47 protein-coding genes, 1 tRNA gene, 1 other RNA gene and 1 pseudogene (1 of these 50 only partly in view) are annotated in these 56,805 nt (G+C 67.6%); 28 read left to right on the top strand and 22 right to left on the bottom strand.

The features are described 5' to 3' along the window. Together AC1DZV_RS10390 and AC1DZV_RS10385 are read right to left on the bottom strand one after the other, a co-directional pair. Positions 1-1,104: the 5' portion of a thiamine pyrophosphate-dependent enzyme gene (locus tag AC1DZV_RS10390; RefSeq protein WP_476953657.1), read on the bottom strand. The gene continues 522 nt to the left of window position 1, outside the view; 1,104 of the gene's 1,626 nt are visible here — the first part of the coding sequence; the start codon lies at positions 1,102-1,104; its stop codon lies off the left edge, out of view. Then, a complete protein-coding gene (locus AC1DZV_RS10385) occupies positions 1,101-2,438 on the bottom strand; it encodes an MFS transporter (protein ID WP_476857846.1) in 1,338 nt (445 codons plus the stop codon). The genes AC1DZV_RS10390 and AC1DZV_RS10385 overlap by 4 nt, the downstream gene beginning before the upstream one ends. A 153-nt stretch (positions 2,439-2,591) precedes the next feature. Between AC1DZV_RS10385 and AC1DZV_RS10380 the strand changes: the two genes are divergently transcribed. The 5 genes and pseudogenes from AC1DZV_RS10380 to tgt form a co-directional block, all read left to right on the top strand. Continuing rightward, positions 2,592-3,785 (top strand): PucR family transcriptional regulator, encoded by a 1,194-nt coding sequence (locus AC1DZV_RS10380; protein WP_476953656.1) that lies wholly within the window; start codon positions 2,592-2,594, stop codon positions 3,783-3,785. A gap of 35 nt (positions 3,786-3,820) precedes the next feature. After that, complete coding sequence (locus AC1DZV_RS10375) at positions 3,821-4,360, top strand: NUDIX hydrolase family protein (protein WP_079551800.1); 540 nt, start codon at positions 3,821-3,823, stop codon at positions 4,358-4,360. Positions 4,361-4,480: 120 nt separating this feature from the next. Then, a complete protein-coding gene (locus tag AC1DZV_RS10370) occupies positions 4,481-5,497 on the top strand; it encodes a DUF6707 family protein (protein ID WP_476953655.1) in 1,017 nt (338 codons plus the stop codon). A gap of 52 nt (positions 5,498-5,549) precedes the next feature. Continuing rightward, a complete protein-coding gene (locus AC1DZV_RS10365; RefSeq protein WP_476953654.1) occupies positions 5,550-6,275 on the top strand; it encodes an SRPBCC family protein in 726 nt (241 codons plus the stop codon). Positions 6,276-6,308: 33 nt separating this feature from the next. Continuing rightward, a pseudogene (gene tgt / locus AC1DZV_RS10360) lies at positions 6,309-7,592 on the top strand (tRNA guanosine(34) transglycosylase Tgt); the annotation flags it as partial. Positions 7,593-7,673: 81 nt separating this feature from the next. On the opposite strand, the gene AC1DZV_RS10355 reads toward tgt, so the two are convergent. Then, positions 7,674-8,693 carry a sugar phosphate isomerase/epimerase family protein gene (locus tag AC1DZV_RS10355; RefSeq protein WP_476953704.1) on the bottom strand — a complete coding sequence of 340 codons (1,020 nt, stop codon included), beginning with the start codon at positions 8,691-8,693 and terminating at the stop codon, positions 7,674-7,676. Continuing rightward, complete coding sequence (locus tag AC1DZV_RS10350) at positions 8,690-9,868, bottom strand: Gfo/Idh/MocA family protein (protein WP_476953653.1); 1,179 nt, start codon at positions 9,866-9,868, stop codon at positions 8,690-8,692. The genes AC1DZV_RS10355 and AC1DZV_RS10350 overlap by 4 nt, the downstream gene beginning before the upstream one ends. A gap of 153 nt (positions 9,869-10,021) precedes the next feature. Between AC1DZV_RS10350 and AC1DZV_RS10345 the strand changes: the two genes are divergently transcribed. Then, the gene (locus AC1DZV_RS10345; RefSeq protein WP_476953652.1) at positions 10,022-11,035 is read left to right on the top strand and encodes a LacI family DNA-binding transcriptional regulator; all 1,014 of its coding nucleotides are present in this window, start codon (positions 10,022-10,024) and stop codon (positions 11,033-11,035) included. A 193-nt stretch (positions 11,036-11,228) separates the two neighbouring features. Continuing rightward, complete coding sequence (locus AC1DZV_RS10340; RefSeq protein WP_476953651.1) at positions 11,229-12,170, top strand: type IV toxin-antitoxin system AbiEi family antitoxin domain-containing protein; 942 nt, start codon at positions 11,229-11,231, stop codon at positions 12,168-12,170. 176 nt (positions 12,171-12,346) lie between these two features. Here AC1DZV_RS10340 and AC1DZV_RS10335 read toward each other — a convergent pair whose 3' ends face one another. After that, entirely contained in the window at positions 12,347-13,042 is a 696-nt protein-coding gene (locus AC1DZV_RS10335; RefSeq protein ID WP_476953650.1) for a queuosine precursor transporter, read from the bottom strand. Positions 13,043-13,257: 215 nt separating this feature from the next. On the opposite strand from AC1DZV_RS10335, the gene AC1DZV_RS10330 reads away from it, so the two are divergent. After that, complete coding sequence (locus tag AC1DZV_RS10330) at positions 13,258-14,082, top strand: ABC transporter ATP-binding protein (protein WP_476949896.1); 825 nt, start codon at positions 13,258-13,260, stop codon at positions 14,080-14,082. Continuing rightward, entirely contained in the window at positions 14,082-14,864 is a 783-nt protein-coding gene (locus AC1DZV_RS10325) for an ABC transporter permease (RefSeq protein ID WP_476953649.1), read from the top strand. The genes AC1DZV_RS10330 and AC1DZV_RS10325 overlap by 1 nt, the downstream gene beginning before the upstream one ends. A 138-nt stretch (positions 14,865-15,002) precedes the next feature. Here AC1DZV_RS10325 and AC1DZV_RS10320 read toward each other — a convergent pair whose 3' ends face one another. After that, positions 15,003-16,487: an MFS transporter gene (locus AC1DZV_RS10320; protein ID WP_476953648.1), complete on the bottom strand. Its 1,485-nt coding sequence runs from the start codon at positions 16,485-16,487 to the stop codon at positions 15,003-15,005. A 157-nt stretch (positions 16,488-16,644) separates the two neighbouring features. Here AC1DZV_RS10320 and AC1DZV_RS10315 point away from each other — a divergent pair, with 157 nt between their 5' ends. Then, the gene (locus AC1DZV_RS10315) at positions 16,645-17,541 is read left to right on the top strand and encodes a hydroxymethylpyrimidine/phosphomethylpyrimidine kinase (RefSeq protein WP_476953647.1); all 897 of its coding nucleotides are present in this window, start codon (positions 16,645-16,647) and stop codon (positions 17,539-17,541) included. A 31-nt stretch (positions 17,542-17,572) separates the two neighbouring features. Continuing rightward, positions 17,573-17,935 (top strand): iron chaperone, encoded by a 363-nt coding sequence (locus AC1DZV_RS10310; RefSeq protein ID WP_476857834.1) that lies wholly within the window; start codon positions 17,573-17,575, stop codon positions 17,933-17,935. Between the two features lie 91 nt (positions 17,936-18,026). On the opposite strand, the gene AC1DZV_RS10305 is transcribed toward AC1DZV_RS10310, so the two are convergent. From AC1DZV_RS10305 to AC1DZV_RS10295, 3 genes are all read right to left on the bottom strand, one after another. Next, positions 18,027-19,283, bottom strand: coding sequence for a serpin family protein (locus tag AC1DZV_RS10305; protein WP_476953646.1), 1,257 nt, complete (start codon positions 19,281-19,283; stop codon positions 18,027-18,029). Positions 19,284-19,400: 117 nt separating this feature from the next. Further along, positions 19,401-21,149, bottom strand: coding sequence for a pyruvate dehydrogenase (locus AC1DZV_RS10300; RefSeq protein WP_476949900.1), 1,749 nt, complete (start codon positions 21,147-21,149; stop codon positions 19,401-19,403). Positions 21,150-21,386: 237 nt separating this feature from the next. Next, positions 21,387-22,898 (bottom strand): helix-turn-helix domain-containing protein, encoded by a 1,512-nt coding sequence (locus AC1DZV_RS10295; protein ID WP_476949901.1) that lies wholly within the window; start codon positions 22,896-22,898, stop codon positions 21,387-21,389. 143 nt (positions 22,899-23,041) lie between these two features. On the opposite strand from AC1DZV_RS10295, the gene aceA reads away from it, so the two are divergent. Next, the gene (aceA, locus tag AC1DZV_RS10290; RefSeq protein ID WP_223914494.1) at positions 23,042-24,373 is read left to right on the top strand and encodes an isocitrate lyase; all 1,332 of its coding nucleotides are present in this window, start codon (positions 23,042-23,044) and stop codon (positions 24,371-24,373) included. A 216-nt stretch (positions 24,374-24,589) separates the two neighbouring features. After that, positions 24,590-26,254, top strand: coding sequence for a malate synthase A (aceB, locus tag AC1DZV_RS10285; RefSeq protein WP_476953645.1), 1,665 nt, complete (start codon positions 24,590-24,592; stop codon positions 26,252-26,254). Positions 26,255-26,473: 219 nt separating this feature from the next. On the opposite strand, the gene AC1DZV_RS10280 is transcribed toward aceB, so the two are convergent. Both AC1DZV_RS10280 and AC1DZV_RS10275 read right to left on the bottom strand, forming a co-directional pair. Next, a complete protein-coding gene (locus tag AC1DZV_RS10280; protein ID WP_476953703.1) occupies positions 26,474-27,619 on the bottom strand; it encodes an MFS transporter in 1,146 nt (381 codons plus the stop codon). Between the two features lie 206 nt (positions 27,620-27,825). Continuing rightward, entirely contained in the window at positions 27,826-29,037 is a 1,212-nt protein-coding gene (locus tag AC1DZV_RS10275; RefSeq protein ID WP_476949904.1) for an ROK family protein, read from the bottom strand. Between the two features lie 256 nt (positions 29,038-29,293). On the opposite strand from AC1DZV_RS10275, the gene AC1DZV_RS10270 reads away from it, so the two are divergent. From AC1DZV_RS10270 to AC1DZV_RS10240, 7 genes are all read left to right on the top strand, one after another. Further along, positions 29,294-30,049, top strand: coding sequence for a sugar phosphate isomerase/epimerase family protein (locus tag AC1DZV_RS10270; protein ID WP_476953644.1), 756 nt, complete (start codon positions 29,294-29,296; stop codon positions 30,047-30,049). After that, entirely contained in the window at positions 30,046-31,188 is a 1,143-nt protein-coding gene (locus AC1DZV_RS10265; protein WP_476949906.1) for a Gfo/Idh/MocA family protein, read from the top strand. The genes AC1DZV_RS10270 and AC1DZV_RS10265 overlap by 4 nt, the downstream gene beginning before the upstream one ends. A gap of 9 nt (positions 31,189-31,197) precedes the next feature. Continuing rightward, on the top strand, positions 31,198-32,391 hold the full coding sequence (locus AC1DZV_RS10260; RefSeq protein ID WP_476953643.1) for a Gfo/Idh/MocA family protein: 1,194 nt from the start codon (positions 31,198-31,200) through the stop codon (positions 32,389-32,391). 1 nt (position 32,392) lies between these two features. After that, positions 32,393-33,388: a sugar phosphate isomerase/epimerase family protein gene (locus AC1DZV_RS10255; protein WP_476949908.1), complete on the top strand. Its 996-nt coding sequence runs from the start codon at positions 32,393-32,395 to the stop codon at positions 33,386-33,388. 243 nt (positions 33,389-33,631) lie between these two features. Next, positions 33,632-34,168: an N-acetyltransferase family protein gene (locus AC1DZV_RS10250; RefSeq protein WP_476953642.1), complete on the top strand. Its 537-nt coding sequence runs from the start codon at positions 33,632-33,634 to the stop codon at positions 34,166-34,168. Between the two features lie 116 nt (positions 34,169-34,284). Continuing rightward, positions 34,285-35,022, top strand: coding sequence for a DsbA family oxidoreductase (locus AC1DZV_RS10245; RefSeq protein WP_476953641.1), 738 nt, complete (start codon positions 34,285-34,287; stop codon positions 35,020-35,022). A 130-nt stretch (positions 35,023-35,152) separates the two neighbouring features. Continuing rightward, on the top strand, positions 35,153-36,475 hold the full coding sequence (locus AC1DZV_RS10240; protein ID WP_476949911.1) for a nicotinate phosphoribosyltransferase: 1,323 nt from the start codon (positions 35,153-35,155) through the stop codon (positions 36,473-36,475). A 51-nt stretch (positions 36,476-36,526) separates the two neighbouring features. On the opposite strand, the gene AC1DZV_RS10235 is transcribed toward AC1DZV_RS10240, so the two are convergent. After that, complete coding sequence (locus AC1DZV_RS10235) at positions 36,527-37,069, bottom strand: ArsR/SmtB family transcription factor (protein WP_476953640.1); 543 nt, start codon at positions 37,067-37,069, stop codon at positions 36,527-36,529. 74 nt (positions 37,070-37,143) lie between these two features. Between AC1DZV_RS10235 and AC1DZV_RS10230 the strand changes: the two genes are divergently transcribed. Then, positions 37,144-38,394 (top strand): MFS transporter, encoded by a 1,251-nt coding sequence (locus AC1DZV_RS10230; protein ID WP_476953639.1) that lies wholly within the window; start codon positions 37,144-37,146, stop codon positions 38,392-38,394. Positions 38,395-38,451: 57 nt separating this feature from the next. Here the strand turns inward: AC1DZV_RS10230 and AC1DZV_RS10225 are convergent, their stop codons facing one another. The 3 genes from AC1DZV_RS10225 to AC1DZV_RS10215 form a co-directional block, all read right to left on the bottom strand. After that, the gene (locus tag AC1DZV_RS10225) at positions 38,452-39,432 is read right to left on the bottom strand and encodes an aldo/keto reductase (protein ID WP_028278019.1); all 981 of its coding nucleotides are present in this window, start codon (positions 39,430-39,432) and stop codon (positions 38,452-38,454) included. A gap of 174 nt (positions 39,433-39,606) precedes the next feature. Next, the gene (locus AC1DZV_RS10220; RefSeq protein WP_476953638.1) at positions 39,607-40,470 is read right to left on the bottom strand and encodes an SDR family oxidoreductase; all 864 of its coding nucleotides are present in this window, start codon (positions 40,468-40,470) and stop codon (positions 39,607-39,609) included. Further along, complete coding sequence (locus AC1DZV_RS10215; RefSeq protein ID WP_476949915.1) at positions 40,463-41,431, bottom strand: helix-turn-helix transcriptional regulator; 969 nt, start codon at positions 41,429-41,431, stop codon at positions 40,463-40,465. The genes AC1DZV_RS10220 and AC1DZV_RS10215 overlap by 8 nt, the downstream gene beginning before the upstream one ends. 170 nt (positions 41,432-41,601) lie before the next feature. On the opposite strand from AC1DZV_RS10215, the gene AC1DZV_RS10210 reads away from it, so the two are divergent. Continuing rightward, positions 41,602-42,240: a TetR/AcrR family transcriptional regulator gene (locus AC1DZV_RS10210; protein ID WP_018774380.1), complete on the top strand. Its 639-nt coding sequence runs from the start codon at positions 41,602-41,604 to the stop codon at positions 42,238-42,240. Between the two features lie 33 nt (positions 42,241-42,273). Here AC1DZV_RS10210 and AC1DZV_RS10205 read toward each other — a convergent pair whose 3' ends face one another. Together AC1DZV_RS10205 and AC1DZV_RS10200 are read right to left on the bottom strand one after the other, a co-directional pair. Beyond that, positions 42,274-42,951, bottom strand: coding sequence for a LytR C-terminal domain-containing protein (locus AC1DZV_RS10205; RefSeq protein ID WP_476949917.1), 678 nt, complete (start codon positions 42,949-42,951; stop codon positions 42,274-42,276). Further along, on the bottom strand, positions 42,944-43,243 hold the full coding sequence (locus tag AC1DZV_RS10200; protein WP_026266597.1) for a type II toxin-antitoxin system VapB family antitoxin: 300 nt from the start codon (positions 43,241-43,243) through the stop codon (positions 42,944-42,946). The genes AC1DZV_RS10205 and AC1DZV_RS10200 overlap by 8 nt, the downstream gene beginning before the upstream one ends. Before the next feature lie 195 nt (positions 43,244-43,438). Here AC1DZV_RS10200 and AC1DZV_RS10195 point away from each other — a divergent pair, with 195 nt between their 5' ends. Together AC1DZV_RS10195 and AC1DZV_RS10190 are read left to right on the top strand one after the other, a co-directional pair. Then, complete coding sequence (locus AC1DZV_RS10195) at positions 43,439-44,353, top strand: Cof-type HAD-IIB family hydrolase (protein WP_476949918.1); 915 nt, start codon at positions 43,439-43,441, stop codon at positions 44,351-44,353. 202 nt (positions 44,354-44,555) lie between these two features. Beyond that, positions 44,556-46,094, top strand: a complete 1,539-nt coding sequence (locus AC1DZV_RS10190; protein ID WP_476949919.1) for a stealth family protein — start codon at positions 44,556-44,558, stop codon at positions 46,092-46,094. A 43-nt stretch (positions 46,095-46,137) separates the two neighbouring features. Here AC1DZV_RS10190 and AC1DZV_RS10185 read toward each other — a convergent pair whose 3' ends face one another. The 4 genes from AC1DZV_RS10185 to AC1DZV_RS10170 form a co-directional block, all read right to left on the bottom strand. Continuing rightward, positions 46,138-47,079 carry a phosphodiesterase gene (locus AC1DZV_RS10185; protein WP_476949920.1) on the bottom strand — a complete coding sequence of 314 codons (942 nt, stop codon included), beginning with the start codon at positions 47,077-47,079 and terminating at the stop codon, positions 46,138-46,140. 243 nt (positions 47,080-47,322) lie between these two features. Continuing rightward, entirely contained in the window at positions 47,323-48,534 is a 1,212-nt protein-coding gene (fdhA, locus tag AC1DZV_RS10180; protein WP_476949921.1) for a formaldehyde dehydrogenase, glutathione-independent, read from the bottom strand. A gap of 222 nt (positions 48,535-48,756) precedes the next feature. Further along, a complete protein-coding gene (locus AC1DZV_RS10175) occupies positions 48,757-49,242 on the bottom strand; it encodes a glutathione peroxidase (protein ID WP_476953637.1) in 486 nt (161 codons plus the stop codon). Between the two features lie 137 nt (positions 49,243-49,379). Next, positions 49,380-50,837: a M23 family metallopeptidase gene (locus tag AC1DZV_RS10170; protein WP_476953636.1), complete on the bottom strand. Its 1,458-nt coding sequence runs from the start codon at positions 50,835-50,837 to the stop codon at positions 49,380-49,382. 284 nt (positions 50,838-51,121) lie between these two features. Between AC1DZV_RS10170 and AC1DZV_RS10165 the strand changes: the two genes are divergently transcribed. Next, positions 51,122-52,033 (top strand): oxygenase MpaB family protein, encoded by a 912-nt coding sequence (locus AC1DZV_RS10165; protein ID WP_476953635.1) that lies wholly within the window; start codon positions 51,122-51,124, stop codon positions 52,031-52,033. A gap of 193 nt (positions 52,034-52,226) precedes the next feature. On the opposite strand, the gene AC1DZV_RS10160 is transcribed toward AC1DZV_RS10165, so the two are convergent. Beyond that, positions 52,227-52,311, bottom strand: a tRNA-Ser gene (locus tag AC1DZV_RS10160). Between the two features lie 349 nt (positions 52,312-52,660). On the opposite strand from AC1DZV_RS10160, the gene ffs reads away from it, so the two are divergent. The 3 genes from ffs to recR all read left to right on the top strand — a co-directional run bounded on the left by ffs (position 52,661) and on the right by recR (position 56,492). Then, an RNA gene (gene ffs / locus AC1DZV_RS10155) (signal recognition particle sRNA small type) lies at positions 52,661-52,757 on the top strand. Positions 52,758-52,784: 27 nt separating this feature from the next. Beyond that, the gene (locus AC1DZV_RS10150; RefSeq protein ID WP_476953634.1) at positions 52,785-55,841 is read left to right on the top strand and encodes a DNA polymerase III subunit gamma and tau; all 3,057 of its coding nucleotides are present in this window, start codon (positions 52,785-52,787) and stop codon (positions 55,839-55,841) included. Between the two features lie 51 nt (positions 55,842-55,892). Next, entirely contained in the window at positions 55,893-56,492 is a 600-nt protein-coding gene (gene recR, locus AC1DZV_RS10145) for a recombination mediator RecR (RefSeq protein ID WP_018774392.1), read from the top strand. Positions 56,493-56,805: the final 313 nt, after the last annotated feature.

The following is a 56,805-nucleotide window of genomic DNA, read 5'->3' as shown; positions in this document are numbered from 1 at the left end:
GAGGATTTCCATGACGACGGCGAGGTCCACCCCCGTGCCTCCATCCGGCTGCGCCGAGGAGAATTTTTCGTAGTCGGCGCGGGCCCCGGCCAGCCAGCCCGCCTCTGGAGCCGCCGCGGAATCCGTGGCGGCGAATGCCGTGGCGAAGGACGCGACGTGGGCCGGAATGTGCTGGTCCAGCCGGCCGAAGTGGCCCAGCAGATCGGCGCCGGGGTGGACGACGACGGTGACGGCACCCAGTCCGCGCTTGTAGCCGTCGGAGAGCACATCGGCGCGGACGCAGCCGACGAAGACCAGCAGGTCGGCCTCGTCGAGGCGGCGGGCGTTGGCGTCGCTGCGGGCGTAGCCGAGGTAGCCGGCGTAGGCGTCGCTGTTGTGCGGGACGGCGTCGTAGGCGCGGAAGTCTGCGAGCACCGGGACGCCGTGGCGGGCGGCCCAGCCGGCCAGCGCGTCGGAGGATGCCTGGTCCCAGCCTTCGCCGCCCACCACGATCAGGGGCTTCCTGGACGCGGCCAGGCGCGTCTCGAGGCCGGCGAGATCGGCTGCTGCAGGTTCCGTCCGGGCGACGGTCCGGGGCTCCACCGTGGCCGATTCGATCGCATGGACCAGCACGTCTTCGGGCAGGCCGATCACCACGGGTCCCGGCCGGCCGCTGAGTGCTGTGAAGATGGCGTCGTCCACCACGCGGGCGGCGGAGGCAGCGTCGTCGAGCGTCACGACTTTCTTGGCGGTGCTGCCGAACCAGGCGTTGATGTCGAATTCCTGGAACGACTCCCGGCCGCGGTCCGCGACCGGGATGAGGCCCACGAACAGGATCATCGGGGTGGCGTCCTGGTGTGCGGTGTGGACGGCGATGAAGGCGTTGGCCGCGCCCGGACCACGGGTCACCATGGCCACGCCCGGAAGCTCCGTGAGCCGGCCTTCGGCGAGGGCCATGAATCCGGCGCCGCCCTCGTGGCGGGTCACCACCGTTTCAATGGAGGATCCGTGCAGGCCGTCCAGCACGTCCAGGAAGCTCTCCCCGGGGACGCCGTACACGCGCCGGATACCGGCTCGTTCCAGCTGGGCAACAATCAGGTGCCCGGCGGTGGTTGTTGTGCTCAATGCTTCATTCCCTTTTCTTCGATACTCAGTGCGGGGAGGAAAATGCCGGACAGCGCGGTCAATACGGACACCACCAGCAAGATGATGGCGCCGGGCCAGAACGAGTTGCCATTGGCGGCCACGAGGGCGGTGGCGATCAGCGGCACGAAGCCGGAGATGACGCCGGCGCTGTTGGAGGTGATGGCGACGCCGGTGTACCGGACCTTTGTGGCGAAGAGTGCGGTCAGGGCCGTTCCGGACACCGCGTAAGGGATGGACAGGGTGCACACGCCGATGATCATGGCGATGATGACCAGGGCGGGGTTGGCGGTGTCGATGGCCAGGAAGACCGGCACGGCGATGACGGCGGAGGCGATGCCGCCCCAGAGGATGACCTTGCTGGCGCCGTATTTCTCGCCCATGCGGCCGGCCCAGATCAGGGCGAAGATTTCGAAGACGGCGGCGAGGAGCGAGCCGAGAAGCAAGGTTTCGTAGGGCATCTTGAGCACCTTGGTGCCGTAGAAGACTACGAAGCTGGTGATGAGGTAGAAGCCGCCGATGCCCAGCAGCGCCGAGCACATGCCCACCAGGATCTGGCGCCAGCTCTTCGTCAGGACGCCGCGGATGGGGGCGTGCTCGGTCTCGCCGGACTCCATGAGGGCTTCGAATTCCGGGGACTCGCTGAGCTTGCTGCGGATCCACATCGAGATGGCCAGCAGCGGGATCGCCGCGATGAACGGGATGCGCCAGCCCCAGGCATCGAAGTTGGCTTGGCCCACCAGGTAGAGCATTCCGAAGAAGCCGCCGGAGGACAGGATGGTGCCGATAGGCGAGCCGAGCTGCGGGAGGGCAGCGTAGCGGGCGCGCTTGGCAACCGGGGCGTTTTCGACTGCGATGATCACCGCGCCGCTCCACTCGCCGCCGACGGCGAGGCCCTGCAGGATGCGCAGGGCAACCAGCAGGATGGGGGCCGCGACGCCGATCGTCATGTAGTTCGGGAGCAGGCCGATGAGCCCGGTCACGAGGCCGATGCCCACGATGGTGACCATCAGGATCTTCTTGCGCCCCACCTTGTCCCCCAGGGCGCCGAAGATGAAGCCCCCGATCGGGCGGGCCACGAAGCCCACGGCCAGGGTGGCAAAGGAGCTCATGGCCGAGACGAAGGGGTCCTGGGACACGAAGTACTGCGCGTTGAACACCAGCGCTGCGGCCGTGGTGAACAGGAAGAAGTCGTACCACTCCAGCGCTGTGCCGACGAGGGCCGCGAGGGCGACTTTCTTGGCCACGCTCTCATCGACAACCCCTGGCAACTGCGGGCCGGCGGTGGTGGTGGCGTTGCTTGCGCTGCTTGCCATGATTACTCCAAATAATGCGGAAGGGATGGAACCGGCCGATAAGGCCGACGGGGTGTGACTGCGCTCACCCGCTTTCTCTTGTCCCATTCTGCCAGTACATTTCGTCCAAAAAACTAGCATTGCATCACGCATTTCCATGCCTAAAATGTGTGAATGCACAATTTTCATTCGCCGGGTGATTCCCTGCGCTGGGCCGAACTGGTGGAGCTGCTCCACGGGCGGCTGGACACGCTGGCCGAAACATTTACGGCGAGGGTCCGTGACATCCCCGAGTATGCCGAAAAACAGGTGGGCTCCGGCGATCTCGAAGTGACTGCGCGCGAAACATTCAGGCGCTTGGTGGACGGGCTGCGCGGACAGGAACTCCGGCAGCAGTCCACCCTTGGTCCGGCGATGGAGTCGCTCCTCGAATTTGCTGCCGATCTGGGCGCCAAACGCGCCCGGGCCGGCATCCCGCCGGAGGCGCTCATCTCAGCCGTCCGGCTGGACTTCAGCATCATCTGGGAAGGCCTGCTGCAGATCGCCGATGCCGAGGACGCCGCGCTGCTGGCATCCAGTGTGGACAGGGTCTGGCGTGTCGTGGACCAATTCGCCACGCGGACCCACACGAGCTATCTGACCGAACGCGTGCGGATGGCCCAGGAGGAGTCCAGCATCCGCCGCGAATTCATTGCCCGGCTCTTCAACCAGGCTAGCCCCACCGCGGAGACCGTCAGCCAGGTCGCCGCCGCCCTCGGCGTGGACTCGACCGCCCGCTTCGGACTCGTGGCGGCCAGTGGCGACGCCGCAGTGAGTCTCCGAACGGCCGCGACCAGCCTGGGCTCCGGGCAACAGACACGCAGCCGGATCTTCGTCCACGAATTCGGCGGGAACACCTACGCGTTCTGGCCGCTCCCGCCATACCGGGACGTCGCCCGGCACTCTGTTCCCGCCGCGTTGACCGACATCCCATGCGGTTATGTTCCGGGCGTCGCCGGGCTGCGGGCGCTGCCCGCGGCCGCCCGCACGGCCGGAAGCCTCGCCTCCCTGCTGCGGCCTTCCGATTCCGGGCCCATGTCAGCGGAGGCCGCCTGGGCCCGGCTGGCCAAGCAGCAAATGCTCGACGTCGGCCTGGACCTGCTGGCCGACCTTGAGGCCGGCCTGTCCGGGTGCCGCGGCGGCGAACGGGAGCGGCTGAAAGAAACCGTCCAGCATTACTTGGAAACAGGGAGCATTACGGCGACAGCGCAGCAGCTCTTCTGCCACCGCAACACCATCCTCAACCGGATCAGCCGCTTTCAGGATCTGACAGGCGTGGACCTGGCGGTCCCGGCGCAGACGGCCCGGCTCGTCGTCGCTTGGGCGTGACGCCCGGCGGGTCAGGGATGGGGTAGAACTTAACCATGAATGTGCGCACCCCTGACCCGAATCCCGGCTGGCTCTCCGACGACGACCTGTTCGAAGCGCGGGGCAGGCTGCCGATGGTCTACGTCGAGGCCGTTCCGGTCCGGCTGGACCCCCTCGGGTTCGTGAACGAGGTCGGCACCCTCCTGCAGGCCGACGAGGACGGCACCATGGTCCGGTCCCTGGTGTCCGGCCGCGTTCTCTACCGCGAGACCATCCGCGCCGCCCTGCTCCGCCACATGGAGAAGGACCTGGGCCCCCTCGCCTTCCCGCAGCTTCCGGTCAGCCCGGTGCCGTTCACCGTGGCCGAGTACTTCCCGTCCCCGTCCCATACCGGCTTCACGGACGACCGCCAGCACGCCGTTGCCCTGGCGTACATCATTCCTGTGACCGGCGAATGCTCCCCGCGGCAGGACGCCCTTGAGCTGACCTGGATGACCCCGCAGGAGGTCATGGGCACGGACGTGCAGCTCGAATTCAGCGGCGGCCGGGGAGCCCTGATCCGGCAGGCCCTGGCGTTCGCGGGAGTCGGCAACTAGCCGGTTCCCTTGGGCCCGGCGCCGGCCGGGGACTCTCGGGGGCTCCCCTGCGTCCCCGACTTCACGCGGCCGATTTTGTAGACTGTTGGGCGGACCGCAAGAGAACTTTAAGGACTCCCGATGACCCACCCCCCAGCCTCCCGGAACTACAGTGAACAGCAGGCTGGATCTCTGCGGGCCGGTGACCACCTGATTCTGCCCGACGGAAACCGCTCCGCCGAGATCCATCGCGTGGATGTCGAAACCGACGATTTTGGTTCTCCCGCCATGGTGTTGGCGACCCTCAGCGGTGGCGGTGTGCTGCGGATCGCGGCGGGGTCACTGGTCCGCGTCACGGACGACGCCGGGGCCGGCACAACTGCGTCCGACACACCTGCGTCCGACACACCTGGTTCCGACGCAGCTGGGCCTGGCACAACTGAATCCGACGCTGCCGGGCCCGACAATACGGCCGCCGCCGCCGCCGTCGTCGTTCCTCCCCAGCCTATTGCGCCGCCCGCCGTGAGCGGACCCAGCGAGGCGGACCTGGCGCTCATCCCGGCCCCCGACGGCACGCCGGAGTCGGTGGTGGAGGCCGCGGCCGAGGCCCATCCGGGCGCCGTCGGGGTGCTCCTGCTCAGTGAACGGCTCGCCAAGGGCATCAACACCAAGTCCGGGAGCTGCCTGAAGGATCTCAGCGACCTCGCGCACGAGCTCTTCGTCACCCTCAAGGACCCCGACAACGCCCTGGGGGTCGCGGACCTGCTTAACGTCCTGCCATTCGACGGCAACCCCGACCGCTGGGCTTCGGTGGAGTCATCGCTGGCGCTCTCCAGCTACATCTGCCGCCAGCTGGGTCAGGACCAGCGCGCCGGGATCTACGAGACACTGCTCCGCGCGCCGGAGGCCATGGAAACGGACCCGTTCAAGGCCCGAATCAACGCCAAGGTGCGCCAGCGCTCGCTCAACGAGCCCAACCTGTACGACAAGGAAATCTTCCGCTCGATCGACAACGCGAACCAGGACGCGGAACGCGAATGGCGCCTGCTGCGGCTCGAGGCGCTTCTGTTCCTGCGCGCGCACGGCGGCTCCGAAACGATCGGCACCGTTGAGCTGGAACGCCGGATCGCCAACGAGCTCGAATCGGTCCGCGCCTGAGGTCTAGCGTTGGGCCCTACCCGTGGCGGGCACGGAGTTGTAGATTCACCCCATGACGAACAATCTGAGCGTTGTGATCAATTCCGACGCGCAGCAAGTTTGGACCATGCTGCGCGAACCCGCCAAGATCGCCCAATGGCACGGCTGGGTGGCCGATGACCAAGAGGCCGAAATCAACGAAATCTACTTCGGCCCCAATGTGGTCGAAGGCGCCGACCACACCTCCCTGGTGGTCGACGGCGGCGACGTTTTCACCCTGAAACCTGTCCCCACGGGCACGGAGGTCAGCGTCACCCGGGCGGCAATCGACCACAATTCCGAGTGGGCGGCCTGGGACGAGGACATCACCCAGGGCTGGCTGACATTCCTCCACCAGTTGCGCTTCGCCCTGGAACGGCACCCGCACGGCAAGCGCCGGACCTTCTTCTTCTCCGTGCCCGGCTCCGGCGGGTCCGCGATAGAGAAACTGGGGCTCAGCGATGTCCCGTCGCCGGGGGACCCGTATTCGCTCACCTTGCCCACGGGCGAGAAAATCTCCGGCAAAGTGTGGTTCCGCAGCAACCACCAGGTGGGACTGACCGTCCACAACTATGCCGAGCACGGGGACGGCCTGCTGATCGTGGCGGACCAGCCCGCCATCGCCGACGTCCGGCCCGACGGCGGATCCCTCGCAATCGTCTCCACCTACGACCTCGGGGCCCACCAGCTGGAGGCGGTCCGCGACTACTGGGACAAGTGGCGGGCTGAGAACTACCCCACATCGGATCCCGTCCACTGAGTCCTGAGCTGCGTTAGCTGGCACACTTGAACCGTGCCAGCCAATCCCGACTTCGCGTCTTCGTCCCCCGCGCCCGCCCGGCAGTCCGAGTTCTCCTTCCGCGTGGGCAAACGCCTGAGCGAGGCGTGCCCGCCGTCGGCCGGGCAGGTTGCCGCCAACGGCGGTGAGTTCCTGGGCCGGACCGGCACCATCGCCACCCCGCACGGGGAGATCCAGACCCCGGCGTTCATCGCCGTCGGCACCAAGGCCACAGTCAAGTCCGTGCTGCCGGAATCCATTGCCGAACTCGGCGCGCAGGCGGTGCTGGCCAACGCCTACCACCTGTACCTGCAGCCGGGCGCGGACATCCTGGACGAGGCCGGAGGCCTGGGCGCGTTCATGAACTGGCGCGGTCCCACGTTCACCGATTCCGGCGGTTTCCAGGTGATGAGCCTGGGCTCGGGGTTCAAGAAGGTCATCGACATGAAGTCGGTGGACAATTCAGGGCCCGACGACGCCGTCGCCCCCGGGAAAGAACGCCTGGCCCACGTGGACGAGGAAGGCGTGTGGTTCAAGAGCCATCTCAACGGCGACCGGCACCGCTTCAGCCCCGAGATCTCCATGAACGTCCAGCACCAGATCGGCGCGGACATCATGTTCGCGTTCGACGAGCTCACCACGCTGCAGAACTCCCGCGGTTACCAGGAGGAGTCCCTGGAGCGGACCCGGCGCTGGGCCGAACGGTGCATTACCGAGCACTTCCGGCTCACGGACGAGCGCGCCGGCAAGCCCTACCAGGCCCTGTTCGGGGTGATCCAGGGCGCCCAGTACGAGGACCTGCGCCGCAAGGCCTGCCGCGACCTCGGCGCCATGAACTTCGACGGCTTCGGGATCGGCGGGGCGCTGGAGAAAGAGAACCTCGGCACGATCGTGCGCTGGTGCAACGAGGAGCTGCCGGAGAACAAGCCGCGGCACCTGCTGGGCATCTCCGAACCGGACGACATCTTCACGGCCATTGAAAACGGAGCGGACACCTTCGACTGCGTCTCCCCCACCCGGGTGGCCCGCAACTCGGCGTTCTACCACCCCACCGGCCGGTACAACCTCTCCGGCGCGAAGTACAAACGCGACTTCGGCCCGCTGCAGGAAGGCTGCGACTGCTACGCCTGCCTGAACTATTCGCGGGCCTACATCCACCACCTGTTCAAGGCCAAGGAGATGGTCTCGGCCACCCTGATCTCGATCCACAACGAACGCTTCGTGGTGAAGATGGTCGACGACGCCCGGCTCGCCATTGAGGCCGGCAACTTCTTCGAGTTCAAGGCCGAGACCTCCGGCGACCCCGCAACGTTCCGGCGACCTCGAGGTTTTCCAGAGTACGACGGCGGCCCGCTACTCGGGTGCCGGGCCGTCAGGCCGTCAGTTGGTGAGGTGCAGCGACGCCGCGAGTGCCGAGTCGGCGTCCCGAAGGACCTTGGCCGCCACTTGGAGGCCCTCGATCCGGCCCAGGGAGACGTCCTCGTGCTCGATGTTGACCAGCATGTCCGGGTCCACCTCGTAGAGCGCGCGCAGGAACTCGGTCCAGTAGGCCGTGTCGTGCCCGCGGCCCAGGGCAACGAAGTCCCAGGCGGAGTCCTTGGGCCATTCGTTGGCCCACTCGTCGCCGCCGAGGTTGGTGCGGTTTTCGYCCGGGGAGAGCCGCCGGAAGCTGTTGTCGAGGACGCCGTAGAGCGCTGCGTTGGCGGCATTGATGCGGACGTCCTTCGCCGCCGCCTGGAAGACCAGCGGGCCGAGTTCGCGGACCACCGCGACCGGATCCATCTGCTGCCAGAACAGGTGCGAGGCATCAAGCTCGACGCCGACGTGGGTCGCGTTGGTGAGCTCGATGAGCTTGTGGACATCGGCGGTGTTGAACACGATGTTCTGCGGGTGCAGCTCGAGGGCCACCTTCACGCCATGGTCGGCGGCCAGGCGGTCGGTTTCCTTCCAGAAGTCGGCCGCGATGCCCCACTGGTAGTCGAGCACGTCCAGGGCCGCCGAGTTCCAGGCGTTGACCACCCAGTTGACCGTGGTGGCCCCGGGTTCGCCGCCGGGCAGGCCGGACATGGTCACCACACGGTCCTGCCCCAGCCGCTGCGCCAGGCGGATGGAGCGGCGGATGTCCTCGGCGTGCTTCGCGCTGATTTCACGCTTGGGGTGCAGCGGGTTGCCATTGCAGTTCAGGCCGGCAATCGAGACGCCGGTGCCCTCGAAAATCGCGAGGTAGTCATCGCGGGCCGCATCGCTTTCCAGGATCTGGTCCATGGTGGGGACGTGGACGGCCGGCAGGAACCCGCCCGTGTTGATTTCGACGCCGGTCAGTCCGAGGTTGGCGATGACCTTGAGGGCCTCGGGAAGGGGCCGGTCGTGCAGGATTGCGTTGTAGACGCCGAGTTTCATAGCGTGATTTTCTTTCCGTTGTTGAGGGCGGATTCGGTGACTGCGCCGAGCAGCTGCATGTTGCGCACGCCCTCGTCGAACGTGGCGCAGCGGGGCAGGGAGTCCGCCTCACTGAGGCCGGCGACCTCCTCGAGGAAGGCCCGGGCCTGGTAGCCGAAGGCGTCGTTCTGGCCGAAGCCGACGCTGGGCGCGTCCATGGCCAGCCCGCCCGCGATATAGGGGTGTCCGGGGCCGAGGATCACCTGGCGGTAGCCGTTTTCGTTGGCCGGGCCGTCGTTGAGGAACAGCTCGATCTCCGCGGGGCGGCGCTGGTCGAACCGGGCGGCACCGTTCTCACAGAAGACCTCGAAGATGAGGCTGTTGGCGTGCCCTGCGGCGACCCGGGAGACCTCGAAGCCGCCTGCACCGTTCTCGAATTCGGCGGAAAACACCGCGTAGTCGTCGTTCTCGACCGGCTCGAACGTGTCGCTGACCGCGGCGTGGTCGTGGCCCATGACGGCGCCCAGCGGCAGCGGCCGCTTGTCGATCACGGTGCTGAGGCGTCCGCCGCTGATGGACTTGATGTCGCCGCAGAGGAACTCAGCGACGTACGTCAGGTGGCTGCCGACGTCGGCCAGGGCGCCGGAACCCGGGCCGCCTTTGTAACGCCAGCTCATGGGCGCCGACGGGCTGAACCCGTAGTCAGTCCAGTAGCGGCCGCTGAAGTGCAGGCCGTTCCCCAGCACGCCGGCGCGGATGAGGTCCCGGATGTAGGCGATGCCCGGCGTGCGGCGGAAGGTGAACCCGATGCGGGCAATCGAGCTGGCGCTGCGGGCCGCCTCGGCCATGGCGCGGGCGTCCTCAATGGAGTCGCTCAGCGGCTTCTCGCACAGCACATGCTTGCCGGCGGCCAGCAGGCCTTCCACGACTTCGCGGTGGAGGGAGTTCGCGATCACGACGCTCACGACGTCGATGTCATCGGCCTCGGCGATCGCCTGCCACGAGGTGTCATGGCGTTCGTAGCCGAAACGGTTCGCGGCCAGGGAACCGAACTCGGCGTTGACGTCGCCGATGGAGACCAGCCGGATAGGAGGAAGAACCGGGCTGTAGAGCGCCGACGCCGTGCGGTACGCGGCCGCATGCGCTTTTCCTGCCATTCCGGCGCCGATTACGGCAACTCCCAAACTGTCAGCCATCGATTTCTCCTTTGAAATTCGGTCAGACCGACGGCCCGACGATAGAAATTGGAGCGCTACAAAATCTGGCGCTGAACAAAAGCGTAGCTATGTGCATATGTCCTGTCAATGGTTGACCGGATATCCTCGGATGAGACGTGAAAGGCCCTGCAGATGTCGTTGAATACCCCCAGAACCCGCCGCCCTACGATCTACGATGTCGCCAAGAGCGCCGGCGTCTCCCCGTCATTGGTCTCGCTCGTGCTCCAAAACCCGTCAAAGGTCAGCGAGAAGCGTCGGGAGGCCGTCCGGGCGGCAATGTCGGAGCTCGGTTATCGCCCCAGCCGGGCGGCGACCACGCTCGCCAGCAGCCAGACGAAAAGCATCGGGCTGGTCATTGACGACTTCCGGAACCCCTGGTTCGTGGACCTCCTGCGCGGCATGGAATCCGTGTTCTCCCCCCACGGCTACCAGGTCACCCTCGCGGATTCCCGCCCGGGCGAGAACCGCATCACGGAGGCCGTGGACGGCCTGCTGTCCATGCACGTGGAGGGCCTCGTCATCGCCGCCGAGCCAAGCGAGTCCATGATGGCCGGCACTTGGGTTCCCGCCGGCGTCGCCGGCTGGCGGAACGGCGTTCCGGCCGGCGCCGGGCTCATCACCAACGACGACGACGGCGGCGGCCGCATGGCGGCGGAGCACCTGATCGGGCTCGGCCACACGCGCATCGGACACCTCTCGGGTTCCGGCGGCGCCGCGGGCCACCGGCGGGAGGGCTTCCGCCGCCGCATCCTGGAGGCCGGCGTCGAGGTCAGGATCGCCGGTGAATCCCGCGGCACCTCTGAGGAGGACGGCTATGCGGCCGCCTGCTGGGTCCTTGACCACCACCCCGACACCACCGCCCTGTTCGCCGCCAATGACACCATGGCCCTGGGCGCCTTCGCCGCAGCCAAGGCCCGGGGCCTGTCCATCCCGGAAGAGCTCTCCGTGATCGGCTACGACAACTCCCCGCTGGCCAAGTCGCGGTATCTGGACATGACCTCGGTGGACAACCGGAGTGACATTGTCGGGTCCGGCGTCGCAAGCGCCCTGCTGGCACGGATCCAGGACCCCGCCCTCGAGCCTGAGCGCCAGCTGATCGAGCCGGACCTCATCGTCCGCGGCACCACTGCCCGCGTTCCCGGCTGACGGGGCCGCCACCGAATTCGTGGGAGACCACCGAGTTCGCCGTAACTTTGCGGCGCCTTCGCCGCGTTCCGGCGAATTGGGCGGCGTCCAAAGCAGCCGTCCCCTAAAGAAGCCAAGGTGCGGCGCCCTCCTGTTTTCCACATAGCGACGGCGGGGCCTCCCGCCCGCTCCAACAGCGGCCGAGGCTGGTGGCATGACGCATAACCCCGTGCTGGAGCTGCCGCCGACCGGTAACCTCTGGCGCACCGAACAGCTCCTGGATCTCGGCTTCAGCTCGCGCGCTGTCCGCTCGCTCCTCGATTCAGGCACCCTCGTCCGGCTCCGGCACGGCTGCTACATCCGCGCCAGCCTCTGGAACGCCCAGTCGCCTACTGTCCGGAGCCGGCAGCTCATCTACGCGCATGCCCACGGAACGCGTACGACGTCGACAGGCGCCTTCCACTACAGCCACACTTCCGCAGCGCGCCTCCGCCTCCTCCACCTGTGGGAAGTGGATGACGTGATCCATGTCCTCCAGAAAGTACGGCCCTCGAACGAGCGTCACGGCAGGGACGTCCGCTGCCACACGCGCCCCTTCGCCGACCATGACGTCGCCGTGGTGAACGGCCTCCGGACCACTTCCCTGGAGCGCACGACGGCCGACTGCGCCATGCTGCTGCCCTACAGGCAGGCGTTGATCCTCACCGACCACGCGCTTAGACTCGGCGCGGACCCGGGCGCCCTGCAGGCCATGGCAGATGATCTGGACGGCCGCCGGGGCATTCGGACTTTCCGCCGCGTCCTGGCCGCGGCCGATCCTCGCTCCGAATCTCCCGGCGAGACCCTGACCCGCGACCTGATCCTGCGGCTGCGGATCCGGCCGCCTGAGCCGCAGCTGGAAGTGTCGAGCCGCGCCGGGCGCCATCGCCTGGACTTTGCATGGAAGGAAGAAAAGGTCGCCCTCGAGTTCGACGGCAAGATCAAGTACTTCGACTACAGTCCCACGGCCGAGGTGCTCTTCGAGGAACGGCGCCGGGAGAAGGCCTTGGTTGAAGAGGGCTGGCGGTTCGTCCGTGTGGAGTGGAAGGACCTCTTTCGCGAGCAGGAATTCAAGCACCGTCTGCTTCGTGCGCTGGCCGGCCGCCGGTACCCCTGAGCGTCGAATGCGTTGCGGCGCCCGGCACCCCACACCCCAAAGACTCGAATTCGCCGGTAGCCCGCCACGTCGTCGGAAACTTACGGCGACACCGCGGGCTTCCGGCGAATTAGGCGGCTTTTGGCTCCGCTCCGAACCTGATGGCCCCGAACTGGCCCGCGGACGGCGGCGGAGTCCTAGGCGCCGTAGCTCGGTTCGCGCTTCTTGACCCAGCCGATGGCGAGCGAGGTCAGCGGGACGAAGGCGAACTCCACGAGCGTCTTGTAGAGGAAGCCCACGAGGACGTAGTTCACGAACATCGCTGCGTCGGTAATTCCGATCACGGATGCGGCGATGCTGCAGAAAATCAGGGTGTCCACGAACTCACCCGCCACGGAGGAGCCCATGATGCGCGCCCACAGGGACCTTTCCCCGGTCCGCGCCTTCATCTTCACCAAGATCCAGGAGTTGATGGTCTGGCCGGCGAGGAAGGCCAGCAGGGATGCCAGCACAATCTGCGGGACCGGCCCCAGTGCGCCTTCCAAGGCTGCCTGTTTGGAGGAACCGTACTCGTCGTCGAACCCCGGAAGGGCGATGATGACCCAGTAGCAGAGCGACGCGAAGACGGACAGCGCAAAGCTGGTGATGATGGCCTTGCGCGCCACTTTGAAGCCGTAGACCTCGCTGATGACATCGCCCAGGATGTACGCCAGCGGGAAGAGGAAGAAGCCGCCGTCGGTGATGACGGGGCCGATCGCCACGCCCTTGGACGCCCCGATGTTGGACAGGATCAGCACCACGGCCATGACAGCGAGCATGATGCCGAAATGTGGGGAGCCGATCGAGGCGAACCTTGGTGCGGCTGACGCCGGGAAGGTCTTGGCGGAGGTCATGGGCATTCCATTCGTAGTGGTTCGCTCGGCGGCCCACACCTGCAAAGGGAACACGCTGGGCGGCCGGCTGTATTAGCACTGGACGGTCCCGGTAATACAAGCAGCCGGAACCGCCTCCATTCTCGCACCCGACGGTGCGGGAGCCTGATGCAGCCGGAGCTTCACCCTGTGAACGCTCCGGGCGTGGTGGCAGGATGGGGCCAAGGAGGAGCCCCATGCCTGACACCGCAGTTTCCACGCGCGCCCTCGTCAAGCGGTACCGCGACGTCACCGCCGTCGACTCGCTCAACCTCGACGTCCGCCGGGGCGAGATCTACGGGTTCCTCGGCAGGAACGGGGCGGGCAAAACGACCACCATCCGCATGATGCTCGGCCTGATCCGGCCGAGCAGCGGGGAGGTGACCGTCCTAGGCAAGCGCATCATCCCTGGCGAGACCGCTGTATTCGCCCGCGTTGGCTTCATCGTCGAGACCGCGACCGCCTACCCCAACCTCACCGTGCGCGAGAATCTGGACATCCAGCGCCGGCTCACCGGCTCGCCGCCGCGGTCGGTCGCCGACTCGATCACGCTGCTGCGCTTGGATCCTTATGCCGATCGGCGTGCCGGGCAGCTCTCGCTCGGCAACAAACAGCGTCTAGCCCTCGCCCGCGCACTGCTGCACTCCCCCGAACTGCTCGTGCTCGACGAGCCCGCCAACGGCCTTGATCCGGCCGGCATAGTCGAGATCCGCGAGCTGCTCCGTTCGCTCGCCGACAAGCGCGGCGCCACCGTCTTCATGTCGAGCCACATCCTCGCCGAGGTCGCTCACCTGGCCGACCGCATCGGTATCGTCCACGACGGCCGTCTCATCGAGGAGTCGTCGCGCGACGAACTCGCCGCGAAGGCGCGCGCGTTCGCGACCGACGCCTACACCCCGGAAGAGCGCGAGCAGGCGCTGCTCACACTGGATCTGGAGCGCTACTTCCTGGCGCGGACGGGCGATGCGCGCGGTGCCGATGGCCGGAGGACCGGCGCTTCGTCCGAGGGCGGCGCGGTTTGATGTTCGGTCAGGTTCTTGGCACCGAGTTCATGAAGCTCCACCGTGCCAAGGCGACGTGGGCCACGCTGGCGGTGCTCGCGATCATGCCGCTCGGTATTGCGCTTTTCATGTGGATCGTGCGCGAACCGGGGCGGGCGGCCCAGCTGGGGCTTCTGGGTACCAAAGCGAGCCTTGCCGGGCTTGAGGCGACGTGGCTCCAATACTTCTACATGCTCACGCTGGTCTTCGGTGTCGGCGGGATGCTGCTGCTGACCTTCATCATCGCCTACCTGTTTGGCCGGGAGTACGGTGATGCCACCGCCAAGAACATGCTCGCGCTGCCCGTGGCCCGTCATTGGTTCGCCGTCGCCAAGCTGGCGGTCGCGGCCGTGTGGTGGATGGCGCTCATCGTCATAGTCCTCGTCGAGGCCATGGCGATCGGACTGGTGTTGGGGCTGCCGGGGTTCTCGGCAGAGTTGGCCGCGGCGGGAATCGCACACGTGCTCCTCGCTGCGACGATCTCATTCCTGCTCGCGCCCGTGGTCGCCTGGATCGCTGTGTGGAGCCGAGGCGAAGTGGCCCCCATCGCTTTCTCGCTCGTTACGCTGGCCCTGGGCAATCTGTTCGGCAAGACCGGCTGGGCGGAGTGGTTCCCTTATTCGATCGTCCCGCTGCTGATCGGCATGGTGGCCGATCCTGTCGGCTCGCTCCCGCCAGGCAGCTATGTTGTGCTCGCGGGAACGTTCGTGGCGGGCACCGCCGCAACGATCCTGCAGCTGCGGTTCGCAGACAACGCCCAATAGCGTGGGCCCGGGCCGCCGTCGTTGTCGCCGTCCCTTCGCTCCTTAGGCCGCGAGTTCGCCGGATACGCGCCAAGTCGCCGTAAACATACGGCGACCCGGCGCGCTTCCGGCGAATTCGAGGACGGCCTGCGGCCTGCCCTAGCGGCGCGAGGCGTCGATGAGGTCCTTGTCCTCGTCCCTGCCGCCCTCGCCCGGACCACCAGCAGCCGCGTCCGGACCAGCAGCCGCCCCCGCAGCCGCGCCCGGACCAGTAGCCGCCGTCCCCGCAGCCGCGTCCGGACCAGCGGCCGCCCAGGCGTGGCCCTGCTCGTGGTCCAGGTGCGTGGACTTCTTGTTCTTCAGCGCGAAGATGTAGACCAGCAGGGAGATGGCGATGGCCACGGTGACGTAGGTGAAGAACAGCTCTTCCTGCCCGGTCTTCTGCAGAGCAGCGCCGATGAGCGGGACGGTGCCGCCGAAGAGAGAGTTGGCGATCGCGTAGCCCAGGCCCACCCCGAGGGCGCGGATGGACGCGGGGAAGAGCTCGGCCTTCACTAGGGCGTTGATGGAGGTGTAGCCGCCCACGATCAGCAGACCGCCCATCATCAGCAGGAACGCGGTGATCGGATCCTTGGTCCCCGCGAGCGCGGACAGGAGCGGCCAGGTGAACAGGACGCCGGTGATGCCGAACCACAGCAGCAGCGGTTTGCGGCCGACCTTGTCCGAGATGATGCCGTAAACCGGCTGGAGCAGCATGAAGATGAACAGTGCCCAGAAGTTGATGACCGACGTGTCCGTCTTGGCGATGCCGGAGGTATCGTTCATGAACTTCAGGATGAAGTTGGTGTACGTGTAGAACGCCACCGTGCCGCCAAGGGTGATTCCGATGCAGATCATGAGCGGTTTCCAGTAGCTGGTGAACAGCAGCTTCATGGTCCCGGGCTGCGCCTGGCCTCCCACGGCAGGGGCCTTTGCGGCCTCGAGCTGTTCGGCCGAGACGGTTTCCTCCATGGAGCGCCGCAGCCAGAGGACCACCAGCGCGGCCACGCCGCCCACCGCGAACGGGATGCGCCAGCCCCACTCGGTCAGCTCAGCCTTGGGCATGGCGTTCTGCAAGACCACAAGGACCAGCAGTGCCAGCATCTGTCCGCCGATCAGCGTGACGTACTGGAAGCTGGAGAAGAAGCCGCGGCGCTTGGACGTGGCAGCCTCGGACATGTACGTGGCGCTGGTGCCGTACTCACCGCCCACGGAGAAGCCCTGGATCACGCGGATGAGGACCAGCAGGATCAGGGCCCACAGGCCGATCACGTCCTGGGTGGGCAGCACCGCAATCGCGAAAGAGCCCGCGGACATCATGGTCACGCTCAGTGTCAACGCGGCTTTGCGGCCCTTGCGGTCGGCGTACCGGCCAAAGAACCAGGCACCGATCGGGCGCATCAGGAACGACGTCGAGAAGACGGCCATCGCCTCGAGACCGGCCTGGAGCTCGTCCTTGGAGTTGAAGAAGTGCGCCTGGAAGTAGGCCGCGAACACGGTGTAGACGTAGAGGTCGTACCACTCAACAAGGTTGCCGGCCGAGCCTTTGAGGATGTTGCCGACGGCTTTCCGGGTCTGGGCCGCTTCGGTCAGTTGGGTGCTCATCAATGAACCTTCCTGGATCCGGCGCCGCCTGTAAGCAACACCGTCCGCCACCCTAGTCCGCGTGATCCGGAACACTCAGGTTTTGTTCATACTGTTCATGGAACGCTTGTTCATGAGCACAATGCGCGCGGTTTTGGCGGGATGGCAGGATGGGACCATGACTTCTACCGCATTCGATTCCACCGCCCTGGCGGATGGCGCTGCTGCTTCCGATACAGCTACCGAGCCCGCCTCCTCCCCCGCCGTCGCGCTGACCATCGCAGGCTCCGAAGCGACCGGCGGCGCCGGCGCGCAGGCTGACCTGAAGACGTTCCAGGAACTCGGCGTCTTCGGGATCGCGAACCTGACCTGCATCGTGTCCTTCGACCCCAAGGACAACTGGAACCACCGCTTTGTCCCGGTGGACCAGCAGGTCATCGCGGACCAGCTGGAAGCGACGACGGCGGCCTACGGTGCCGCGTCCGGCGCACCGGCCGTGCTGGACACCGTCAAGATCGGCATGCTGGGCAGCCCGGCGACGATTTCGACCGTGGCCGCGGCGCTGGCTGCCGGGCAGTTCGCCAACGTGGTGCTGGATCCGGTGCTGATCTGCAAGGGCCAGGAGCCGGGCCACGCCCTGGACACCGACCAGGCGCTCAAGTCCCACATCCTGCCGCTGGCCACCTTCGTCACGCCCAACCATTTCGAGGCCGAGTCGCTCTCCGGGCTGGAGATCAGCGACGTCGAGTCCCTCAAGGCCGCCGCGGTCCGCATCCATGAGCTCAGCGGCGCCGCGGTGCTCGCCAAGGGCGGCGTGCGGCTCGAAGGCCCCGACGCCGTCGACGTCTACTACGACGGCGAAACCCTGGAAGTCCTGTCCGCCCCGAAGGTGGGCGAGGTGGCAGTCTCCGGCGCCGGGTGCTCATTGGCCGCGGCGGTGACGGCCGAGCTCGCCAAGGGTGCGACGCCGCTGGCCGCCGCCCGGACGGCGAAGGCGTTTGTGACCGCCGGCATCCGGAACCGTGTGGCCTCGGGCGCCCCGTTCGATGCCTTGTGGCAGGGCGGCCCGCGCTAACTCGTTGCTGGGATCGTTGGAGGGAACGGCAATGGCACAGCACTTTGAGTCCGTGGAGGAATACATCGCCTCGTTTCCTGCTGACGTGCAGGAGGCGCTGCAGGAGATCCGGCGATGCTGCCATGCGGCGGTACCCGGATCAGGGGAGAAGATCAGTTACGGCATCCCGACGATCACGCTCGGGGGCAGATACGTCGTATATTTCGCGGGCTGGGCGCACCACATCTCCGTCTACCCCGTGCCCGACGGCGACGAATCGCTGAGCACGGAACTCGCTCCCTACCGCGCAGCGAAGGGCACCCTGAAGTTCCCGTTGCGGAAGCCTGTCCCGTACGAGCTGATTGGAAAAGTGGCGGCGGCCTTGGCACAAGAGCGCCGGAGCGGGACTCCCTAAGCCGCCGATTTCGCCGGAGTCCCTCCAATTCGCCGGAAGTTTGCGGCGAACTGGAGGGCTTCCGGCGATGTGGGTCCCGGTAGGCCACCCGTCAGCGCGGGTCCGCGACCTTCCCCATGAAGACCGGGAGCCCGGTTTCGGTGTGCACGACCTGGTAGAGGAACGGCCGGTCGAAGTCGATGGTCTGGTCCGGGAGGGGCGGCACACCGGTCACGGCGCCGTTGATCTGCGTCACGGCGGCGGCCACCGTTCCCTTCTCGGCAACTGTGATGTTGGCGGCCTGGGCGGCCTGCGTGAGCGTCAGCTTCGGCTGGATGGCGTCGAAGTCTTCGGTGGTGACCAGGGTCCTGGCCAGCCCCAGCGCTTCAAATACCTTCCGCAGGTCGAAGGTGGTCTTGTGGTCCCACTTGGGCAGGGAGATCAGTGCGGAGACCTCCGGGGCCGTGTCCAGGGCCGCCGCAATTGCCGTCAGCTTGGCCGCCGTGAGGCTCTCCGGCCCAATGCCTGGACCGGGCAGCACCAGCCGCATGGCAAAACCTTCTGCGTATGGCAGCTCCACCGCCCGCCAGCCAGGGCCCTCCGCATAGGCCAGCTGCAGCGAGTTATACATGGTCGGCACGCTGATTTCCTCGCCACCTGAGGTCGTGAAAGGTCCGTCCGAGGTGTCGTTCGGGTCGAAAGGAGACTGCCACGCCGCGGCGAAGTACAGGACATTGAGGAGGCTGAACGTGTTGTCGCGATCGTACTCCGCGGGTGCTTTCTTGATCCGGCCGCCCGTGTTCCGGTCCACCCAGGCATCCAGGGCCGGCCTCGTGGCTGCCTCATCCCGGAAATCTACGGGGTACACCCCGGTGCCGTAGTGCCGGGCAAGAGTTTCCAGGTAGTTCCTCCCGGTTGGTACGTCATTGTCCACAAACAGACCGTTGGCCGCATGCATGACCGGCTTCCGGGGCGGATCCTTTTCGTCGACCGAGCCGGGATCACCTTCGTACGCCGCCAGGGACTCGAACAGGGCGTTCATGGCCTCATCCCGGTTGCCGTCCGGGAGCCCCAGCACCTGGTCCATTTCGACGGCGGTCTCCCCGGACGCCCCTGCCCGCAGCATGGCGAGCGCGATCAGCAGGCTGCCGGGGGACGACACCACGTTCCCTTCGGCCCCGTCACCGCCGTCGGCCAGCAGCGCGGCTCCCAACGTCAGGGCGGAAGCCCGGAATGCCTGAAATTCGGCAGCGTACGCGGCGCGGACCACCGGAACCCGTTCGACGCCGTCGGCCTTCACAAGCCCTGGTACCGGGGGCGCACAAGCCGTGAGCACCGCGATGGTTCCCGCCGCCACAATTTTCGCCATGCGGTGATCCTTCATGGCCACACTTTTCGCCTCGATGGGTGCGCAGTTCGCCGGAATGTCTCCAGTTCGCCGGACATGTCCGGCGAACCGGGAAGCTTCCGGCGAACTCGCCGGGCCCTAGCGCCGCGGGACGTTCCGCAGGTTGCTCCGTGCCATGCTGACGGCCTCGCCGGCGCCCCGGTTCAGGACCACTTTGGACATGGCCGTGGCGAAGCCCAGGACCTGCGCGCCCTTGATCTTCGGCGGGAGGGACAAGGCCTTGGGGTCCGTGATGAGCTCCACCAGCGACGGGCCGGGGTGGGCGAACGCTTCCCGGTACGCGGCCTCGATGCGGGCCGGATCCGTGACCCGCTCGGCGTGGAAGCCCAGGGCACGGGCAACGTCCGCGTAGTTGGCGTCCGGGACGTCGACGCCGAAGTCCGGGAGCCCGTCCACCAGCATTTCGAGTTTCACCATGCCCAGGGTGGAGTTGTTGAAGACCACCACGTTCACGGGCAGCCGGTGCGCTGCGACCGTGATGAGCTCGCCCAGCAGCATCGACAGGCCGCCGTCGCCGGAGACCGAAACCACCTGCCGGCCGGGGTAGGCCAGCTGGGCGCCGATCGCGTGCGGCAGCGCGTTGGCCATGGACCCGTGCAGGTACGAGCCGATCAGCCGGCGGGTTCCCAGCGGGTTGATGTACCGGGCGGTCCAGACATTGCACATGCCGGTGTCCGCCGTGAAAATCGCATCCCTCGCCGCCACCTGGTCCAGCAGCGAGGCCGCATATTCCGGGTGGATCGGCTGTTTCGTCCCGACGTTGCGGGTATACGCCCCCACGGCCTTGTTCATGAGCCGGTCGTGCTTCTTCAGCATCGCATCCAGGAAACGGCGGCTCTTCTTGGCCGTGACCAACGGCATGAGGGCGGCAAGGGTGGGGAGGACGTCGCCGTGCACTGCGACGTCGACGTCGGTCCGCCGCCCCAGTTTGTGCGCGGCCCGGTCCACCTGCGCCGTCCGGGTTCCGGGAAGGAACTGGTCGTACGGGAAGTCCGTGCCCAGCAGGATCAGCAGGTCCGCGTCCTCGATGCCCTCGGCCGCGGCGCCGTAACCCAGCAGCCCGGTCATGCCGATGTCATAGGCGTTGTCGTACTGCATGAAGTCTTTGCCGCGGAGGCTGTGGCCGATCGGCGCCGCGATCAGCCCGGCGAGCGCAATCACCTCGTCGTGCGCGCCCTCGACGCCGGCACCGGCAAAGATGGCCACCTTGCCGGCGGCGTTGATGGCGTCGGCCAGTTCCTGCACACTCGCGGGGTCCGGCATCAGCGTCGCCGGCCGGAAGGTCGCCGGGGCCGGCGTTTCGGCCGTCGCCTCCAGGCCGGCGATGTCACCGGGAAGGGTCACGACGGCGACGCCCCTGAGGCCGACGGCGTGCTGGATGGCGCTGTGCATGACGCGGGGCGCCTGCTCCGCGGTGCTGATCAGCTCGGAGTAGACCGAGCACTCGTTGAAGAGCCGGTCGGGGTGGGTTTCCTGGAAGAAACTGCTGCCGATCTGCTTGCTGGGGATGTGCGAGGCGATGGCCAGCACCGGCGCCCCGGAACGGTTGGCGTCGTACAGGCCGTTGATCAGGTGCAGGTTGCCGGGCCCGCAGGAGCCGGCGCACACCGCGAGCCGGCCGGTCAGCTGGGCTTCCGCCGCCGCGGCGAAGGCGGCCGCCTCCTCATGCCGGACATGGATCCAGTCGATACCGCCTTGTTGCGAGCCGCCGGTCTTGCGGACGGCGTCGACAATCGGGTTGAGACTGTCCCCCACAATCCCGTAGATCCGCTGCACGCCGGCAGCCTGGAGTTGTTCGATGAGCTGGGTGGCAAGTTCCTTGGCCATGGGCGCACGCTCCCGCGAGATGGATCGATGAGCTGACACAGGCCAATATAGTCTGCCCAGCTGTCAGCCACGCCCAAGGCGACGCTCCCTCACCTTCTGCAGCAAACTCCCGGACGCTCCCTCACCTGATGTGCGGGAGCGACGCATCGAAAGCCGCAGGAAATGAGGGAGCGACGAGCAGTAACGGGCAGGATCTGAGGGAGGGTCCAGGAGGAACCCGCAGGAACTGAGGGAGGGTCAGCTCCCGGAGTGCGCCTGCAGGAAGGAGTAGACCTCGGTCTCGTCCACGCCCGGGAAGGCGCCCGGCGGCATGGCCGCCAGCAGGTGGGAGTGGGCCCGCGCCGAGGGCCAGGCGTTCCCGGCCCACTCGGCGGTCAGCGACGCCGGCGGGCGGCGGCAGCAGCTTTCGTCCGGGCAGGTGGACTTGGACCGCTCGGTGGTGTCGCGGCCGCGGAACCACTTCACGTGCGCATACGGGACACCCACGGACAGGGAGAACTCCCCGTTCGCGGAGCGTTCCGTCCGGGCCGTGCACCAGTACGTCCCGGCCGGGGTGTCAGTGTACTGGTTGTAGGCGCTGAACTTGTCCGGGACGTCGAACACTACCCGGGACGTCCAGTTCTTGCATGAGGGCTGGCCCTCGATGGCGCCGGTGTGGTCCTGCGGGAACGTCACGCCGTCGTTCTCGTAGGCCTTGTAGATGATGCCGCTCTTGTGCGTCTTCTGGAAGTGCGTGCGGATGCCCAGGTGCTGGGTGGCCAGGTTTGTGAAGCGGTGCGCGGCGGTCTCGTAGGACACCGCGAAGGCATCCCGGATGTCCTCGACCGCGATTTCCTTGGCCTGCTTGGCCTCCTGCAGGAATGCCACGGTAGCCTGCTCGGGCAGCAGCAGCGCGGCGGCGAAGTAGTTCGTGGCCACGCGCTGCATCAGGAAATCGCCGTAGTTGTTCGGCGTCTGGTGGCCCAGGACGTAATGGCCCAGCGCCTGCAGCAGCACCGAACGGGGGTCGTGATCGCTGCGGGCGTTCTGCGTGAGATAAATTCGGCGGTTCTTAAGATCAGTCACCGAACGCGTGGAATGAGGGAGATCACCCACATGGTGGAGGCTGAATCCGAGATGCCCGGCGATGTCCGAAATGACGTGGTGGGACAGCGGACCGCTGGTGTGGCCCACCGAGGCCAGTACCTTCTGCGCCTCGGCCTCATACTCGGGGAAATAGTTGTTCCTCTCGCGCATCATCGCACGCAGTTCACCGTTCGCGCGGCGGGCCTCCTCCGGCGTCGCCACCTGCTCATTGAGCCGGCGTTCAAGCTCATGCTGCAGGCCCACCATGGACTCCAGCACATCCATCGGAAGCCGCGAACTGATGCGGATCTTGGGCAGATTCAGGGACTCATAGATGGGGCTGCGCTGGTACCGTTCCAGCTCGATCTCCAGCGCCGCACGCCGGTTGGGCGGCTCCGCGCCGAGCAGTTCGTCGATGCTCACCCCGAGTGCCGCTGCAAGCTGCTGGAGCAGACCAAGCTTGGGCTCGCGTTTGCCGTTTTCCATCAGGCTCAGCTGGCTGGGGGCCGTCCCGACGGCGGCACTCAGGTCGTCGAGCGTTAGCCCTGCCGCCTTGCGCAGATGCCGGACGCGCCGGCCCAGGCTGATGACATCCACCTCCGGCGCTGCGGGCGCGGACGACGCAAGGGCTTGGCGGTTCCAGCTGGTTGAGTGCATTTCTTGAGAATACGCGAAGAAGTGCATTTCTTTCCATAGCTTTGGTCTAGAAACCCCTTGGAAAGTGCAGAAAAGTAGAACTCACGGAAAGATTCACTATCCGGGAACAACCAGCCAGGCTCTGCAGAGACGCAGACTGGCCGGCCCCGGACCCCACCAAGGAGACAAAGATGACTGCAGCATTTGAGCCCACCCAGCAGACGCCCGAACAGCAGGCCGCCGCACTGGAGCTCGAGTGGGCCGCCAACCCGCGCTGGGAAGGTGTGACCCGTGACTACAAGGCCTCCGACGTCGTCCGCCTCCGCGGCCGCGTCTCCGAAGAACACACCCTCGCCCGGCGCGGCTCCGAAAAGCTGTGGAAGCAGCTCACCGAAGAGCACAAGACCGGCGGCTACACCAACGCCCTCGGCGCCCTGACCGGCAACCAGGCCGTGCAGCAGGTCAAGGCCGGCCTCCGCGCCATCTACCTCTCCGGCTGGCAGGTCGCCGCGGACGCCAACAACTCCGGCCACACCTACCCGGACCAGTCGCTCTACCCCGCCAATTCCGTTCCCACGGTGGTCCGGCGCATCAACAACGCCCTGCTCCGCGCGGACCAGATCGAGTTCTCCGAGGGCATCCAGACCGTCGAGGACTGGATGGTCCCGATCGTGGCCGACGCCGAGGCAGGCTTCGGCGGCCCGCTGAACGCCTACGAGCTCATGAAGTCCATGATCCAGGCCGGCGCCGCGGGCGTGCACTGGGAAGACCAGCTCGCCTCGGAAAAGAAGTGCGGCCACCTCGGCGGCAAGGTCCTTATCCCCACCCAGCAGCACGTCCGGACGCTGAACGCGGCCCGGCTCGCCGCCGACGTCGCCGGTACCCCGTCGGTCATCATCGCCCGCACCGACGCCGAGGCGGCCACCCTGATCACCTCCGACGTCGACGAGCGTGACCAGGAATTCATCCTCCGCGAAGGCGGCCAGCCGGTCCGCACCCCGGAGGGCTTCTACAAGGTCCGCAACGGGATCGAACCCTGCATCGCCCGCGCCAAGGCCTACGCCCCGTACTCCGACCTCATCTGGATGGAGACGGGCACCCCGGACCTGGAACTGGCCCGCAAATTCGCCGAATCCGTCAAGGCCGAGTTCCCGGACCAGATGCTCTCCTACAACTGCTCGCCGTCGTTCAACTGGCGCAAGCACCTCGATGACGCCACGATCGCGAAGTTCCAGCGCGAACTCGGCGCCATGGGCTTCACCTTCCAGTTCATCACCCTGGCCGGCTTCCACGCCCTGAACTACTCGATGTTCGACCTCGCCCACGGCTACGCCCGGGAAGGCATGAGCGCGTACGTCGAGCTGCAGGAGAAGGAATTCGCCTCCGAGTCCCGCGGCTACACCGCCACCAAGCACCAGCGCGAAGTCGGCACCGGCTACTTCGACGACATCGCCACCGCGCTCAACCCGAACGCATCCACCCTGGCCCTGGTGGGATCCACCGAAGAAGGCCAGTTCCACTAGACACCCGACGGCGGCGCTTGCCTCCGGCCTTCGGTCCGGCATTGCTCTGCCTGCTATTCCCCGTGTCCGCCCCATGACCTCGTAGAACTCGGTCGGGGGCGGGCACGGGGCCCCTTTTACGCAGGCTGCCGCAATACCGGCACCTTCGGCCTCGGGGGCACCGCACCTGTTGCACGGCCCGCCGTCGAACTTGCTTCTTCTCTAAGGAGATTTGAAATGAACAGCTTCACTGACAACTTCACTATCAACGGGATCACGTTGACCGCGCAGCCGATTTGCCGGCAGAGCGAGGTCCTCACGCCGGACGCGCTGGCGTTTGTTGCCAAGCTGCACAAGGCCACGGCAGGGCCCCGTCGGGAGCTGCTGCAGGCACGGCAGGAACGCCGCCAGCAGATCTCCAAGGGCCAGGACCCGCGGTTCCTGCGCGAGACCGAGTCCGTCCGCAACGACCCGAACTGGCGCGTCGCTCCCCCGGCTCCGGGCCTGGAGGACCGCCGCGTGGAAATCACCGGGCCGGTCGATAAGAAGATGACGATCAACGCGCTGAACTCCGGCGCCAAGGTGTGGCTCGCGGACATGGAGGACTCCTCCACGCCGTCCTGGCGCAACGTGATCCAGGGCCAGCTGAACCTCACCGACGCCCTGGAGCGCCGGATCGACTTCACCTCGCCGGAGGGGAAAGAGTACAAGCTGCGCCCGGCCGGGGAACTGCCCACAGTCGTGGTCCGCCCCCGCGGCTGGCACCTGCCGGAAAAGCACATGCTCATCAATGGCACGCCTATTGCCGGCGGGATCGTGGACTTTGGCCTGTACTTCTTCCACAACGCCCGCCGCCTGATCGCCCAGGGCAAAGGCCCGTACTTCTACCTGCCCAAGATCGAGAACCACCTCGAGGCCCGGCTGTGGAACGACATCTTCATCATGGCGCAGGACCTGCTGGGCATCCCGCAGGGCACCATCCGCGCGACCGTGCTGATCGAGACCATCACCGCGGCGTTCGAAATGGAGGAGATCCTCTACGAACTCCGGGACCACGCGGCGGGCCTGAACGCCGGCCGCTGGGACTACATCTTCTCCCTGATCAAGAACTTCCGCACCCGCGGCCCCCGCTTCGTGCTCCCGGACCGCGGCCAGGTCACCATGACCCAGCCGTTCATGCGCGCCTACACGGAACAGCTCGTCCGGGCCTGCCACAAGCGCGGCGCCATGGCGATCGGCGGCATGGCCGCGGCTGTCCCCAACCGCAAGGACCAGGATGCCAACGCGATCGCCTTCGAGAAGGTCCGCGCGGACAAGACCCGCGAGGCCGGCGACGGCTTCGACGGCTCCTGGGTGGCGCACCCGGACCTGGTGCCGGTCTGCCGCGAGGTGTTCGACGCCGTCCTCGGCGAGCGTCCGAACCAGCTCGAACGCCTCCGCGAGGACGTCACCGCGGACGACCGCGCGCTCCTGGACATCTCCACGACCACCGGAACCATCACCGAACAGGGCATCCGGAACAACATCGAAGTGGGGATCCGCTACATCGAGTCCTGGCTCCGCGGCAACGGCGCCGTAGCCATCCACAACCTGATGGAGGACGCCGCCACCGCGGAAATCTCCCGCTCGCAGTTGTGGCAGTGGATCTTCGCCCGCGCCATCACCGACCACGCCGACGTGATTACCCGGGAGTGGGTGGAGGAGATGCTGGACGAGGAATTCGCCAAGCTGGAGCGCTTCGAAGGAGACCGTTTCGCCGACGCGCGGGACATCTTCGAGGAAGTCACCCTCAGCAGCGAGTTCCCGGCCTTCCTGACGCTGCCGGCCTACGACCGCTTCCTGCATGAAGCGCGCGACGGCGCCGACGTCGCCAGCGGGGACCCCGCACTGGTTCCGGCGTAGGACTCCGCGTCCCGGGCAACCGGGTCCGCACAGATTTCCGTTGACTGGGCTGCCAGGCCCTTCGCAACAGGCACCCCGAAATCCGGGTGGCAGTCCAGCAACGGAAAATCCCCCCGTACTCGACAACGGCGTCGAGACGACAGGTAAGGCCCATGTCCCCCGCGAACATGGGCCTTATCTGTCGTCTCGATTGACATCACCCCGGCGCGCGACAGCGAATCAGTGGGGCTTCGGCACCCGCCGCAGTGACAGCGAGGTGCCCAGGATGAACGCGGCCGCCGAGCACAGGATCATCAGCAGCGGTCCGGTCCAGGCGCCGGTGGTCCCGTGGACATAGCCCAGCAGGGTCGGCGCCACTGCCCCGAAGGAGTATCCCGTCCCCTGGACGACGGCGGACATCCGGGCCGCCGAGGCCTGGTCCCGCGCCAGCCGGATAATGGCCAGGAAGATCAGCGTGATGCCGCCGCCCTGGGCCACACCGCCGAACGAACACCACAGCCACCACAGCTCCGGTGCGAGCAGCAGGCCCACGGGTACGGTGAGCCACAGCAGCCCCAGGGCGAGGCCCACCGCCGTCGTACTGGCGAACCGGGCCGCCAGCGGCACGCCCAGTCCGCCCACAATGGCTAGGATCTGGAAGAGCGAGGACCCTGCCCCGGCGGCTGCGGGCGCCATGCCGAGTTCGTCCGAGAGCAGGCTCGGCAGCCAGGCGGTCACTCCGTAGTAGGAGAACGCCTGCCCGGCGAACCCGAAGGTCAGCGCTGCCGTGATCCACCGGGACGTGAGCTTGCCGGGCCGCCGCGGGTCCGCCGCGGCGACGGCGGCCGGAATGAAGGCCCGCCGGCCAACCGCGATCACCCAGACCGCGCCGGCAGCCACCGCGAAGAGGCCACTCGCGGCAATCGCGGGCCGCCAGCCCAGCAGCTCAGCCAGCGGCGCCGACACCATCGAGGTCAGGAACGAGCCGATGTTCAGCGCCGCCGTGTACGTGCCCATCGCCGCGCCCTGCCGGGCGGGGGTGAAGTCCCGCCGGATGATCAGCGGGACCACGATGTTGCCGATCGTGATGGCGACGCCGAGGATCACGGTGCCCAGCATGACCAGGGCGCCCCCGCCGGCAGAGCGGACCACGACGCCGAAGAGCACGCCGAGCAGGGTCAGGGTGATGGCGAACTCGGGCCCCAGCTTGCGCCCGGCCAGCGAGGCCAGGGGCGCGGCCAGGGCAAAGCACAGCACCGGGATCCCGGTCAGGAATCCCAATTCCACCGGGGTGAACCCGAGATCGTCCTCCAACTGGGCGATCACCGGGGCAACCGCCACCAACGGGCCGCGCATGTTCAGCGCGATGAGCCCGATCGCGAGCATGAGGAGCCAGCCGCGCGGCGCCCGGGCCACCCCACTCACGGGGTGGGCCGTCGCCGGGCGGGCAGGCTGAAATATGATTTCATCAGTCCCATTGCTATCACGGGCGCCTGCCGCGGCCGCGGAATGTGACGCTTCCCGGGACACCCCGGCCGGGCGCGCCGCTTCCCGGGACACCCCGGCCGGGCGCGCCGCTTCCCAGGACATCCCTAGCCCGTGGCCTGTAGGGTCGCCTCAATGACCGCGGGTGAGAGCACGTGCTGCGTGACCATCTGGCTGGCGCCGAGGATCGCGGCCTGGTCGCCGGCCCGGGACACGCCGATCCGCAGGTGCGTCGTGGCCAGCGGCAGCGAGCGCCGGTAGACCACCTCGCGGACCCCGGCCATCAGATGTTCCCCGGCCTGGCCGAGGCTTCCGCCGATCACAATCACCGAGGGGTTCAGCAGGTTCACGACCGTGGAGAGGACGTCGCCGAGATCCCTGCCGGCCTGCCGCAGCGCCTGGATGGCCTGCAGGTTCCCCTCGGCGACCAGGCGTAGCACATCGCCGCCGTCGTGCGCCGGCAGGCCCTGCCGCGTCAGCGCCTTGGCGACAGCGGGCCCGGACGCCAGGGCTTCGAGGCACCCGTAGTTCCCGCAACGGCACAGCACGTCATCGCCACGCGGAACCCGGACGTGTCCGAGGTCGCCGGCCGTCCCGTTGGCTCCGCGCTGGAGCTGGCCGCTGCTGATGATGCCCGCCCCGATGCCTGTGGCCACCTTGATGAACAGGAAGTTTTCGTCGTCAGGCCAGTGCGCCGTGCGCTCCCCCAGCGCCATGATGTTCACGTCGTTGTCCACCAGGACCGGCACCGGAAGGGACCGCTGGACATGGCGGACGACGTCGAACCCGTCCCAGCCGGGCATGATCGGCGGCTTCACAGGCATGCCGGTGGCGTGTTCCACGGGCCCCGGGAGCCCGATCCCGGCGCCGGCCAGATCCGCGGCGCCCCGGCCGGCCTCGCCGAGCAGCCGCAGCCCTTCATCGATCACACGGTCCAGGACAACAACCGGGCCGTCGGCGACATCCTGCGCCAGCCGGCGCTCCGCGAGCACCTGCCCGCTGAGGTCCGTGACGGCGATGATCACGTGCGTGGCCCCGACATCCACCGCCAGCACTACGCGGGCGGCCGGGTTGAAGGCAAAGCGCGACGGCGGGCGGCCGCCGCTGGAGCTCGCCTCCCCGGCGGGGCCGACGAGCCCGGAGATCATCAGCGCGTCGATGCGGGAAGCGACAGTGGACCGGGCGAGCCCTGTGGTCAGGGCCAGCTCGGCGCGGGTCCGGGCCTTGCCGTCGCGCAGGAGCTGGAAGAGGTCTCCGGCGCGGGACAGGCTGACGCCGGCCTCGGGGGTTGCGGGCTCGGTGCCGGTGGGCGTACTCATGAGTAAGTGATAGCACGAAGATCTTCTGCATGTCACGCTTCACAAAGATTGACACGTAGTTTCCAACTTTTGCTTGACGCCCGGCAAAAGTCTCCCTAGTTTAGAGCCATCGTGTTCCTCCGCTCCAGACAAATCACCTCGCTGCCCCTGGGCGTTGCAGTCCTACTTCGCACAGAATCAAACGGAATGGACGCCCCTTCCCGCCGTCAGGGCTGCCCCTCACACCTTCGAAGCCGAACTCGTGCAAAGGAATCCCGTGTCCTACTCAATCCAGCTCTACACCCTCCGCAACGCCCTCCAGGAAGACCTGCCCGGCACCATCAAAAAGGTCGCCCAGCGCGGTTTCACCCAGGTTGAGCCCTACAACTTCGTCGCCACGGCCGCCGAGCTCGGCGCGGCCCTGAAGGAGAACGGCCTGACCGCGCCGTCCGGCCACGCCCCGCTGCTGAGCCAGGACCAGGACGAAATCTTCGCCGCGGCCAAGGAACTCGGCATCACCACGGTGATCGATCCCTACCTCCCGGCCGAGCACTGGCAGTCCGCCGAGGACATCCAGGCCACCGCAGCGAAGCTCAACGCCGCCGCCAAGAAGGGCGCCGGGTACGGCATCCGCGTCGGCTACCACAACCACGCCTGGGAGCTGGAGTCCAGCATCGAGGGCCAGACCGCACTGGAGTACTTCGAGGGACTCCTGGACCCGGAACTCGTCCTGGAAGTGGACACCTACTGGGCAGCCGTCGGCGGCCAGGACCCCGTCGCGCTTCTGCAGCGCCTCGGCGACCGGGTGAAGTTCATCCACATCAAGGACGGCCCCGTCTCCACGGACACCAAGGCGCAGCAGCCGGCCGGGCAGGGCAAGATCGCCGTGTGGGACGTCATCGCCGCGGCGGAGTCCCTGGAAGTCGGCGTCGTGGAATTTGACGACTACTCCGGCGACATCTTCGACGGCATCGCCCAGAGCCTGGGCTACCTGCAAAGCGGTTCCGCCGGCGCGCAGGGCGTGAACGCATGAGCGCCGCAGCGAACCGTGTAGCAGCGAACCGTGCCACCGGCCGCGGCCCGGTGGGCGTCGCCGTCATCGGCGCCGGCAACATCAGCAAGCAGTACCTGGACAACCTGACCGTCTTCCCCGACCTTAAGGTCCACGTGATCGCCGATCTCTTCGAAGAGGCGGCCGAGGCGCGGGCCAAGGAATACGGCATCCCGGAGTGGGGCGGGGTGGACGCCGCCCTGGACCACCCCGACGTCGAAATCATCGTCAACCTGACCATCCCGGCCGCGCACGTGGAAGTGGCCACGGCAGCCGTCAATGCCGGCAAACACGTCTGGACGGAAAAGCCGTTCTCGCTGGACCGCGACTCCGGCCTGGGCCTGCTGAAATTGGCCGACGCCGCGGGGCTGCGGCTGGGCTGCGCCCCGGACACGTTCCTGGGCGCCGGGCTGCAGACTGCCCGGCGGCTGATCGAACGCGGCGACATCGGCACCCCGCTGACGGCCATGACCACGTTCCAGACGCCCGGGCCGGAATCGTGGCACCCCAACCCCGCGTTCCTCTTCCAGCACGGCGCCGGGCCGCTGTTCGACATGGGCCCGTACTACCTCACGGCCCTGGTGCAGACGTTCGGCTCCGTGCGCCGCGTGGCCGCGACCGGTTCCAAGGCCAAGGAGGTCCGGGTCATCGGTTCCGGGCCCAAGGCCGGTGAGGAATTCACGGTCGAGGTCCCCACCCACGTCTCCGCCATGGCCCAGTTCGAGTCCGGCGCGTCCTCCCACAGCGTGTTCAGCTTCGAGTCCCCGCGGCTGCGGATGGGCTTCGTGGAGATCACCGGGACCGAGGCCACCATCTCGATGCCCGATCCAAACTACTTCGACGGCGACATCAGGCTTTGGCGCGCCGGCGACGAGGAATGGACCGTTATTCCGGCCACCGGCCCCAGCCAGGGCCGCGGCATGGGCGTGCTGGACATGGCCCGCTCCATCCGCGCCGGCGTCCCGCACCGCGCCACCGGCAATCTCGCCTACCACGTCCTGGACACCATGGTCTCGATCTCCGAGTCGGTCGATTCCGGCACGTTCATCGATGTGGAAAGCTCCGCCCCCACCTCCGCAGCCCTCCCCGAGGACTGGGACCCCACCGCTTCCACACTCTAGGGACCAGCAATGAATCCCCACGAAACCACCCCCGGCCCCGCACCCTTGGGAGTGGCCATGATCGGGTACGCGTTCATGGGCAAGGCCCACTCGAACGCCTGGCGGAATGTTGCCAGCTACTTCGACGTCCCGGCGTTCGAACGACGCGTCCTGGTCGGCCGCGACCGGGACGGGGTCGCCGAGGCGGCCGCAAAGTATGGCTGGGCCGCGTCCGCCACGGACTGGCGCGCAGTGATCGCCCGGGATGACATCCACATCGTCGATATCTGCGCGCCGGGCTTCATGCACGCGGAAATCGCCATCGCCGCGCTGGCCGCCGGCAAGCACGTCCTGGTCGAGAAGCCGCTGGCCAACACCCTCGCCGAGGCCGAGGCCATGGCGGAGGCGGCCCGGACCGCGCGGGAGGAAGGCGTGCAGTCCATGATCGGCTTCAACTACCGCCGGGTCCCGGCCCTGGCGCTGGCCCGGGAACTGATCGTCGGGGGCCGCCTCGGCACGGTCCGGCACGTCCGCGCCGCCTACCTGCAGGACTGGCTCGTGGACCCGGAGTCGCCCATGACGTGGCGGCTGAACAAGGACACCGCCGGATCCGGGGCGCTGGGCGACATCGCCAGCCACGCGATCGACCAGGTGCTGTTCCTCCTGGGCGAGCCGGTCACCGAGGTCTCCGGCCGGCTGCACACCTTCATCCCGCGGCGCCCGGGCGCCGTCGGGCTCGAGGACGTGACGGTCGACGACGCCGCCTGGGCCACGCTGACCCTCGCCTCCGGGGCCATCGCCTCGGTGGAGGTCTCCCGGGTGGCCACCGGGCGGAAAAACTCGCTCACGCTGGAGATCTATGGCGACAAGGGAGCCCTGCTCTTCGATCTGGAGGACCTGAACGAGCTCGGCTTCCTGGACGCCACACTTCCGGTCCGCGAACAGGGCTTCCGCCGGATCCTCGTCAACGAACCCGAGCACCCGTACCTTGAAGCATGGTGGCCGCAGGGCCACGTGATCGGCTGGGAACACACATTCACGCACGAGATCCGCGACTTCCTCGTCGCGGTGGGCAGCGGAACCCCGCCGTCGCCGTCGTTCGAGGACGGCTTGGCCGTCCAACGGATCCTCACAGCCGTGGAGGAAAGCGCCGCGGCCAGAAGTTCGCTCATCCAGCTCACCCCGTCCGCACGGACCACGCAGACGACTACCGAAGGAGCCTGACATGCCCCGCCCGTACACCCTGTTCACCGGCCAGTGGGCCGACCTGCCCTTCGAGGAAGTCGCGCGCCTGGCCTCCGGCTGGGGCTACGACGGCCTGGAAATCGCAGTGTCCGGCGACCACCTGGACGCCTGGCGCTGGGACGAGCCCGGCTACGTCGAGTCCAAACTCGCCGTGCTTCAGAAGTACAACCTCAAGGTTTGGGCCATCTCCAACCACCTCAAGGGCCAGGCCGTGTGCGATGACCCGATCGACTTCCGGCACGAGGCGATCGTCGGGGCCAGGGTCTGGGGCGACGGCGACCCCGAAGGCGTCCGCCAACGCGCGGCCGAGGAAATGCAGCACACCGCCCGGCTAGCCAAGGCCCTCGGCGTCGACACCGTGGTCGGGTTCACCGGATCCTCCATCTGGCAGTACGTCGCGATGTTCCCGCCCGTGCCGGAGAAGGTCATCGAGGCCGGCTACCAGGACTTCGCCGACCGCTGGAACCCCATCCTGGACGTCTTCGACGAAAACGGTGTCCGCTTCGCGCACGAGGTCCACCCCTCCGAGATCGCCTACGACTACTGGACCACGGTCCGCACCCTCGAGGCGATCGGGCACCGCGAGGCCTTCGGCCTGAACTGGGACCCGTCGCACTTCATGTGGCAGGGCATCGACCCGGTCTCCTTCATCTGGGACTTCAAGGACCGGATCTACCACGTGGACTGCAAGGACACGAAGCTGCGGCCCACCGGCCGGAACACCGTTCTGGGCTCGCACCTGCCCTGGGGGGACCCGCGCCGCGGCTGGGACTTCGTCTCCGCAGGCCGCGGGGACGTGCCCTGGGAATCGTCCTTCCGCGCCCTGACCGCGATCGGCTACGACGGCCCCATCTCGATCGAATGGGAGGACGCGGGCATGGACCGGCTCCACGGCGCCCCCGAAGCCCTCGCCGCCCTCAAAAAGTTCGACTTCCCGGCCTCGAGCACCTCCTTCGACGCCGCCTTCAAGCAGTAGCCAGTTCAACGTTAAGGACCCGGCACCGGATCGGCAGCACCGGCAGGATCCGCTATGTTTCCGGACACCTGCGACGAAACCGGTCCGGCGCACCGTGGATCCCCGCTGCACCGGACCGGTTTCGTGGCTCTGGCCCGATTCCGTAGCGGAAACCAGGCCGAATCCTCACAGTCCGCCGCTGTCATCGTCGGGAGCCTTGCCATGCCGGATAGCCAGTTCCGGGGCGGGGGCTAGGGTTTAGCTATGACGCACCGGATCCGGACAGCAACCGCAGACGACGCCGGGAAGCTGGCCGCACTCGCGGCCGTCACCTTCCCGCTCGCGTGCCCGCCGAAGTCCCGGCCGGAGGACATCGCGGCGCACGTGGCGAATACCCTGAGCGAGGCCAGTTTCCGGGCCTATCTGGCAGATCCGGAGGTCACGGTGCTGGTGATCGACGCCGACGGCGACCTCCGCGGCTACAGCCTGCTGGTGGCCCGCCCCGCCCGGGATCCGGACGTAGCCGCGGTCCTGGGCGAGCTGCCGTGCACCGAACTGAGCAAGTGCTACGTCCACCCGGAGCACCACGGGCTCGGCGCCGCGGCCGAACTCATGCATGCAAGCATCGGCGCGGCCGCGACGGCCGGCGCCCGCGGGCTCTGGCTCGGCGTCAACAGCCAGAATGCCCGCGCCATCCGGTTCTACGAAAAGTCCGGCTTCCGCAAGGTCGGCACCAAGTCCTTCCAGCTGGGCACCACCGTGGAACACGACTTCGTGATGGAGCGCCCGGTTGCGCCGTGAGGCCGSGGGCGCCGGCCGGGCGCCGGCCGGGCCTCAGCCGGGAGGACCCGCGGGGCCGTGACGAAGCCGACAGGCCGCCGGGGAATGGACCCGGCGGCGGCGCGGTTGTTGCGGGCATGAAGATTGAGATTTGGTCCGACGTCGCCTGCCCCTGGTGCTACATCGGCAAACGCCGTTTCGAAACCGCCCTCGCGGCCTTCCCGCACCGTGATTCCGTGGAGGTGCAGTGGCGCAGCTACCAGCTGGACCCCACGCTCCCCGAGCACTACGACGGCACCGAACTGGACTATCTCAGCACGCGCAAGGGCATGGCTCCGGCGCAGGTATCGCAGATGTTCGAGCACGTTGCGGCCCAGGCCAAGGGCGAAGGGCTGAACTACCGGTTCGACGCCGTCGTGGTCGCCAACAGCTTCACGGCCCACCGGCTGATCCACCTCGCAGCCGCCCATGGCAAGCAGGACTCCGCGAAGGAACGCCTGCTCAGCGACCACTTCGAGCACGGCAAGGACATCGGCAGCCAGGAGTACCTGACCGCTCTGGGCCTTGACCTCGGACTCGACGCCGGCGACCTGGCCGAACTGTTCAGCACGGACACCTACGCGGACGCCGTCCGCAGCGACTTCACCGAGGCCCGCGCCCTGGGCATCAGCGGTGTCCCGTTCTTCGTGATTGACCGGAAGTTCGGACTCTCCGGCGCCCAGCCCGCCGAAACCTTCACCGCCGCCCTCGAGCAGGCGTGGCAGGACAGCCACCCGCTGGTCATGGTGGGCGCCGGCGCGGAGGCTGCGGACGCCACAGGCGCAGGAAGTGCCGCGGAATCCGGCGCCTGCGGCCCGGACGGCTGCCCCGTCTGAGCCCGGCATCGTCGAAGTCGCCGGAAACTCCCGGACTCGCCGGAAGTTTCCGGCGGTTCGGGGCGTTTCCGGCGACCTCCCGGACCTGGCGGCATCCTGCGGCTTCGGGCGGCCCGGCCTAGAGTGGATCATGGACACTTCGGCCGGACCGGACGGACCCCGGACCTCGCTGTTTACCGACCACTATGAGCTGACCATGTTCCAGGCGGCCCTCCACTCCGGGGCCGCGCACCGCCGGTCTGTCTTCCAGGCCTTCGCCCGCGGACTGCCGGCCGGGCGCCGGTACGGCATCGTGGCCGGCACCGGCCGGCTCCTCGAGGGAATCGCGAACTTCCGCTTCGACGAGGACGACCTCGCCTTCCTGGCCGCCACCGGCGTGGTCCACAAGGACACCCTGGAGCACCTGGCCGCCTTCCGGTTCTCCGGCGACATCTGGGGCTATCCGGAGGGCGAGGCCTACTTCCCGCACTCCCCCGTCCTGATCGTCGAATCGACGTTCGCCGAGGCCTGCGTCCTGGAGACCTACGTCCTGTCAGTGCTGAACCATGACAGCGCCATCGCCTCGGCCGCATCCCGGATGACCAGCGCCGCCGGCGGCAGGCCCTGCATTGAGATGGGCTCCCGCCGCACGCACGAGGAAGCGGCCGCCGCGGCCGCCCGCGCTGCTGTCATCGCCGGCTTTTCCGGCACGTCCAACCTGGCCGCCGGGCGGCGTTACGGCCTGCGGACCATCGGCACCGCGGCCCACTCCTTCACCCTGCTCCACGACTCCGAGCGCGACGCCTTCGCGGCGCAGCTTGCCTCGCTCGGGTCCGGCACCACGCTGCTCGTGGACACGTACGACGTCGAAGCGGCCGTCCGCACCGCCGTCGACCTCGCCGGAGACAAACTTGGGGCCATCCGGCTGGACTCCGGAGACCTCGTGGCCCAGGCACGGTGGGTCCGCGAACTCCTGGACAGCCTCGGCAACGTGCACACCAGGATCGTGGTGACCTCGGACCTGGACGAATTCGCCGTCGCCGCGCTCCGCTCCGCCCCGGCCGATTCCTATGGCATCGGCACGTCCCTGGTAACCGGATCCGGGGCGCCAACGGCCGGGATGGTCTACAAGCTGGTGAGCCGGGCTGGTGACTCCGGTGAGCTGGCTGCCGTGGCGAAGACCTCGAAGGACAAGATCAACATGGGCGGGCGCAAATTCGCCGTGCGCCGCCTCGACGACCGCGGCACCGCCACCCACGAGGTCCTCGGCGTGGACCACCCACCGGGCGCCGGAAGAAACGGACGCCCCCTCCTGCAGCAGTTCATGAAAGACGGCGAAATCCAGCCCGGCTGGACCGGCCCGGACGCGGTGGGGCGGGCCCGGGACCGGCACACGGCTTCCATGGCGGAGCTGCCCCGGGTGGTGGACAGGCTGCAGCCCGGCGAGCCGGCCATCCCCACTATCTACGAATAAAGCCCGCTAAGGCGACGCAAGACCCAAAGTCCGTTCTGGGAGGACGGCGACCTAGTCTGACGTCCGGTGCAGGACAAAGATGCCGCCGTAGGCGGGCTGGTCCAAGCGCTGCCGGTCGCTGTCGGTGTATTCACTCAGCACAGCGTGGATGCGGGTGGTGAGGTCCTCAGCATCTTCCTCGGAGAGGTGCAGAACGAAGCGTGAGAGGCTGGCGAGCGCTTCCGGTCCTGCTTCTGTCAGCTCTTCCCGGAACGCCTCGAGCGGGGCCAGCGGACCGGCGGGACCGGCTTCACTCAGTGCGGTGTCCAGCTTCCAGGACCGCCCCGTGGAACGATACGGCTTCTCCAGCGCGCCACTCTCGCCCGTGCGGACCCCGGCGGGTTCAAGGAACCCCGTTGAGAGCAACTGCCGCACGTGATAAAGCACCGTTCCCGGATCCTGGCCCAGCCGGTCGGCGAGCTGTTTGTTGGTCAGTTCGTGGAGCCCGCACAGGCGCAGGATCCTCAGGCGCAGCGGATGGGCCAATGCCTTAATTTCCCGGGCGCTCGCGACTGGTCTTTTTTGGTCCGCGCCCGGCTGCTCTGCGTCCGTCATGTCCCAATCCTACAATCCGATGTACTGGATTCAATCACCTTGAATTTTCTCAATCACTGTGGAATGGTCCACCTATGACTAGTCACGCCGCGCAGGTGAAGGAACGGCATCGTGCGCCGCTGGGTGCGTCCTACTGGAAGCTGTGGACCTCCTCCGGGCTCTCCAACCTCGCGGACGGCGTCTTCAAGATCGCGCTGCCGCTGCTGGCCATTCAGTTCACCCAGTCACCCACCCTGGTTGCCGGACTGAGCGTCGCAGCGACGCTTCCCTGGCTCCTCTTCGCCCTCACTGCCGGCGCGCTGGCCGACCGGCTGGACCGACGCAAGCTCATGTTGTGGGCCAACCTCAGCCGGGCGGTGCTGCCGGCCCTGCTGGCCGCCGTCGTTTTGCTGGATGTGGGCTCCATTTGGGCTCTGTACGTTGTCGCACTGATGGTGGGCGTGGCTGAGACGCTCTACGACACCTCCGCGCAGTCGATCATGCCCCAGCTGGTGCACAGGGATCAGCTCTCGCGCGCCAACGGCCGGCTCTACGCCGTCGAGCTCACCACCAACCAGTTCATCGGTCCCCCGCTGGGCGGGCTGCTGGTGGCCATGGGCCTGGTTGCGGGCGTTGCCGTGCCGGCGGCCCTGTGGCTTGCGGCCGTCGGCGGCCTGCTCCTGGTCCCGGGGGCTTTTCGCACAGAACGTGAGCAGAAGACGACACTGAGATTCGACATTGCTGAGGGGCTGCGGTTCCTCTGGAACCAGAAGATCCTGCGCACACTCGCGGTGATGACCGGGGTGTTCAACTTCGCATCCAGCGCGGCCTTCGCGGTCTTGGTGCTGTTTGCCGTGGGCCCGGCTTCACAGATGGGGCTGTCCGAAGTGGGGTTCGGCCTGCTTTTGACCACCTCCGCTCTCGGCGCCTTCGTTGGCTCGTTCATGTCCGAGCGGCTGGAGGCCAGGCTCGGCCGGTCGACGTCTCTGATGCTGACGATCTTCGGGGCCGCGCTGTTCGTGGGCGCGCCCGCCCTGACCGACAACCCCTATGTTCTTGGCCCAATCTTCTTTGTGGGCGGCATGCTGATCGTGCTTTGGAATGTCATCACCGTATCCCTGCGCCAGCGCATTACGCCCAACCGCTTGCTGGGCAGAGTCAACAGCGCCTACCGCCTGCTGGCGTGGGGCACCATGCCGCTTGGTGCAGCAGCCGGCGGTCTGCTGGCCCAATGGCTGGGCCTGCAGGTCATGTTCGGCATCATGGGAGTGCTGACGCTCGCGCTACTGGGGATGATGCCCGTCCTCACGAACAAGGCAATGGCCGCGGCCGACGTCGAATCCTAAGTTGCTGCCAGGGGCGCGGATCGGGCATCCGCGCCCCTTGTATGGTGCTGGTGGCTGTCAGCTGTCGATCGAGGCCATGTTGGCCTCGTCGTGGCGTTCCCCCGCGGCGGGCCGAAGCGCGTTCAGCCGCTCCAGCTGGTCACGGGTGAGTGCGATCCCGTCGGCCGCGGTGTTTTCCTCGACCCGGGAGACCCGGCGGGTGCCGGGGATCGGGGCGATGTCGATCCCGCGGGTCAGCAGCCACGCGAGGGCGGTCTGCGCGGGGGTCGCACCGATCTCGGCGCCGATGGCCTTCACCTCGTCGACGATCGCGAGGTTGCGGCGGAAGTTCCCACCCGTGAACCGGGGGTTGGTCTTGCGCCAGTCGTCGTCGGCGAAGTCATCGACGGAGCGGATCTGGCCCGTCAGCAGCCCGTGTCCGAGCGGCGAATACGGAACGAACCCAATTCCGAGGCCGCGCAGCAGCGGCAGGATCTCCGCCTCCACGTCCCGGGTCCACAGCGAGTACTCCGTCTGCAATGCCGAGACCGGCTGCACGGCGTGTGCCCGGCGGATGGTCTCCGGGGAGGCCTCGGACAGCCCGAAGTGCAGCACCTTGCCCTCGGTGATCAGGTCAGCAACCGCGCCGGCCGTCTCCTCGATCGGGGTGTTCCGGTCGATCCGGTGCTGGTAGTACAGGTCGATGTGGTCGGTGCCCAGGCGCTTGAGGGAGCCCTCGACGGCGGCCTTCACGTTCGCCGCGCTGCTGTCGACCACGCCGGGGCCGCCCCCGGAATGGGAGACCAGGCCGAACTTCGTTGCAATCCTGACCTGATCGCGGCGTCCCTTGACGGCTTGGCCGACGATCTCCTCGCTCAGGAACGGCCCGTAGATCTCCGCGGTGTCGATGTGGGTGACCCCGAGGTCAAGGGCGCGGTGGATCGTCCGGATCGACTCCGCGTTATCCAGGGCGCCCTCGCTGGTGTAGGTGCCGGCCATGGTCATGGCGCCGAGTCCGATGCGGGAGACTTCCAGGCTTCCGAGGCGTGCGTTCTTCATGGTGTATTTCCTTTGGGTGTGGTTCCCCGGCCTGGAATGTGGGCATGACCCACAGCGTGGCGAGGGTTTTGGGCAGCCGGTAGCCGTTGGCGTCCAGCGGGTATGTCGAGACTGGGTGAACGACGGCGGGAGGCTCCCGACGTCGTCAGTTTGCGTCGGTGTCAGGCGTCTGTGTCAGGCGTCGTCGTGGGCCAGGTTGCTGGGGAGCTCGCGGTGGGCGTCGGCCTGGACCTGGAGTTCCTTGGCCCGGGCCTCAAAGACTGCAACGGCGTCCGCTCCGGCGGCGAAGCGCAGCGGAGGTTCATCCAGCTCCGCCAGTTGGATGAGGGCGACGGCGAGCTTGGCCGGGTCCCCGCCCTGAAGTCCGTTCATGCCTTTCCACGCGGTGACTGTCTGCTCGGTCCGCTCGGAATAGTCCCCGATAGTGGATGCCGCGTAGCTGGTGGATTCCGGGGTAAGGAGCTCGGTGCGGAAGAATCCCGGCTCAACGATCATGGTGCGGATGCCGAACGGGGCGACTTCGGGGGCCAGGGATTCGGCCCAGCCCTCGACACCGAACTTCGAGGCGGCATATGCGGAAAGGAACTCCCCGCCGGCGATGCCGGCGGTCGAGGAGATTGTGACCAGCAGGCCCGAGCGCTGGGCCCGCAGGACGGGCAGGGCCGCGCGGGTGACGTTTATGGGTCCGAACATGGTGGTTTCGATCTGGGCCCGGAAGTCCTCCGGGCTGATCTCCTCGAAGAACCCGGCGTAGAAGTTGCCGGCATTGTTTACCAGCACGTCGATCCGGCCGAACCGGTCCACGGCGGCGGCGATGGCGGCGGTGGCGTCGGCGGGGTTGGTGACGTCGAGTTTTACGGCCAGCAGGTTGCCGTTCTCGCCGACGGCCCGGGCGACCTTGCCGGGGTTGCGGCCGGTGGCAACGACTGCGTGGCCGGCGGCCAGGGCGGCCTTGGCGATGTCAATGCCCATACCGCGGCCTGCCCCGGTGATGAACCAGACTTTCTGCCCGGTCTTGGCCTCGTTTTGCTCAGTCATGTTCTGTCTTTCCTGGGTTAAGTGTTCCGGGCCGCGCGTGGGAGCGCAGATCCGGGATGGAAGGGTCGCCGGTTGTGGTTTTCGCGGGGGGCGATGCCGCCCAGCTGGCAAGGAACGCCAGCGCGTTTTCGGATGCGGACCCCGGCTCTGCAGTGAAGGTGTACAGGGTTTGTCCCTCATCGCCGGGAAGGTCGAGCGTCTCGAACTGCAGCGACACGTCGCCTGCGACCGGATGGTGGAAGCGCTTGGTTCCCGTGGTGTGGATCCGCACGTCATGGCCGGCCCACAATGCGGCGAAGTGCCCGCTGCGTGTGGTCAGCTCGCCGACCAGTTCGTTCAAAGCGCGGTCATGGGGATTCCGTCCCGCTTCCGATCGGAGCATCGCTACCGTGGTGGCGGCGATTGCGGACCAATCGGGGTAGAAGTCCCCGGCGCTCGCATCGAGGAAGAGGTATCGTGCCTGGTTCGGCAGCTGGCCCGGATCCTCCGGACCAGCGGCTGCTGTGGACTCGAACACCGGTCCGTACAGCGCGCGCCCCAAGGGGTTGGCGGCCAGCACGTCCGAGCGTCCGTTCTGCACCAGGGCGACAGCTCCGGTCATCCCGTCCAGCAAACGCATTACCCCGGGACGGACCCTCTGCTGCGGTGGCCGGCGCGCCGGCCGCCGGGAGGACGGCGTGTTGGCCGTCGTGGCCAAGTCCATCAGATGCGTCCGCTCTGCCTCATCCAGCTGAAGGGCGGAGGCCACAGCGTCGAGGACCGAGTCCGAGACGCCGCGGATGCTGCCGCGTTCCAGCCGCGTGTAATAGTCCGTGCTTACCCCGGCGAGCTGGGCCACTTCCTCCCGACGCAGCCCCGGCACGCGGCGCAGCTCGCCATAGTCGGGGAGGCCGGCCCGATCCGGGGTGATCTTCGCCCGGCGCGAGATCAGGAAGTCTCGGATTTCGTCTTTTCTGTCCACATCCACCACGCTACGCAGGCCGGACGGGCGGTGGCAGTGTCTATCAGACACCCCCACTTGAGGCGGCGGATCCAGGTGTGGCCCCTCAGAACCGGTCGATGTTCATAGCCCGGCCGTGTCACAGTCCGCTGCCCGGCTGCTTTGGTGACAGATCGCGCTAAAGTGTGCGTATGCCTAGGATTTCGGCCGCGAGCAACGCCGCCCAACGTGCCGAGACCCAGCGCCGCATCCTGACCGCGTTCGGGGAACTCCTCTTCACCCACGGGCTCCCCGGCCTGACCATGACGGACGTCGCGCGCCATGCCCAGATCGGCCGGACCGCCGTCTACAACTACTATGCGGACATCGAAGAGCTCCTCATCGCCTACGCCTTGGATGAGACCGAGCGGTTCCTGCTCGATCTGCGCGAATCCCTCGATGCACTGGAGAACCCGGTGGAGCGCCTGGCTGTCTACGTCCGCGCCCAGGTGGAGGACCTGAGCCGGCGCCACCTGCCGCCGGGCCCGGCCATGGCGGCGGTGCTCTCGCCGTCGTCGTTCGCCAAACTGGCCGACCACGTGGGTGAGCTCAGCGTGCTCCTGCGGGGCATCCTGCGCGACGGCATGGCCCAGGGGTACCTGCCCGAGTCGGACATTGCCCAGCTGGCCCAGCTCATCCACGGCACGCTCTCCTCAAGCGCTGCGCGGGGCGACGGGGCGGGCCAGGACGCCGAGGCCGAGGCACGGCTCGCCCGGACGGTGCGGTTTGTCCAGCTGGGGGCCGGGGCCAGGTTTGACGACGCCGGCCGGCCGGTCCGCACCATCCGCTAGGCCCCGCGCCGGGAAGGCCGGAAAGCTGTGCCTTTAGCCCGTGCCGGGCGTCGCCGTGGGTACGGCGGGCAACGTGGCCTCATCCACGATGCGCCGGTTCTCGCGGGGGCAGCTGAGCTGGCCCGGCGTCTGGTCCACGAGTTCCGGCTTGGCCAGTTCCTTGAAGTCGCTGGTAATGATCACGTCCACGCTCGCGTCCGCGCGGCCGTCCTGGACATAGTCCGAGCCGGGCACGTGGCGCTGGACGCTGAAGGCGGCCGACTGGCCCGCGGCACCGGAGACCACCAGCGCCACGCCGCGGTAGCTCGACGTCGTGTTCCCCACGGTACCCACCAGGAACTTCCGGGCGGCGAGCTGGTCGGCCACGCTCCGGGCCAAGCCCGGCCGGCTCGTGGAGTTGTAGATGTTGACGTGGACCTTCTGCGGCGGCGCGTAGTCGTAGGTGGCCGCCGGGCACACCGACACTGCCGCCCTGCTCCGCTCCGCCCCGGGGATCTTGATCTGGCCGTTCATGATGGCGAGGGCCACCACGATCGCGGCCACGATGAGGCCGACAAGCATCATCAGGACAACGCCGTGCAGGATCCTGCGCCGCAGCCGGTGGGGGTTCTTTGCCGTATCGTCCTGCTCCACGAACGTGGCCCTCAGCTCGGAGCCACTGATGACGCGGTGCCCGTGCAGGACTCTGACGTCTGGCGGCTTCCTAGCCATTTATCACGAGGACCCGCGCATGAATTGCGGTGCGCTGGTGCAGCGCGGTGCGGACTGCCCGGTGCAGGCCGTCTTCAAGGTAGAGGACGCCGCGGTATTCCACGACGTGCGGAAAGAGGTCGCCGAAAAACGTGGAGTCCTCGGCCAGCAGGGCTTCAAGATCCAGTGTGCGCTTCGTGGTCACCAGCTCATCAAGCCGGACAGGACGCGGGGGCAGGGCCGCCCAGTCCTTGGGCGTGGTGTAACCATGGTCGGGGTACGGGCGGCCCTCGCCCACAGCTTTGAATATCACCTTGCCAGCCTAGGGAACTTCGACGCCCGAAGGAACGAATGTCCCCCGGCGGCGTGAGGTTGTGGCCAAACGGTAACCATTTGTCACACGACGCGTTGACACGACCAGCGCCTGCCGCCTGTCACATCCAGCGCAGGGCCGTCGATCTGCTGGGCGGTTCACCCAAACGTCCCGTGCGGCTGACAGAATGGCCGTATGACTTCACCCGAGACTGCCCCTGTTCCGTCGTCGTCGGCCCCCGTGCTGGCGCTGCTGCTCGACGTCGACGGTCCGGTCGCGAGCCCGGTCACCCGCGAGGTGCAGCCCGGCATCATCGCCGACCTGGTGGCCCTGGCCGCCGCCGGCGTGCCGGTCATCTTCAACACCGGCCGGTCGGACGCGTTCATCCGCGAGCAGGTCATGGAACCGATGATCGCCGCCGGGATGCCCGCCGGCACCCTCATCCACGCCATTTGCGAGAAGGGCGCCGTCTGGTTCAGCTACACGGCGGAGGGCCCCGGCCCGGTCCACGTGGACCACGAGCTCGCCATTCCGCAGGCCTTCGGCGATGACGTGCGCCGCCTGGTGGCCGAGGACTACTCCGCCCACATGTTCTACGACGAAACCAAGCGGGCCATGGTCTCCGTGGAGCAGCACATTGCCGTCCCCAACCCCGACTACCGGGCCGAGCAGGAACTCTTCGACGCCGACGCCATGGGCATCATGGCCCGGCACGGGCTCGGTGTGGTGCGGCTGGACCACCACGTCCCCGATTCGGATGACCAGGTCGACTTCCGCGTCGATCCGACCATCATCTCCACCGATATCGAATCGGTCCGGCTGGGCAAGGACCTGGGCGCGAGCCGGGCCGTGGAGTTCCTGGCCGCGCAGGGGATCACGCCGCAGGCGTGGCGCACGGTGGGCGATTCCCGCACGGACTACGCCATGGCCGACTGGCTGCACCACAACGACCACACCGTGAAGCACGTCGACGTCCGGCCCGCGGACGGCATCCCCGTCAAACCTTACGAGGTTCTCACCGCCGCCGATCTGGGGCTCGGCGAGGACGTGATCCACGACGACGCCGGTGCCGCCTTCCTGCACCACTGGCTGGCCGTCGTCACCGGCTGAGGCCCCGCTCCGCCGTTACGTTCCACCGTTATGGTCGGTCACATTTCGTCGTCACGCACGCCGCGCGGCGGCCGGTTTTCCGCGGCAATTTTGAGGCCCGCGTTATCATGCAAGTAGACACCAACGCACTCAAAGAAGCGGGAGCTCAGACATTACCGATGCAGCGATCCAAGACGAGATTTACTATGGCAGCCAGGCATCTGTGGACGCCCACGCCGAGGTCACGTCGGCGGCCGCAGTCGCCAGATTCCGGACCCGCTCCGATGTTGTCCGCCACCGCGGCCGCTACGCGCTGATCAACGAAAACCGCACGCCGTACCAGGCCATGGTCGAGGACCTGATGTTCCTGCGTTCCGTCCTGGCCGGCGCCGGTATCGGCTACCTGCTGGTCCGCGGCAACAACCATCGCCCTGTGGTCGCCGTCGACTGGAAGGATCGCAAGGAACTCCGCGACGCCCTCGTGGAGGCGTGCCGCGACGATCCGATGTATTCCATGAGCGTGGACGCAAAGAAGAAGTCGTCCGTGCTGGTGGCCGACGGCGAGCTGTCGCCGAACCGCCAGGCCCGGATCTTCCGGCTTTACCGGCCCAGGGTCGAACCCGAGGGCGGTTTTGAATTCGGGGCTTCCGCCGGCGTCCAGCTGGAGCTGTGGAGCTTCGAAGGCGATCAGCTGATCCTGCCGATCGAGAACTCCCTGACGCGCCGCACCATGCTGGCCCAGGATGCAGTGCGCGGCACGGTGGAACGCTACGGCCACACGTGGCCCACCATCGAGAACATGTTCGCGGACCACGCCAGCGACATCAGCTTCGACGTCGACCTGGTCTTCTCATGGGTTGACGGCAGCTCCCCCGAGTACATCGCTGCCCGCCGCGCCCGCATGGCCGGCGTGGTGGTGGGCGAGGGCGATGACCACGAGGCCCGCTTCCGCCAGATCGATGAGCTCAAGTACGCCCTTCGCTCGGTGTACATGTTTGCGCCGTGGATCCGCCGGATCTTCATCGCCACGGACTCCCCCGCGCCGTCATGGCTGGCCGACCACCCGAGTGTGACGATCGTCCGGAGCGAAGAGTTTTTCGCCGACACGTCGGTTCTGCCCACTCACAATTCGCAGGCCGTGGAGTGTCAGCTGCACCACATCGAGGGGCTCTCCGAGCACTTCCTGTATTCGAACGACGACATGTTCTTCGGCCGCGCCTTGGGCCCGGACATGTTCTTCACTCCGGGCGGCATCACGAAGTTCATCGAGGCCGAAACCCGGATCGGCCTGGGCGACAACGACGCCGAACGCAGCGGCTTTGAGAACGCCGCCCGAGTGAACCGCAAGCTGCTCTGGAACCGCTTCGGCCGCATCACCACCCGGCACCTGGAGCACACGGCGGCCCCGTTGCGGCGCAGCGTGGTCGAGCAGATGGAGCAGGAGTTCCCGGCCGAGTTTGCCAAGACCGCCGCGAGTACCTTCCGGGCAGCGGACAACATCTCCGTGACCAACTCGTTCTACCACTACTACGCGCTGCTCACGGGCCGGGCCGTAACCCAGACAGCTGCCAAGGTGAGATATGTGGACACCACGGCGCGGGCCGGCCTGAATTACCTGCCCAAGCTCCTGGCCAAGCGGAACATGGACTTCTTCTGCCTCAACGACGGCAGCTTCCCCGAGGTCCCGGCGGAAGAGCGGGCCGAACTGGTCACGGACTTCCTGGAGAAGTACTACCCCATCAAGGCGCCCTGGGAGAAGTAACGGACCGTGACCAAAACGGGCGCCGCGTCGGCCGGGGAGTGAATCAGTTCAGGGTGGTGTACCTGCGGTTCGCCGACGTCCGGGACGGGGCCTCGAGCTTGGCCTTCTCAGGGACATGGATCCCTGCGGCCGCGAGCCGGCGCTGGGCTTCCTCCGGAGAGACCAGCTCCCCCACCGCAGGGGTGTCGCCGAGCAGCACCACGGAGTGCACGATCGTGTGTTCGTAGACGTGGACCAGGTTGAACGCCTGCCCTCCGTCGCGGCCTCGGGTGCCGCCGACCGGAACGTTCAGATCCTGCGTGTAGCAGGTGGCTGAAGCCACGGACACAGGGATGCCCGCGAACGTTGCGGTGGTCGAGTAGTGCAGGTGGCCGCCCAGGATGGCGCGGACATCGGAGTTGCGCAGGACGCCGGCAAGCGCCGGCTGGCCCCGGAGCTCCACGAGCACGGCAAGGTCCAGCACGGACGGTACCGGCGGGTGGTGCAGGGCAAGGATGGTCCCGTCCGGGGCCGGGGTGGCCAGTTCAGCAGCGAGCCAGTCCAGCTGGTCGTGGCTCAATTCACCATGGTGGAAGCCGGGCACGGAGGTGTCCAAAGTGATGATGCGCAGCCCGTTGACGAAGTAGCTGTGGTCCACGGGCGCGTCATTGTCGTCCTGGTCCAGGAGACCGGCCCGGAAATTGGCCCGGTTGTCGTGGTTGCCCATCGCCCAGATGACCTCGGCCCCCAGGGCCTCGCACGCCGGATCAACGATGGCGCGGAGCTTGGCATACGCCTCGGGTTCGCCCCGGTCAGCCAGGTCGCCCGTGAAGATTACGGCTTCGGGGCGGGCTCCGGAGGCGTGGACCTCTTCGAAGAGTTGCCTGAGCAGGGCTTCGCTGTCCACGACGCCGTGCAAGGGTTGCGGACCCCCCAGCAGGTGGGGGTCGCTCAGGTGAAGTAGGAAATGACGTGGCCGGGGGTGTTCGGCCTCGATGCGCTCCATTGCTGCCTTCTTGGTTGGGTGGAAGCGGTGCTTCCAGGGTCCCTCTCAGTAAGAACTATCCAACCAGAGATTGGGCAAACAATGTAAAGACTGGGACAGGCATATTGGAAAAATTGGCGTTAACAGGTGGCGTGCCCTCACATGCCCTTTCCGGCATATACGGGGCGGGGACGCCCGGCGGCACTCCCGAAACCCCGGGGCTTCGGGGCGGGACGGACAGTGCCGCCGGGTTCACGGTTTCCGCTAGCTCAGGTAGCCGTTCGGGTTAAGCACGAACTTCGTCGCCGCGCCGGCGTCGAATTCCGCGTAGCCCTTCGGCGCGTCCTCCAGGGTAATCGCCTTCGCGTTGACGTTCTTGGCGATATGCACCCTGTCATGCAGGATGGCCATCATCAGCTGCCGGTTGTATTTCATGACCGGACACTGTCCCGTGGTGAAGCTGAGTGACTTTGCCCAGCCCGTTCCGAGGCTGAGCGAGAGCGAACCTTTCTTCGCGGCCTCGTCCACGCCGCCCGGGTCCCCGGTGACGTAGAGCCCGGGGATGCCCAGGGCACCGCCGGCGGCTGTTACCTCCATCAGCGAGTTCAGGACGGTGGCGGGGGCCTCGTGGGCTCCGGCCCCGTGCCCCTTGGCCTCAAATCCCACGGCATCCACGCCGCAGTCGACTTCCGGGACGCCCAGGAGTTGCTCAATCTGCTCGGCCGGGCCGCCCTTACTCAGGTCGATGGTCTCGCAGCCGAAGCTCCGCGCCTGCGCCAGGCGGTCCGCGTTCATGTCGCCCACAATCACGACGGCGGCACCCAGGAGCTGGGCACTGGTCGCCGCGGCCAGGCCCACGGGCCCTGCGCCCGCCACGTAGACGGTGGACCCGACGCCGACGCCTGCGGTGACCGCACCATGGAATCCGGTCGGGAAGATGTCCGAGAGCATCGTCAGGTCCAGCATCTTTTCGAGGGCCTGATCTTTGTCCGGGAACTTCAACAGGTTCCAATCGGCATACGGCACCAGGACGTAGTTGGCCTGGCCGCCTACCCAGCCGCCCATATCCACGTAGCCGTAGGCGCTGCCCGGGCGGTCGGGGTTGACGTTGAGGCAGATGCCCGTCTTGCGTTCCTTGCAGTTCCGGCAGCGCCCGCAGGCGATATTGAACGGGACAGAACAGATGTCCCCCACTTTGATGAATTCAACATCCGGACCCACTTCCACCACTTCTCCGGTGATCTCGTGCCCGAGCACCAGGTCAGTGGGGGCCGTGGTGCGCCCGCGGACCATGTGCTGGTCCGAGCCGCAGATGTTGGTGGCCACGGTTTTGAGGATTACGCCGTGGCGCACCTGCCGGCCCACGTTGGCGGGGTTGACCCCCGGACCGTCCTTGAGTTCGAAGGTGGGGTAGTCGATGTCGATCAGTTCGACTTTTCCCGGCCCCTTGTAGGCAACGGCTTTGTTCCCTGTCATCTCATTCCTCCTGCGTTCACGGACCCCAGACGGAAGCCCTGCTGTGATTGACGAAGTTTCTTGATGCGCCCTCCGCAGGGACACCGCGGCCGCACTGCCGCACGGCGGCCGTCAGGGACGACTGCGCCGGGTGTTCCCGGAATGCTGGAGGGTTCGGTCAGTCTAGGCCGTAGGCATGCTTAGGGGTAGAGGCTGCGGGATCGGAAAGCCGGGCGGGCCGGTTTAGCCCAGTGCGGACTGAACAGCCTCGATGATCTCCGGCGCGTCAGGCTCAACGGTGGGCGCAAAGCGGGCGATGACCTCGCCGTCGCGGTTCACGAGGAACTTCTCGAAGTTCCACTTCACCAGGCCGGGCAGGATTCCCGTCTTGAATTTGGTGAGCTCGGCGTAGAGCGGGTGCTGGTTCTTTCCCCGGACGTTGGCCTTGACTGTCAGCGGGAAGGTCACCCCGAAATTGCGCTGGCAGAACTCGGCGATCTCGGCGTCGCCGCCGGGCTCCTGCCCGGCGAACTGGTTGCAGGGGACGCCGAGGACCTGGAAGCCCTGGCCCCGGAACTTGTTGTGCAGCGCCTCGAGTCCAGCGTACTGGGGCGTGAAACCGCACTGGGACGCCACGTTGACCACCAGAACCACGTCGTCCTTGAATCGGCCAAAATCGGTCTCGGTCCCGTCGATGAGGGTCAGGGGAATGGAGTGCAGAGCTGTCATGGGGCGCGTCCTTGCGATGTCGATGGTCCGGAGCAGGGAATCTGAACTGGTCACTCCATTATTCGGCACCGGGGCCCGCGGGTATGGGTGTACCCCCGGACATGACGCCGGAACAATGCCCTGCGGCGCGGCGGGGGCTAGCCGCCGGGCGTCGCAGAGGGCGTCGCTGAGGGTTTTGTTGTCACTGCCGTGGTGGCCGACTGCGTGACCGCCCGTGGCTTCGGCGTATCGGCCGGCGCGGTGACCGGGTCCGGCTCCACAGTGAGCGGGGCCGGCACCGGGGTGGCCGTCTTGGCGGCAGCCTCCGTCGCGGTTGCGGAGGCTGACGCAGGCGCGGAGGACGGCGGTGCCACCGGCGGCGGGACCGATAACGGTGCTGATGGCTTGGCGGAGGCTGTTCCCGTCTGGGTTGGCGCCGGCGTTGGGGTGGCGGTCGCCGACGGCGTCGGGGTCGCAGTTGCCGACGGGGTCGGGGTCGCCGTTGCCGACGGCCGCGGGGTGGGCGCGTCAGGTGTGGTCGTCGTGGCAGTGCCGGTCGGCGTCGGCGTCGCGGAGGCAGTGCCCGTGGGTGTCGGGGTCGCGGAGGCAGTGCCGGTCGGCGTCGGGGTCGCGGAGGCAGTGCCCGTGGGCGACGGCTTAGAGGTGGCGGAAGGCGTTGGGGACGGTTTGTCGGCGGCGGCTTCAGTAGCCGCAGGTGAGGCACTCGCCGACGGCTTGGCGGCCACCGCGGCAGGCTGCTCCTGAACGCCGCCGGCCACCACATGGGTCAGGTCCTCCCGGACAGGAATCGCCCAGCCAATCCCCGCATTGGTTGCCTTACCGGCGTCGGGTGCGTAACTGGTCATGTCGATCGGGCCGAGTTGATCCACCTGCTTGATGGGGAGAAATGTCCAATCGCGCGGATCAGTGTGGGAGCCGTTGAGGATGGTCTCGAAGTGAAGATGGCAGCCCGTAGAGGATCCGGTGGTACCTACCCGGGCAATAATTTCCCCCACCCGCACGGAGTCGCCCTTCTTGACCGCGATCGCCTCCAGATGGTTGTACGTGGTGATGAGACCGTTGCCGTGGTCGATTTCCACCCGGTTTCCGCCGCCCCACGGGTGCCACCCGACGGCCCGCACCACACCGGCGTCGGCGGAGTAGACCCGGGTGCCGCAGGGGGCCGCGAAGTCCTGGCCCCAGTGGAATTCGCCCGCGAATCCTGTCAGGGGGCTGGTGCGCAGCCCGAACGGGGAGGAAGGCACCAGTGATTCCAGCGGGGCCATGAGGAAGCCCGCCGCGGGCCGGCGCAGGGACGCCGAGGCCACATTGAGCTCTCCACGCACCCCTGCCCGGGTGGCGGTGTCCACCGTGCTCCGGCTGAAGGCCACGAGCGCCTGGGCGTCGGCGGTGACAGCGCCGGTGCCGGGAGTCCCCGCGGGCGCGGTCGCGGCGGAATGGGCCAGCGAGTCCAGGGCTTCCGGTCCCACGTCGCCGGAGGCAGGCATGGCGGCCGACGGGACGGCGGTGGGCGCGCCGTAGGTCGCAAAGGCGCTCAGGCCCTGAAAGCCGCCGAATGCCAGCACGGCCAGGGACAGGCACAGACCTCCGGACACGCAGCGCACGGCAATGGTCCGTGCCCTCGCTGACTGCTCATTCGATGAGTTTCCCCAGTGTTTTCCCACGAAATGACTCCCGCAATATGTCCGCCAGACCCCAATCTTCACGGACTTACCTCCCTATGTGACCACAGACGGCCGGGTCTGTGAACCGTCAACGCGTTCCTTTGCGGGACCAATCGGAGATCCGCGGATGTCCCCAGTAGCTTGCCGGCTGCGGCCCAGTAGTTCTCCGCACAATTGCAGGTGCCGCACGCCGCCGGGACGGGTAAGAATGAAGGATGCGAAATGTCCTCAGGGAATGGCAGGCGGAGCTCAAACAGACGTTCACGGGGACGCGCGATTCGGTGCCCGAGTGGGTGCCGGGCCTGGCCGAGGGGGACGACGCCGGTTACCACTTGCCCGGCTCGGCCGTCTGGGCCGTGCACGGGGACATGCCAACCATCGTGGCGGGAATCCGGGCACTGCTGATGCAGGCGCTCCATCCCGGCGCGTTGGCCGGAGTCCACGATCACTCCCGTTTCCGCGAAGACCCGCTGGGCCGGCTGGCTGGCACGATCCGCTGGATCTTCACCGTGACGTATGGCTCCACGGATACGGCGAAGGCGGCGTCGGACTGGGTTCTTCGGCTGCACCGGACGGTGCGGGGAGAATTTGTGGACGGCCACGGCATAAGGCGCAGTTACGCGGCCAATGATCCCGAGCTGCTCCGGTGGGTTCACATTGCCTTCACAGACGCTTTCCTCTCTGCCCACAAGCTGTGGGGGCGGCCGATTCCTGGCGGACCTGATGCCTACGTCCGTGAGTGGGCCCAGGCCGGCCGGCTGATGGGCGTCGAGGCACCGCCGCTGAGCGAAGCGGAAATGCGGCAGCAGTTGGACCGCTGGTACGACGACGGCGAGCTCCGCTGTGACGAACGGGTCACCGAAACGGTGGCGTTTATTCGCGACCCGCCCCTGCACCCCGCGCTCAGGGCTGGCTACCGGGTGCTGTTCGCGGCCGCCGTGGCAAGCCTCGAGCCCAAGTACCGGGAGCTTCTGGGCCTACGGACCGCGCGGCTGGGCCCGATACCGCTGCCGGTAACCCTGGCCACCCGGGTCACGCTCGGCGTGGTGCATGTGGCCCTCGGACGGATGGGCCCCAGCGAGCAAGCTGCCCGCGCGCGGCTGCGCCGGCTGGGCTACCTGGCCTGAGTCTGGGCCGGCGGGCGGCTGGGGTGGTTTGCTGGTTCGTGGCGGGGCGGCTGGCGCACGGGGCGGCTGGGTGGATGAATCGGTGCCGGTACTGCCGGAGGACGCAACCTTGGCCAGAACCTCACGAGAACCTCACGAGAATAGAAATGCCGGGGACGCAAAAAGGCCCCGGTCCGAGGACCGGGGCCAACCGCGGAGAATGGGGGATTTGAACCCCCGAGGGCGTTAACCCAACACGCGTTCCAGGCGTGCGCCATAGGCCGCTAGGCGAATTCTCCAGTAGCTTCTGAATCAAAAGCAGATACTAGAATACCTGAACTTTCCGGCTTCGCCCAATTGGGCCTCCCGCCCCGGCCTGCGGCTCCTCCGCGGGACATGCCCCACGGCCCACTCGAGGGCTGGACATAGCCCCAAATAGCCCACTCCTTCCCGCCAAGAATGGGCATGCCCCACATTGCCTACTCCCGCGACTGGACATGCCCCGCGGCCCGCCCGACCGCCGGACACAGTCCCACCGCGCCCGCTCCTGCAGCCCGCTCCTGCCGCGAAAAATGGGCATGTCCCGCCGAGGATGAAGGGCCAAACCGGGCCAATTCGGGGCACACCCAATCGTCAGGTAAACTGGCTGACGGCCCCTCATGTGGCGTCATCCTGTTGAACTCCCCCAGGACCGGAAGGTAGCAAGGGTAAACGGGCTCTGGCGGGTGCATGAGGGGTCTTTTATGTCTGTGCCGATTGGTAGGGTTTATCTGTGACTGTTACTACCGCCCTCTACCGTCGATACCGCCCCGATTCGTTCGCGGACGTTATCGGGCAGGAGCACGTCACCGAGCCTCTCATGACGGCCCTGCGCAAGAACCGCGTCAACCACGCCTATCTCTTTTCGGGCCCCCGCGGCTGTGGCAAAACCACCTCCGCCCGCATCCTGGCCCGCTGCCTGAACTGCGCCGAGGGCCCCACGGACACCCCCTGCGGCGAGTGCCCCAGCTGCGTGGAACTCGCCCGCGGCGGCTCCGGCTCCCTGGACGTCATCGAGATCGACGCCGCCAGCCACGGCGGTGTCGACGACGCCCGCGACCTCCGGGAACGGGCCACCTACGCCCCCGTCCGGGACCGCTACAAGATCTTCATCATCGACGAAGCCCACATGGTCACGTCGGCCGGGTTCAACGCCCTGCTCAAGATCGTCGAAGAACCGCCGGAACACATCAAGTTCATCTTCGCCACCACGGAGCCGGACAAGGTCATCGGCACCATCCGTTCCCGCACGCACCACTACCCTTTCCGGCTGGTGCCGCCGGAGCCTCTCATGGCGTATCTGGAGCTGCTCTGTACCCAGGAGAACGTCCCTGTGGCGCCCGGGGTGCTCTCGCTCGTCATCCGCGCGGGCGGCGGTTCGGTCCGCGACTCCCTCTCCGTGCTCGACCAGCTCATGGCCGGCGCCGGACCAAACGGACTGGACTACGAACTCGCTGTCGCCCTCCTGGGCTACACACACGCCTCCCTGCTCGATGACGTCGTGGAGGCCGTCGCGGCGTCGGATGCCGCCACGGTGTTCCGCGCTGTGGACCGCGTCATCCAGACCGGGCACGATCCAAGGCGCTTCGTCGAGGACCTGCTGGAACGCTTCCGCGACCTCATCATCGTCCAGGCCATGCCCGAAAGCGCCCAGTCCATCCTCCGCGGCATGCCGGCGGACCAGATCGCCCGGCTGCAGAACCAGGCGCACAACCTCGGGGCGGCCGAGCTCTCCCGCGCCGCTGACGTGACCAATACCGCGCTCACGGACATGACCGGGGCCACCTCGCCGCGCCTGCACCTGGAACTGCTGTGCGCCCGCATCCTGCTGCCCAGCTCCGAGCAGACCGAGCGCGGCATTGCAGCCCGGATCGACCGCGTCGAGCGGCGCTTGAACTACGCCGGGAACGACGTCGGAGCCCCCCTCGCTGGCGCTCCCGCACCTGTTGCCGTTTCGCCTGCACGCACGGAGCAGGCAGCCGCGCCAGAGCCGCCGGCAGCGCACGTGCCCGCCGCACCTTCGCACGCCGCACCGGCTGCCGCAACCACCACCCCCTCCGCCCCGCCCCGGGGCGAGCAGCCGCCGGCCACAGTCTCCGCGCCCGCCCGTCAGGACGAGCCTGTCCGCGAACCGCTGACGGCACCACGGGTCAGCACCAGCGACTGGCCTGTGGACGAACCCGCGGCGGCCAGCCGGCCCGCCCCTGCCGCAGGTCCCGCCGCCGCGCCTCCGTCCCCACCCGCGTCAGAGACTGCCCCAGCGGCGGCCCCATCCGCACCTTCCGTCCCTGCTCGCCCCGAGCCGGCCGAGCCCGGCAGGGCGCCTGCCGTTGCTCCCAGCCCTGCGCCCGGGTCTGCCGCCGGACCCGGAGCCGACGTGGAGGTTTTGCGTCGCGCCTGGCCCGAGATCCTGCAAACGCTCACCAAGATCAAACGCAGCACCTGGGCGCTGGTGGAACCCAACGCCCAGGTCGGCCACTTCGAAGACCACGTCCTGACCCTCGCGTTCACCACCACGGGGCTGGCGGGGGCCTTCGGCCGGGCCGACCACGCAGAGAACCTCCGGCAGGCGATCCACAAGACGATCGGCATCGATTGCCAGATCCGGGCCGTGGCCGGCAGCAGCAACAGCCCAGCGAGCTCTGAGCCAAACCCAAAAGCGCCGCCGGCTAGCCCGGAGGCCCCGGCATCGTCCGCAAGCCAGGCGACATCGGCAGACGTCGCTTGGGGCCTGAGCCCGGCTCCCCAGCAGGCCCCATCTCCGGCCAACGATGCCGCTGAAGCCGTCCCCTCGCGGGTGGCCCCCGCGCACGTTCCCGCCGCCTCAACACCTTCGACGCAACCCACTCCAGCCCCCGCGGCCCAGGATCAGGTCCGTGCAGCCGAGCCGGCAGCGGAACCGCAGGCGCCTGCCCCCGCGATCCAAACTCAGGTCCGCGCAGCCGAGCCAGCAGCCGAATCGGACGGCCCTTCGGAGCCTTCCGGGTCCTACGCCGACGCCGATGACGACTGGGGACCGCCCCGGGACGAGGACGCCCCTCCGCTGGACGAGGAACCACCCTTGGATTGGGACCCCTCGCCCGTAGCCACGCCGCGCCGCCCCGAGCCCGCGGCTGCCGCTACGGCTCCGGCCCGTAAGTCCCCTGCCGCGCCGGCATCCAAAACCGCCGGCTCCCCGGCCGGGACACCGGGCGCAGACCCGGACGCGTCGGATGACGCGTGGGCCCGCGCCGTCGAGCAGTCACCCGGCGTCTGGACGGTCGGCACAGATTCGAACCTCGGCCGGTACACGAGCCCGGATGTCGAGCCCGCTGCGCCCGAGCCCGAGCCGAAGCCTGTGCACTACGAGCCGGCGGCGGCACAGATCCCGGAGTACGCGGGTGTCGTGTCCGCGCCGTCTGGACTGACCTCGGACCGCCCGGCCCGGGCCGAAGCGGCTCCGGCGCCGGCGGTTGCGGTGTCTGTTGCGCCGCGTGTGGCCGCCGCTGCAGTAGCTGCCGTCGCGGAGGCTGTTGCGGTCACTGCCGTTCCCGAGCCTGCCGCCCCGGCAGGCCGGCAAAGCCTGTACCAGCGGCTGTCGAACAGTCCCGAGGCCGAGGCCGGGCGGGCGAAGGCCCCCACCCGCGCTGCCGCTGCGACCACCGTCTACGTACAGGACATCCCGAGCGCCGACGACGAAACGATCGAGGAATCGGGCGTCTTCGGCCGGGCCGCCGTCGAGCGCATTCTGGGCGGGAAACTGGTGGAGGAGCGCTCCCTGGATGGAAGCCCGCTGCCGCCCCGCTTCTAGCAAAACCCCTGCCGGCTGGCCCCGGCCCTACTCCAAACGAACGAGGACATTGTGTACGAAGGCGCAGTTCAAGAGCTGATCGACGAGCTCGGACGCCTTCCCGGAGTGGGGCCTAAGTCCGCCCAGCGGCTGGCCTTCCACATCCTCGAGGCCGATCCCCAGGACATGAAGCGGCTTGTCGATGCCATCACCACAGTGAAGGAACGGGTCAAGTTCTGCACGGTTTGCGGGAACGTGACCGAGCAGGAACTGTGCAACATCTGCCGCGACCCGCGCCGGGACCCCACGGTGATCTGCGTCGTCGAAGAATCCAAGGACGTCCTGGCGGTGGAACGCACGCGGTCCTTCCGCGGCAGGTACCACGTCCTGGGCGGCGCGATTAATCCGATCGCCGGGATCGGTCCGGAACAGCTCCGGATCCGTGAATTGCTGACCCGGCTCAACGACGGCGCCATCCAGGAAATCATCATCGCCACCGACCCCAACCTCGAGGGCGAGGCAACGGCGACCTATCTGGCCCGGATGCTCAAGTCGATTGGCATCGCCGTCACCCGGCTGGCGTCCGGCCTGCCCGTAGGCGGGGACCTGGAATACGCCGACGAAGTCACGCTCGGCAGGGCCTTCGAGGGCCGCCGCAACGCCCTGAGCTGACGCACTCGTGGCCGCCGCGGCGGCGACACCCGAGCTCCCCCGCCCGGCCCAATGGACATGTCCAGCGCCCACGCCCGGGAATGGACACAATGCCCTCATGCCCACTCCAGCCCGCCAAGAATGAGCATGTCCCGCGGAAACACTGAGCATGTCCAYTCCTGACCCGASCTCCCCCCACCCGGCCCGAYGGACATGTCCAGCGCCCACGCCCGGGAATGGACACAATGCCCTCATGCCCACTCCAGCCCGCCAAGAATGAGCATGTCCCGCGGAAACACTGAGCATGTCCACTCCTTGCCCGCAGCACTGGGCA

Source organism: Arthrobacter sp. P1_D12 (assembly GCF_056406175.1).
This window is presented reverse-complemented; position numbering and strand designations above follow the sequence as displayed.

Excerpts from the sequence above, each read along its gene's own strand:
- AC1DZV_RS10385 (WP_476857846.1), bottom strand. The coding sequence starts at position 2,438 with ATGGCAAGCAGCGCAAGCAACGCCACCACCACCGCCGGCCCGCAGTTG.
- AC1DZV_RS10380 (WP_476953656.1), top strand. The coding sequence starts at position 2,592 with ATGCACAATTTTCATTCGCCGGGTGATTCCCTGCGCTGGGCCGAACTG.
- AC1DZV_RS10375 (WP_079551800.1), top strand. The coding sequence starts at position 3,821 with ATGAATGTGCGCACCCCTGACCCGAATCCCGGCTGGCTCTCCGACGAC.
- AC1DZV_RS10370 (WP_476953655.1), top strand. The coding sequence starts at position 4,481 with ATGACCCACCCCCCAGCCTCCCGGAACTACAGTGAACAGCAGGCTGGA.
- AC1DZV_RS10365 (WP_476953654.1), top strand. The coding sequence starts at position 5,550 with ATGACGAACAATCTGAGCGTTGTGATCAATTCCGACGCGCAGCAAGTT.
- AC1DZV_RS10350 (WP_476953653.1), bottom strand. The coding sequence starts at position 9,868 with ATGGCTGACAGTTTGGGAGTTGCCGTAATCGGCGCCGGAATGGCAGGA.
- AC1DZV_RS10345 (WP_476953652.1), top strand. The coding sequence starts at position 10,022 with ATGTCGTTGAATACCCCCAGAACCCGCCGCCCTACGATCTACGATGTC.
- AC1DZV_RS10340 (WP_476953651.1), top strand. The coding sequence starts at position 11,229 with ATGACGCATAACCCCGTGCTGGAGCTGCCGCCGACCGGTAACCTCTGG.
- AC1DZV_RS10335 (WP_476953650.1), bottom strand. The coding sequence starts at position 13,042 with ATGACCTCCGCCAAGACCTTCCCGGCGTCAGCCGCACCAAGGTTCGCC.
- AC1DZV_RS10330 (WP_476949896.1), top strand. The coding sequence starts at position 13,258 with ATGCCTGACACCGCAGTTTCCACGCGCGCCCTCGTCAAGCGGTACCGC.
- AC1DZV_RS10325 (WP_476953649.1), top strand. The coding sequence starts at position 14,082 with ATGTTCGGTCAGGTTCTTGGCACCGAGTTCATGAAGCTCCACCGTGCC.
- AC1DZV_RS10320 (WP_476953648.1), bottom strand. The coding sequence starts at position 16,487 with ATGAGCACCCAACTGACCGAAGCGGCCCAGACCCGGAAAGCCGTCGGC.
- AC1DZV_RS10315 (WP_476953647.1), top strand. The coding sequence starts at position 16,645 with ATGACTTCTACCGCATTCGATTCCACCGCCCTGGCGGATGGCGCTGCT.
- AC1DZV_RS10310 (WP_476857834.1), top strand. The coding sequence starts at position 17,573 with ATGGCACAGCACTTTGAGTCCGTGGAGGAATACATCGCCTCGTTTCCT.
- AC1DZV_RS10305 (WP_476953646.1), bottom strand. The coding sequence starts at position 19,283 with ATGGCGAAAATTGTGGCGGCGGGAACCATCGCGGTGCTCACGGCTTGT.
- AC1DZV_RS10300 (WP_476949900.1), bottom strand. The coding sequence starts at position 21,149 with ATGGCCAAGGAACTTGCCACCCAGCTCATCGAACAACTCCAGGCTGCC.
- AC1DZV_RS10295 (WP_476949901.1), bottom strand. The coding sequence starts at position 22,898 with ATGCACTTCTTCGCGTATTCTCAAGAAATGCACTCAACCAGCTGGAAC.
- aceA (WP_223914494.1), top strand. The coding sequence starts at position 23,042 with ATGACTGCAGCATTTGAGCCCACCCAGCAGACGCCCGAACAGCAGGCC.
- aceB (WP_476953645.1), top strand. The coding sequence starts at position 24,590 with ATGAACAGCTTCACTGACAACTTCACTATCAACGGGATCACGTTGACC.
- AC1DZV_RS10280 (WP_476953703.1), bottom strand. The coding sequence starts at position 27,619 with ATGCTCGCGATCGGGCTCATCGCGCTGAACATGCGCGGCCCGTTGGTG.
- AC1DZV_RS10275 (WP_476949904.1), bottom strand. The coding sequence starts at position 29,037 with ATGAGTACGCCCACCGGCACCGAGCCCGCAACCCCCGAGGCCGGCGTC.
- AC1DZV_RS10265 (WP_476949906.1), top strand. The coding sequence starts at position 30,046 with ATGAGCGCCGCAGCGAACCGTGTAGCAGCGAACCGTGCCACCGGCCGC.
- AC1DZV_RS10260 (WP_476953643.1), top strand. The coding sequence starts at position 31,198 with ATGAATCCCCACGAAACCACCCCCGGCCCCGCACCCTTGGGAGTGGCC.
- AC1DZV_RS10255 (WP_476949908.1), top strand. The coding sequence starts at position 32,393 with ATGCCCCGCCCGTACACCCTGTTCACCGGCCAGTGGGCCGACCTGCCC.
- AC1DZV_RS10250 (WP_476953642.1), top strand. The coding sequence starts at position 33,632 with ATGACGCACCGGATCCGGACAGCAACCGCAGACGACGCCGGGAAGCTG.
- AC1DZV_RS10245 (WP_476953641.1), top strand. The coding sequence starts at position 34,285 with ATGAAGATTGAGATTTGGTCCGACGTCGCCTGCCCCTGGTGCTACATC.
- AC1DZV_RS10240 (WP_476949911.1), top strand. The coding sequence starts at position 35,153 with ATGGACACTTCGGCCGGACCGGACGGACCCCGGACCTCGCTGTTTACC.
- AC1DZV_RS10235 (WP_476953640.1), bottom strand. The coding sequence starts at position 37,069 with ATGACGGACGCAGAGCAGCCGGGCGCGGACCAAAAAAGACCAGTCGCG.
- AC1DZV_RS10230 (WP_476953639.1), top strand. The coding sequence starts at position 37,144 with ATGACTAGTCACGCCGCGCAGGTGAAGGAACGGCATCGTGCGCCGCTG.
- AC1DZV_RS10225 (WP_028278019.1), bottom strand. The coding sequence starts at position 39,432 with ATGAAGAACGCACGCCTCGGAAGCCTGGAAGTCTCCCGCATCGGACTC.
- AC1DZV_RS10220 (WP_476953638.1), bottom strand. The coding sequence starts at position 40,470 with ATGACTGAGCAAAACGAGGCCAAGACCGGGCAGAAAGTCTGGTTCATC.
- AC1DZV_RS10210 (WP_018774380.1), top strand. The coding sequence starts at position 41,602 with ATGCCTAGGATTTCGGCCGCGAGCAACGCCGCCCAACGTGCCGAGACC.
- AC1DZV_RS10205 (WP_476949917.1), bottom strand. The coding sequence starts at position 42,951 with ATGGCTAGGAAGCCGCCAGACGTCAGAGTCCTGCACGGGCACCGCGTC.
- AC1DZV_RS10195 (WP_476949918.1), top strand. The coding sequence starts at position 43,439 with ATGACTTCACCCGAGACTGCCCCTGTTCCGTCGTCGTCGGCCCCCGTG.
- AC1DZV_RS10185 (WP_476949920.1), bottom strand. The coding sequence starts at position 47,079 with ATGGAGCGCATCGAGGCCGAACACCCCCGGCCACGTCATTTCCTACTT.
- fdhA (WP_476949921.1), bottom strand. The coding sequence starts at position 48,534 with ATGACAGGGAACAAAGCCGTTGCCTACAAGGGGCCGGGAAAAGTCGAA.
- AC1DZV_RS10175 (WP_476953637.1), bottom strand. The coding sequence starts at position 49,242 with ATGACAGCTCTGCACTCCATTCCCCTGACCCTCATCGACGGGACCGAG.
- AC1DZV_RS10165 (WP_476953635.1), top strand. The coding sequence starts at position 51,122 with ATGCGAAATGTCCTCAGGGAATGGCAGGCGGAGCTCAAACAGACGTTC.